The sequence below is a fragment of the Maricaulis alexandrii genome (assembly GCF_005871165.1).
In the GTDB taxonomy this organism is placed as follows: domain Bacteria; phylum Pseudomonadota; class Alphaproteobacteria; order Caulobacterales; family Maricaulaceae; genus Maricaulis; species Maricaulis alexandrii.
This window is the reverse complement of sequence record NZ_SWKP01000003.1, coordinates 55406-111975: the sequence shown is the minus strand read 5'-3', so window position 1 is coordinate 111975 and position 56570 is coordinate 55406. Positions and strand designations below refer to the sequence as shown.

The 56570-nt window shown below is 62.4% G+C and carries 54 protein-coding genes and 1 tRNA gene (2 of these 55 running past the window's edge); 27 read left to right on the top strand and 28 right to left on the bottom strand.

Going from position 1 to position 56570, the window contains the following annotated elements; translation table 11 throughout:
* Positions 1 to 269, top strand: partial view of a hypothetical protein gene (locus tag FCS99_RS00655; protein WP_138509513.1) — the 3' portion only. Its footprint begins 259 nt before the window's first position; the window shows 269 of its 528 coding nt (coding positions 260-528); its start codon lies beyond the left edge, outside the window; it ends in the stop codon at positions 267 to 269.
* Positions 270 to 352: 83 nt separating this feature from the next.
* On the opposite strand, the gene aceB is transcribed toward FCS99_RS00655, so the two are convergent.
* Both aceB and aceA read right to left on the bottom strand, forming a co-directional pair.
* Entirely contained in the window at positions 353 to 1996 is a 1644-nt protein-coding gene (gene aceB, locus FCS99_RS00650; RefSeq protein WP_138509511.1) for a malate synthase A, read from the bottom strand.
* A gap of 105 nt (positions 1997 to 2101) precedes the next feature.
* The gene (gene aceA, locus FCS99_RS00645) at positions 2102 to 3391 is read right to left on the bottom strand and encodes an isocitrate lyase (RefSeq protein WP_138509509.1); all 1290 of its coding nucleotides are present in this window, start codon (positions 3389 to 3391) and stop codon (positions 2102 to 2104) included.
* Between the two features lie 160 nt (positions 3392 to 3551).
* Here aceA and FCS99_RS00640 point away from each other — a divergent pair, with 160 nt between their 5' ends.
* The 3 genes from FCS99_RS00640 to FCS99_RS00630 all read left to right on the top strand — a co-directional run bounded on the left by FCS99_RS00640 (position 3552) and on the right by FCS99_RS00630 (position 5586).
* On the top strand, positions 3552 to 4982 hold the full coding sequence (locus FCS99_RS00640) for a helix-turn-helix domain-containing protein (protein WP_138509507.1): 1431 nt from the start codon (positions 3552 to 3554) through the stop codon (positions 4980 to 4982).
* Between the two features lie 62 nt (positions 4983 to 5044).
* Positions 5045 to 5293: a type II toxin-antitoxin system ParD family antitoxin gene (locus FCS99_RS00635; protein ID WP_138509505.1), complete on the top strand. Its 249-nt coding sequence runs from the start codon at positions 5045 to 5047 to the stop codon at positions 5291 to 5293.
* Complete coding sequence (locus tag FCS99_RS00630) at positions 5290 to 5586, top strand: type II toxin-antitoxin system RelE/ParE family toxin (RefSeq protein WP_138509503.1); 297 nt, start codon at positions 5290 to 5292, stop codon at positions 5584 to 5586. Before FCS99_RS00635 ends, FCS99_RS00630 begins: the two co-directional genes overlap by 4 nt.
* 76 nt (positions 5587 to 5662) lie before the next feature.
* Here the strand turns inward: FCS99_RS00630 and FCS99_RS00625 are convergent, their stop codons facing one another.
* The 5 genes from FCS99_RS00625 to FCS99_RS00605 all read right to left on the bottom strand — a co-directional run bounded on the left by FCS99_RS00625 (position 5663) and on the right by FCS99_RS00605 (position 11962).
* The gene (locus FCS99_RS00625; protein ID WP_138509500.1) at positions 5663 to 6751 is read right to left on the bottom strand and encodes a ferritin-like domain-containing protein; all 1089 of its coding nucleotides are present in this window, start codon (positions 6749 to 6751) and stop codon (positions 5663 to 5665) included.
* Positions 6752 to 6899: 148 nt separating this feature from the next.
* Complete coding sequence (locus tag FCS99_RS00620; RefSeq protein WP_138509498.1) at positions 6900 to 7724, bottom strand: LOG family protein; 825 nt, start codon at positions 7722 to 7724, stop codon at positions 6900 to 6902.
* Between the two features lie 79 nt (positions 7725 to 7803).
* Positions 7804 to 8739 carry a sterol desaturase family protein gene (locus tag FCS99_RS00615; protein ID WP_138509496.1) on the bottom strand — a complete coding sequence of 312 codons (936 nt, stop codon included), beginning with the start codon at positions 8737 to 8739 and terminating at the stop codon, positions 7804 to 7806.
* 3 nt (positions 8740 to 8742) lie between these two features.
* Complete coding sequence (locus tag FCS99_RS00610; protein WP_138509494.1) at positions 8743 to 9156, bottom strand: hypothetical protein; 414 nt, start codon at positions 9154 to 9156, stop codon at positions 8743 to 8745.
* Between the two features lie 97 nt (positions 9157 to 9253).
* Positions 9254 to 11962, bottom strand: coding sequence for a TonB-dependent receptor (locus tag FCS99_RS00605; protein WP_138509492.1), 2709 nt, complete (start codon positions 11960 to 11962; stop codon positions 9254 to 9256).
* A 249-nt stretch (positions 11963 to 12211) separates the two neighbouring features.
* Here FCS99_RS00605 and FCS99_RS00600 point away from each other — a divergent pair, with 249 nt between their 5' ends.
* The 4 genes from FCS99_RS00600 to FCS99_RS00585 are packed head-to-tail and all read left to right on the top strand — an operon-like array spanning position 12212 to position 17336.
* Positions 12212 to 13477 carry a serine hydrolase domain-containing protein gene (locus tag FCS99_RS00600; protein ID WP_233352606.1) on the top strand — a complete coding sequence of 422 codons (1266 nt, stop codon included), beginning with the start codon at positions 12212 to 12214 and terminating at the stop codon, positions 13475 to 13477.
* Entirely contained in the window at positions 13470 to 15077 is a 1608-nt protein-coding gene (locus FCS99_RS00595) for a GMC family oxidoreductase (RefSeq protein WP_138509490.1), read from the top strand. The genes FCS99_RS00600 and FCS99_RS00595 overlap by 8 nt, the downstream gene beginning before the upstream one ends.
* Positions 15078 to 15095: 18 nt before the next feature.
* Positions 15096 to 16517, top strand: a complete 1422-nt coding sequence (locus FCS99_RS00590; RefSeq protein WP_138509488.1) for a coniferyl aldehyde dehydrogenase — start codon at positions 15096 to 15098, stop codon at positions 16515 to 16517.
* A gap of 60 nt (positions 16518 to 16577) precedes the next feature.
* A complete protein-coding gene (locus FCS99_RS00585) occupies positions 16578 to 17336 on the top strand; it encodes an SDR family NAD(P)-dependent oxidoreductase (RefSeq protein ID WP_138509486.1) in 759 nt (252 codons plus the stop codon).
* 11 nt (positions 17337 to 17347) lie between these two features.
* Here FCS99_RS00585 and FCS99_RS00580 read toward each other — a convergent pair whose 3' ends face one another.
* The 5 genes from FCS99_RS00580 to FCS99_RS00560 all read right to left on the bottom strand — a co-directional run bounded on the left by FCS99_RS00580 (position 17348) and on the right by FCS99_RS00560 (position 22082).
* Complete coding sequence (locus tag FCS99_RS00580; RefSeq protein WP_138509484.1) at positions 17348 to 17728, bottom strand: hypothetical protein; 381 nt, start codon at positions 17726 to 17728, stop codon at positions 17348 to 17350.
* A 41-nt stretch (positions 17729 to 17769) separates the two neighbouring features.
* Positions 17770 to 18846 (bottom strand): CNNM domain-containing protein, encoded by a 1077-nt coding sequence (locus FCS99_RS00575; protein WP_138509482.1) that lies wholly within the window; start codon positions 18844 to 18846, stop codon positions 17770 to 17772.
* 92 nt (positions 18847 to 18938) lie between these two features.
* The gene (locus tag FCS99_RS00570) at positions 18939 to 19388 is read right to left on the bottom strand and encodes a GFA family protein (RefSeq protein WP_233352605.1); all 450 of its coding nucleotides are present in this window, start codon (positions 19386 to 19388) and stop codon (positions 18939 to 18941) included.
* 4 nt (positions 19389 to 19392) lie between these two features.
* Complete coding sequence (locus FCS99_RS00565) at positions 19393 to 21168, bottom strand: N-acyl-D-amino-acid deacylase family protein (protein WP_138509480.1); 1776 nt, start codon at positions 21166 to 21168, stop codon at positions 19393 to 19395.
* A gap of 53 nt (positions 21169 to 21221) precedes the next feature.
* Positions 21222 to 22082 carry a bile acid:sodium symporter family protein gene (locus tag FCS99_RS00560; RefSeq protein WP_233352604.1) on the bottom strand — a complete coding sequence of 287 codons (861 nt, stop codon included), beginning with the start codon at positions 22080 to 22082 and terminating at the stop codon, positions 21222 to 21224.
* A gap of 339 nt (positions 22083 to 22421) precedes the next feature.
* Here FCS99_RS00560 and FCS99_RS00555 point away from each other — a divergent pair, with 339 nt between their 5' ends.
* The 4 genes from FCS99_RS00555 to FCS99_RS00540 all read left to right on the top strand — a co-directional run bounded on the left by FCS99_RS00555 (position 22422) and on the right by FCS99_RS00540 (position 25817).
* A complete protein-coding gene (locus FCS99_RS00555; RefSeq protein WP_138509476.1) occupies positions 22422 to 22892 on the top strand; it encodes a winged helix-turn-helix transcriptional regulator in 471 nt (156 codons plus the stop codon).
* A gap of 98 nt (positions 22893 to 22990) precedes the next feature.
* Positions 22991 to 24241 carry a parallel beta-helix domain-containing protein gene (locus FCS99_RS00550; RefSeq protein ID WP_233352603.1) on the top strand — a complete coding sequence of 417 codons (1251 nt, stop codon included), beginning with the start codon at positions 22991 to 22993 and terminating at the stop codon, positions 24239 to 24241.
* Positions 24241 to 25368, top strand: a complete 1128-nt coding sequence (locus FCS99_RS00545) for an SO2930 family diheme c-type cytochrome (RefSeq protein WP_138509474.1) — start codon at positions 24241 to 24243, stop codon at positions 25366 to 25368. The genes FCS99_RS00550 and FCS99_RS00545 overlap by 1 nt, the downstream gene beginning before the upstream one ends.
* 134 nt (positions 25369 to 25502) lie before the next feature.
* The gene (locus FCS99_RS00540) at positions 25503 to 25817 is read left to right on the top strand and encodes a hypothetical protein (RefSeq protein WP_138509472.1); all 315 of its coding nucleotides are present in this window, start codon (positions 25503 to 25505) and stop codon (positions 25815 to 25817) included.
* 77 nt (positions 25818 to 25894) lie between these two features.
* Here the strand turns inward: FCS99_RS00540 and FCS99_RS00535 are convergent, their stop codons facing one another.
* Positions 25895 to 27265 (bottom strand): M28 family peptidase, encoded by a 1371-nt coding sequence (locus tag FCS99_RS00535; protein WP_138509470.1) that lies wholly within the window; start codon positions 27263 to 27265, stop codon positions 25895 to 25897.
* 204 nt (positions 27266 to 27469) lie between these two features.
* Here FCS99_RS00535 and FCS99_RS00530 point away from each other — a divergent pair, with 204 nt between their 5' ends.
* On the top strand, positions 27470 to 27823 hold the full coding sequence (locus FCS99_RS00530; RefSeq protein WP_138509468.1) for a DUF805 domain-containing protein: 354 nt from the start codon (positions 27470 to 27472) through the stop codon (positions 27821 to 27823).
* Positions 27824 to 27894: 71 nt separating this feature from the next.
* Here FCS99_RS00530 and FCS99_RS00525 read toward each other — a convergent pair whose 3' ends face one another.
* From FCS99_RS00525 to FCS99_RS00485, 9 genes are all read right to left on the bottom strand, one after another.
* The gene (locus FCS99_RS00525) at positions 27895 to 28869 is read right to left on the bottom strand and encodes an NADPH:quinone oxidoreductase family protein (RefSeq protein ID WP_138509466.1); all 975 of its coding nucleotides are present in this window, start codon (positions 28867 to 28869) and stop codon (positions 27895 to 27897) included.
* Between the two features lie 37 nt (positions 28870 to 28906).
* Positions 28907 to 29827: an SDR family NAD(P)-dependent oxidoreductase gene (locus FCS99_RS00520; RefSeq protein WP_138509464.1), complete on the bottom strand. Its 921-nt coding sequence runs from the start codon at positions 29825 to 29827 to the stop codon at positions 28907 to 28909.
* 28 nt (positions 29828 to 29855) lie between these two features.
* Positions 29856 to 30314 (bottom strand): MaoC family dehydratase, encoded by a 459-nt coding sequence (locus FCS99_RS00515; RefSeq protein WP_138509462.1) that lies wholly within the window; start codon positions 30312 to 30314, stop codon positions 29856 to 29858.
* On the bottom strand, positions 30314 to 32026 hold the full coding sequence (locus FCS99_RS00510; protein WP_138509460.1) for a class I adenylate-forming enzyme family protein: 1713 nt from the start codon (positions 32024 to 32026) through the stop codon (positions 30314 to 30316). The genes FCS99_RS00515 and FCS99_RS00510 overlap by 1 nt, the downstream gene beginning before the upstream one ends.
* Before the next feature lie 6 nt (positions 32027 to 32032).
* Positions 32033 to 33271 (bottom strand): acyl-CoA dehydrogenase family protein, encoded by a 1239-nt coding sequence (locus FCS99_RS00505; protein WP_138509458.1) that lies wholly within the window; start codon positions 33269 to 33271, stop codon positions 32033 to 32035.
* 56 nt (positions 33272 to 33327) lie between these two features.
* Positions 33328 to 34122 (bottom strand): SDR family oxidoreductase, encoded by a 795-nt coding sequence (locus tag FCS99_RS00500; protein ID WP_138509456.1) that lies wholly within the window; start codon positions 34120 to 34122, stop codon positions 33328 to 33330.
* A gap of 23 nt (positions 34123 to 34145) precedes the next feature.
* Positions 34146 to 35285, bottom strand: coding sequence for an acyl-CoA dehydrogenase family protein (locus FCS99_RS00495; RefSeq protein ID WP_138509454.1), 1140 nt, complete (start codon positions 35283 to 35285; stop codon positions 34146 to 34148).
* Between the two features lie 28 nt (positions 35286 to 35313).
* Positions 35314 to 36480: an acyl-CoA dehydrogenase family protein gene (locus FCS99_RS00490; RefSeq protein ID WP_138509452.1), complete on the bottom strand. Its 1167-nt coding sequence runs from the start codon at positions 36478 to 36480 to the stop codon at positions 35314 to 35316.
* 203 nt (positions 36481 to 36683) lie between these two features.
* The gene (locus FCS99_RS00485; protein ID WP_138509450.1) at positions 36684 to 37592 is read right to left on the bottom strand and encodes an acyl-CoA desaturase; all 909 of its coding nucleotides are present in this window, start codon (positions 37590 to 37592) and stop codon (positions 36684 to 36686) included.
* Between the two features lie 365 nt (positions 37593 to 37957).
* Here FCS99_RS00485 and FCS99_RS00480 point away from each other — a divergent pair, with 365 nt between their 5' ends.
* Entirely contained in the window at positions 37958 to 38185 is a 228-nt protein-coding gene (locus FCS99_RS00480; protein WP_138509448.1) for a hypothetical protein, read from the top strand.
* Here FCS99_RS00480 and ccmI read toward each other — a convergent pair whose 3' ends face one another.
* From ccmI to FCS99_RS00455, 5 genes are all read right to left on the bottom strand, one after another.
* Positions 38186 to 39019 (bottom strand): c-type cytochrome biogenesis protein CcmI, encoded by an 834-nt coding sequence (ccmI, locus tag FCS99_RS00475; protein ID WP_138509446.1) that lies wholly within the window; start codon positions 39017 to 39019, stop codon positions 38186 to 38188. It lies immediately after the preceding gene.
* Positions 39016 to 39483, bottom strand: a complete 468-nt coding sequence (locus tag FCS99_RS00470; protein ID WP_138509444.1) for a cytochrome c-type biogenesis protein — start codon at positions 39481 to 39483, stop codon at positions 39016 to 39018. The genes ccmI and FCS99_RS00470 overlap by 4 nt, the downstream gene beginning before the upstream one ends.
* Positions 39480 to 40022, bottom strand: coding sequence for a DsbE family thiol:disulfide interchange protein (locus FCS99_RS00465; protein ID WP_138509442.1), 543 nt, complete (start codon positions 40020 to 40022; stop codon positions 39480 to 39482). The genes FCS99_RS00470 and FCS99_RS00465 overlap by 4 nt, the downstream gene beginning before the upstream one ends.
* Positions 40019 to 42004, bottom strand: a complete 1986-nt coding sequence (locus FCS99_RS00460) for a heme lyase CcmF/NrfE family subunit (protein WP_138509440.1) — start codon at positions 42002 to 42004, stop codon at positions 40019 to 40021. Before FCS99_RS00460 ends, FCS99_RS00465 begins: the two co-directional genes overlap by 4 nt.
* 61 nt (positions 42005 to 42065) lie before the next feature.
* Complete coding sequence (locus tag FCS99_RS00455; protein ID WP_138509438.1) at positions 42066 to 43523, bottom strand: sodium/proline symporter; 1458 nt, start codon at positions 43521 to 43523, stop codon at positions 42066 to 42068.
* 105 nt (positions 43524 to 43628) lie between these two features.
* Here FCS99_RS00455 and FCS99_RS00450 point away from each other — a divergent pair, with 105 nt between their 5' ends.
* From FCS99_RS00450 to FCS99_RS00425, 6 genes are all read left to right on the top strand, one after another.
* Complete coding sequence (locus tag FCS99_RS00450; protein ID WP_138509436.1) at positions 43629 to 44420, top strand: enoyl-CoA hydratase/isomerase family protein; 792 nt, start codon at positions 43629 to 43631, stop codon at positions 44418 to 44420.
* A 17-nt stretch (positions 44421 to 44437) separates the two neighbouring features.
* Positions 44438 to 45658, top strand: coding sequence for an acyl-CoA dehydrogenase (locus FCS99_RS00445; RefSeq protein WP_138509433.1), 1221 nt, complete (start codon positions 44438 to 44440; stop codon positions 45656 to 45658).
* A 433-nt stretch (positions 45659 to 46091) separates the two neighbouring features.
* Positions 46092 to 46652: a dTDP-4-dehydrorhamnose 3,5-epimerase family protein gene (locus FCS99_RS00440; RefSeq protein WP_138509431.1), complete on the top strand. Its 561-nt coding sequence runs from the start codon at positions 46092 to 46094 to the stop codon at positions 46650 to 46652.
* Positions 46652 to 47752: a glycosyltransferase family 2 protein gene (locus FCS99_RS00435; protein WP_138509429.1), complete on the top strand. Its 1101-nt coding sequence runs from the start codon at positions 46652 to 46654 to the stop codon at positions 47750 to 47752. Before FCS99_RS00440 ends, FCS99_RS00435 begins: the two co-directional genes overlap by 1 nt.
* Before the next feature lie 88 nt (positions 47753 to 47840).
* Positions 47841 to 47931: transfer RNA gene (locus FCS99_RS00430), tRNA-Ser, on the top strand.
* 170 nt (positions 47932 to 48101) lie between these two features.
* Positions 48102 to 48692, top strand: a complete 591-nt coding sequence (locus FCS99_RS00425) for a PDDEXK family nuclease (protein ID WP_138509427.1) — start codon at positions 48102 to 48104, stop codon at positions 48690 to 48692.
* 1 nt (position 48693) lies between these two features.
* Here FCS99_RS00425 and FCS99_RS00420 read toward each other — a convergent pair whose 3' ends face one another.
* Entirely contained in the window at positions 48694 to 49614 is a 921-nt protein-coding gene (locus FCS99_RS00420; protein ID WP_138509425.1) for a DNA-methyltransferase, read from the bottom strand.
* Positions 49615 to 50085: 471 nt separating this feature from the next.
* On the opposite strand from FCS99_RS00420, the gene FCS99_RS00415 reads away from it, so the two are divergent.
* From FCS99_RS00415 to FCS99_RS00385, 7 genes are all read left to right on the top strand, one after another.
* Positions 50086 to 50934 carry a hypothetical protein gene (locus FCS99_RS00415; RefSeq protein WP_138509423.1) on the top strand — a complete coding sequence of 283 codons (849 nt, stop codon included), beginning with the start codon at positions 50086 to 50088 and terminating at the stop codon, positions 50932 to 50934.
* Between the two features lie 170 nt (positions 50935 to 51104).
* On the top strand, positions 51105 to 51647 hold the full coding sequence (locus FCS99_RS00410) for a recombinase family protein (RefSeq protein ID WP_138509421.1): 543 nt from the start codon (positions 51105 to 51107) through the stop codon (positions 51645 to 51647).
* A 79-nt stretch (positions 51648 to 51726) separates the two neighbouring features.
* Positions 51727 to 52568, top strand: a protein-coding gene (locus FCS99_RS00405; RefSeq protein WP_407658255.1) for an IS5 family transposase whose coding sequence is annotated in 2 segments (ribosomal slippage) — positions 51727 to 52057 and positions 52057 to 52568 — 843 coding nt in all. Because the reading frame shifts where the segments join, the coding sequence is not laid out codon by codon here.
* Positions 52531 to 53673, top strand: a complete 1143-nt coding sequence (locus FCS99_RS00400; RefSeq protein ID WP_138509419.1) for a hypothetical protein — start codon at positions 52531 to 52533, stop codon at positions 53671 to 53673. The genes FCS99_RS00405 and FCS99_RS00400 overlap by 38 nt, the downstream gene beginning before the upstream one ends.
* A gap of 79 nt (positions 53674 to 53752) precedes the next feature.
* A complete protein-coding gene (locus FCS99_RS00395) occupies positions 53753 to 55831 on the top strand; it encodes an amidohydrolase family protein (protein ID WP_138509417.1) in 2079 nt (692 codons plus the stop codon).
* 64 nt (positions 55832 to 55895) lie between these two features.
* Positions 55896 to 56318 (top strand): hypothetical protein, encoded by a 423-nt coding sequence (locus FCS99_RS00390; protein WP_138509415.1) that lies wholly within the window; start codon positions 55896 to 55898, stop codon positions 56316 to 56318.
* A gap of 54 nt (positions 56319 to 56372) precedes the next feature.
* Positions 56373 to 56570 carry the beginning of a diacylglycerol/lipid kinase family protein gene (locus FCS99_RS00385; protein ID WP_138509413.1) on the top strand. 660 nt of this gene lie beyond the right edge of the window, so the window shows 198 of its 858 coding nt (coding positions 1-198); it begins with the start codon at positions 56373 to 56375; the stop codon falls past the right edge of the window.

The window sequence follows — 56570 nt, the reverse complement described above, 5'->3', positions numbered from 1 at the left end:
TGGCCCGCCCGCCCCTGTGCATCCTGGATGACATGCGCACCCCGCCGACCGACGCGGTGCGCCAGATCCTGGTCTATCCGCAGGACAGTTTCGACCGTGTGGCCCCGGCCGCCGAAACGCCGCTGGCCGATGCCCCGCCGCCCTATGGCGTCTCGCGCCGAGATTATCTGAGCTGCCGCTTCGAACAGACGGCGGCCGGCTGGAAACTGGCTGATCTGTGCGGCTATACGCGCCCGGTCGCCCCGGCGACACAAACCGGCACGCGCTGATCCCCGATCGCTGACTGACCGACAGACATGCAAAAAGCGGGGCCGCAAGGCCCCGCTTTCCGTTTCGCACGCCTCAGGCGTGGTCAGTCCTCGAATTCGGCCAAAGCCATCGGCTTTTTCAGATCCGAGGTGATGCGGTCATAGGCCGGCTGGGTGAGGAATTCGGCGAAGTCCTCGTTCAGCACCAGATCCGCCAGGATGTCAGCCGCGCTCTGGATGCGGGCAATGAGCTCGTCCTGACCGGGGACCTCGTCCTGGATGGACGCACAGATATCCGCGATCTTGTTCTCCAGATAGGCAGCCGTCAGCGCGGTGCCTTCCTTGGTGGAACAGTCATAGGTACGCCATTGCCAGAGCTGGGCCCGGGCGATCTCGGCGGTCGCGGCGTCTTCCATCAGGTGATGGATCGGGACCGCCCCGCGGCCACCCAGCCAGGCCGCGATATAGCGGATCGCCACATCGATATTGCCCGACACGCCCTGATCGGTGATGTCGCCTTCCGGCGCCGCCAGCAATTGCTGGGTCGTGACCGGGAGTTCGTGCGGATCGGGAGCCCGGTCGACCTGGTTGGCCTTCGGCATGAACTCGTCGAACACAGCCTTGGCGACCGGGACCAGGTCCGGGTGCGCCACCCAGGTGCCGTCATGGCCCATCTTCACTTCGCGCAGTTTGTCCTGACGGACTTTTTCCTGCGCGGCGGCATTGGCTTCCGCATCGCCCTTCACCGGAATGAAGGCCGACATACCGCCCATGGCGTGGGCGCCGCGACGGTGACAGACCGCGATCACCCGGCGCGAATAGGCGTTCATGAAGGGCACGGCCATGGTGACCGCAGCACGATCGGGAAGCACATGCTCCTTCCGGGACTTCAGACGCTTGATATAGCTGAAGATATAGTCCCAGCGGCCGCAATTCAGCGCGACGATATGATCTTTCAGCTCATAGAGAATCTCGTCCAGCTCGAAGGCCGCCGGCAGAGTCTCGATGAGCACGGTGGCGCGCAGCGTGCCGCGGGCCAGGCCCAGCTCGTCCTCGGCATGCTGGAAAACCAGGCTCCACAGACGCGCTTCCAGACGGCTTTCCAGCTTGGGCAGGTAGAAATACGGGCCAGTGCCGCGCTCGATGAGCGCTTGCGCATTGTGGAAGACATAGAGGCCGAAATCGAACAGCGAGCCCGACATGGCCACGCCATTGATCAGGACATGGCGCTCGTCCAGGTGCCAGCCGCGCGGGCGGACGATCAGGACGGCGGCGTCATCATTGACCTGATAGCGCTTGCCATTCTTGGGATCGGTGAAATCGATCTCGCGACGGATGGCGTCGCGCAGATTGATCTGGCCTTCCACGAGGTTCGACCAGAGCGGTGCCGTGGCATCCTCGAAATCGGCCATGAAGCATTTGGCGCCGGAATTCAGCGCGTTGACGACCATCTTGCGGTCGACCGGGCCGGTAATCTCGACGCGGCGGTCCTGCAGATCGGCCGGGGCCGGACGCACGGTCCATTCGCCAGCGCGGATGTCCGCGGTTTCGTGCGGGAACATCAGCAGCGCGCCCTGGTCCAGCTCTTCCTGGCGTTCCTTGCGGTAACGCAGCAGGGACTGGCGGCGCTTTTCGAAGCGGCGGTGCAGGCCGGCGAGGAAGCTCAGCGCCTCGTGGGAGAGAATGTCGCGATAGCCGGGTTCCAGATGGCCCAGAACTTCGACACCGGTGGGAGCAGTGAGAGTCATGACAGGCTCCTTTGGGGTTGAGGCAGGTGTTTGAGGCAGATGGTTGGGGCGGCCGCGCCTGGCGGCACGCCCCGAACCTTCCGCAAGACGGATCCGAAAGGGATCCTATTCGGCCGCCGTGAACTGGGCCGTTTCGGTGGATTCACCCATGGCCGTCGTGGACGAGGTGCCGCCCGAGATGGCCAGGTTGACCTTGTCGAAATAGCCGGTGCCGACTTCACGCTGGTGGCGCGTGGCGGTGTAGCCGTCGGCTTCCGAAGCAAACTCGGCCTGTTGCAGTTCCGAATAGGCGCCCATGCCGCGATCGCGGTAGCCCTGCGCCAGCTGGAACATGCCATGGTTCAGCTGGTGGAAGCCGGCCAGGGTCACGAACTGGAACTTGTAGCCCATCGCACCCAGCTCGCGCTGGTAGGTTTCGATGGTGGCCTTGTCCAGATTGGCTTCCCAGTTGAAGGACGGCGAGCAGTTATAGGCCATCATCTTGCCCGGATAGGCTTTCTGGATGGCTTCGGCGAAGCGCTTGGCCTCTTCGAGGTTCGGCTTGGAGGTTTCCCACCACAAGAGGTCGGCCACTTTGGCATAGGCCAGGCCGCGCTTGATGCAGTGATCAACGCCGACGCCCTGCTTCAGGCGGAAGAAGCCTTCCGGCGTGCGGCCGGCATCGAAGTCGATGAACTCGTGATCGCGCTCGTCGATGTCGGAGTTGATCAGCGTGGCGGATTCGGCGTCGGTCCGGGCGACGGTGATGGTGGAGACACCCATCACGTCGGCAGCAAGACGGGCCGCGGCCAGATTGCGCTCGTGGGCGGAGGTCGGGATCAGGACCTTGCCACCCAGGTGACCGCACTTCTTCTCGGCGGCGACCTGGTCTTCGAAGTGAACGCCCGAAGCGCCGGCTTCGATGAAGGCCTTCATGATTTCAAAGCAGTTCAGCGTGCCGCCGAAACCGGCTTCGGCATCGGCCACGATCGGGGCGAACCAGTCACGGCTGGTCTTGCCGTTCTCGGACATTTCGATCTGGTCGGCGCGCTGGAGCGTGCGGTTGATCTTCTTGGCCAGTTCCGGGGCCGAGTTCGCCGGATAGAGCGACTGGTCCGGATACATGGCACCGGCGGTATTGGCGTCAGCCGCGACCTGCCAACCGGACAGGTAGATGGCCTTCAGACCGGCACGAACCATCTGCATGGCCTGGTTGCCCGACAGGGCACCCAGAGCATTGATGAAGGGCTCGGTCTTCAGCAGGTTCCACAGTTTCACGGCACCCTGCTCAGCGAGCGTGTGCTGGATCTGCACGGAACCGCGCAGCTGCAGGACATCTTCCGGGGTGTAGGGACGCTCGATGCCATCGAAGCGGCCAGCCGGGGCGGAGGGAACCAGATCCGTGAATTTCGTCATCATTATTCTCCCTGACGGGTTCTTTGAACTGACGCGGTATGCGTTGACCCGAAACTGTCAAACGGCAGGGATGGTGTCGATACAGCTTTTCCTATAAAGAGGATCAGATGTATGATAATTACATTGTGTAGAAGTAAGTCTGTAAATTTTGGTACAAGACATGAGTGAAAACCAGGCCCTCGAGAAGATCTTCGCCGGCGCCCGTCTGCGCCGCCTCCGGCGCGAACGCGGCCTCACCCAGGCCGAGGCCGCCGAAGCCCTGGGCCTGTCCGCCAGCTATCTCAACCTGCTGGAACGAAACCAGCGGCCGGTGACCGCCCGCGTCCTGCTCGCCCTCGCCGATTCTTTCGATGTGGATGTCCGCGCCTTCGCCAATGAGAGCGACCGACAGCTGATCGCCGATTTGCAGGAAGCCGCAGCCGATCCGGTCCTGTCCGGAATGGAAATGGACCGGATGGAGCTGTCCGAATTCGCCGACGCCCAGCCGCGGGCTGCGGAAGCCTTTGCCCGCCTCTTCCACGCCTTTCGCGAAGTGAATGCCGCCACGGCCGACCTCGCCACCCGAATGTCCGGGCCCGGCGCCACCTCCGGCGGTCCGGGCGCCGTTCTGGAAAGCGTGCGCGATGCGCTGGATGCCCGCCAGAACCATTTCCCGGAACTGGAAGAGGCCGCCGAGAGCCTGGCCCAGCGGATCGGGCTGAAACCGCGCAATCGCGACCGCGTCCTGTCGGACTATCTGCAATCCCAGCACGGCTTCACGGTCCGGGTGCTGGATGAGGAAATCATGGCGGGCGCCCGGCGCCGCCTGGACTTCCATGGCCGCCGCCTCCTCCTCTCCGAAGCCCTCGCCCCGGGCTCGCGGGCCTTCCACATGGCGGTCGTCCTGGCGACGCTGGAACTGGGCGACACGCTCGACGCCCTGACCGAGGAGGCCAAGCTGGACGCGCCGGAAGCCAAGAAGCTCTACCGGGTCGGTCTGGCCAATTATTTCGCCGGCGCCGCCCACATGCCCTATGCGGCTTTCCTCAAGCATGCCGAGGAAACGCGCTATGACATCATCCGCCTGCAAAGGCGCTTCGAGGTCTCCTATGAGCAGATCTGCCACCGGCTGACGACGCTGCAGCGTCCCGGCGCGCGCGGTCTGCCCTTCTTCATGATCCGGGTCGATGCGGCGGGGAATGTCTCCAAACGCTTCGGGGGCGGCATCATGCCCTTTGCCCGGGCGGGCGGTGGCTGTCCGAAATGGAATCTCTACGACGCCCTGCGCACGCCGGAACGCATCCTGGCACAGCGCTTTGAACTGCCGGACGGCGCCTCCATGCTGTCCCTCGCCCGCGGCCAGGTCAGCGCCGCTCCGGCCGGCCAGCCGCCGGTGATTCACGCCATCGCGCTGGGCTGTGACTGGGAACATGCCGCCCGCATCGTCCATGCCGACACGATCGCGGAAGCCGAACCGGCTCCGGTGGGCATTGCCTGCCGCCTGTGCGACCGGGAAAACTGCGCCCAGCGCGCCTTCCCGCCCATGAACCGGAAACTCGTCCTCGACGCCCACATGCTGCGCGCCTCGCCCTACGCGTTCAACGAGGATTGAGCCAGAACTGGCCTGCCGCCCCCTTCCGGGGTATATTCAATTTGAATACCTCGGAGACGCACATGGCCTCGACCAGCCTCAGCCTCGGCCCCCACTGGGAAGCCTTCATTCGCACCGAAGTGGCCAGCGGTCGCTTCGGAACTGCCAGCGAGGTTGTTCGCGCCGGACTGCGGGAGCTGGAAGACAAGGCCAAACGACTGGAAGCCCTTCAGAATCATGTGCGCCAAGGCCTGTCTGACGCCGATCGTGGCGCCTTCGTCGAAGACTATGACATCGAGGCGATCATTGCCGGCTCAAAGGATGACGCATGACGCCAGACTTCCGCCTGACGCGCCGTGCGCACGCGGATCTGACAGAAATTGCGAGATACACCCGGCAGCAATGGGGCGAAACACAATGCCGCCGCTATCTGGAAGGGCTTGATGCCCGTTTCCGATGGCTTTGCGAAAACCCGGACAGCGGCCGGACCCGCGACGACATCGCAACCGGATCCCGCAGCTTTCGTCACAACGCCCACATCATCTTCTATCGAACCAGGGCGGGTGGCGTTGACGTGCTCGCTATTGTCCACGCATCCATGGACACACCAAACCTTCAGACATGACCCCACGAAAAAGGGCTCCGCAAGCGGAGCCCTTTCCGGTTGAACAAGAGGCGCAGGCGAGTGCGCCGCCCTGCCCTTATTCTGCGTGACCGGCGACGGCCTGGACATAGGCCGTGCGGACATCCTGGTGCTTGGTGTCCAGATCGCGGGCGACTTCCTCATCCTGCTTGGCGAGCAGGTCGAGATCCTGGTCGGCATAGTGCAGCACGCCCATATCGGCATAGGCCTTCTGGATCTTCGGACCCCACAGGCCGATATCCTTCACCACCGGCACGATGCGCTGGAAGAGGAGCGTGCGGAAGAGCTGGTTCATCTCCGACTTCTCAGCCCATTCGATGCATTCCTCGACCGGCAGGCCCATCACTTCATAGACTTCCCGGGCCTGGAAACGGTCCCGCATGTGATAGCAGGCCTCGACCAGGAATTCCTCGCGCTCGTCGCGCTCGGCCTGGGTCAGGTGCGGATAATAATCGCGCAGGGAGAGACGGCCGAAGGCCACATGGCGGGCCTCGTCTTCCATGACATAGGCATTGACCATCTTGGCCAGCGGGTTCTGGGCCAGGTCACGGATCGTCCCGAAAGCGGCCAGGGCCAGACCTTCAATGACGACCTGCATGGCCAGATAGGTAAAGTCCCAGCGGCTGTCGCGCAGGGCTTCATCGACCAGTTGGCGCAGCGGTTCGGTCATCGGATAGGCGACGCCGAACTTCTTCATCAGATTCTTGTAGGCCTCGACGTGACGGGCTTCATCCATCACCTGGGTCGCGGCATAGAATTTGGCGTCGAGATCGGGAACGGACTCGACGATCTTGGCGGCGCAGATCAGTGCGGCCTGCTCGCCCTGCATGAATTGCGAGATATTCCAGGACTGGGCATGACGGCGGAACTCGATGCGTTCCTTCTTCGTCATCTTCTCCCACATGGGAGACCCGTGCAGGGCAATGCCCTCATCGGGCAGCTGCATCGGATTTTCGAAGTCGAGCTCAAGGCTCCAGTCGATACGGTTGACCGCATCCCACTGCATGTCCTTGCCCTTCTGGTACAAGTGCATGAGCGTCGAGCGACCGTCGTCGTATTCGAAATCGAAAGTGGCGTCGAATTGCTGCGGAACCGACCAGTGCTTGTCGAGATCCGGCATCGGATAGAGATCGCGAAGCGATGCCATGGCGCTAATCCTCCCCAGGGGCGACCAATCGTTGTCAGGATGAACTTGCTCTTTGGTGAACAATGTTCACATTCACAACGTGATTCAAAATCGCTCGCTTGGCAAGGGAAAAGCGACAAATGTGATGAATGTAACGAACGGCGTTCGTCTAAAGCCGCCCGCCCGGACAGTGCAGGGCGTGCTCGCACAATTGGTCGGTGATGTATTTGAACGCCTCGTCGACACTGTCGGTCTTGATCATCAACTCGACATCCTCCGGACTGATCGTGCCGAAATCCACCATCGCCTCGAAATTGAGCACCTTGTCCCAGAACTCGCGTCCGAACAGGACGATGGGCAGTTTCTTGCGCATCTTGCGGGTCTGAAGCAGCGTCAGAGCCTCGAACAACTCATCCATCGTGCCGAACCCGCCCGGCATCAGGACCAGCGCCTTGGCCAGATAGAGGAACCAGAATTTCCGCGTGAAGAAATAGTGGAATTCCAGGCTGAGCGAGCGGGTCACCCAGGGATTATTCCCCACCTCGAACGGCAGGGAGATGCCCAGACCGACATTCTCGCCCTGGGCTTCCGAGGCCCCGCGATTGGCGGCCTCCATGATGCCCGGCCCGCCGCCAGTACAGATCACGAAACGGCGCCCGCTCTCATCGCGCAGATCCTTGGACCATTGCGTCAGCCGGTTCGAAAGCTCCCGGGTCGCTTCATAGTATTTGGAGATCTCCAGTCGCCGTTCGGCGGCAGCGATATCACCCCCTTCTGCCTTCGCGGCCTCCAGCGCTTCCTGCGCCTCTTCCCGGGAAATGATCCGGGCCGAACCATAAAAGAGAATGGTGTCCTGGATGCCGTTTTCGGCAAACCGGGTCTGCGGCTCGATATATTCCGCGAGAATCCGGACCGGCCGGGCCTCGGGCGAGTTGATGAAGGCTTCGTCCTTGTAGGCCTTGGTCGGGAAATGCTGCGGGGGTTTCTTCGTCATCGTCTAACCGTTTGAAATCTGGACGGCCGGACACCCTGCGCCCTTTGCAGGCACGAGGCAACAAATTGACGCAAAAGGCTTACTCGGCGGCTGTGGGCATATCCGGCTTGTCGGCCTGACGCGCCTTCCAGCGATCCAGGATCTGGTGCGAGGTCTGCCGCGAGCCGTCCGGCGACCAGCCGGGCGGTGCCAGAAGATACATCAACGCCTCTTTGGGATTCTTCGCCGACGCCATGTCCTTCAAAATCCCCCACCATTCATGCAGGCTGATCTTGATCGGATTGTAGGTGCCCAGATTCTTCACGATCCCGTAGCGGCATTTCTCGTCGTCCAGCTCAGGCTGGAAGGTCCCGAACATCTTGTCCCAGATGATGAAGACGCCCGCATAATTGCGGTCCAGATAGAGCGGATTGGTCGCGTGATGGACGCGGTGGTGGGACGGCGTGTTCATCACCGCCTCGAACCAGGGCGGCATTTTGCGGATCGCCTCGGTATGGATCCAGAACTGGTAGATCAGGTTGAGCGAACCGACAAAGGCGACCATGGCCGGATGGAAGCCGAGGAAGATCAGGGCCGAGCCCAGCCACAGGAATTTCAGGGTCAGCGGGTTCAGCCAGGGCTGCCGCAGCGCGGTGGTGAGATTGTAGTGCTGGGAAGAATGGTGGACGACATGATCCGCCCAGAACCAGCGCACGGTATGTGCCCAGCGGTGCGACCAGTAATAGACGAAATCATCCAGCATGAAGGCCAGGATCCAGGCCCACCAGGCAAAGCCGATCGTGGTCAGACGGTGTTCGTAGACGAACAGGGCCCACAGGCCGATCAGCCCGCCGAAAATCACACCCGACACGGTATTGCCCAAACCCATCATCAGGCTGGCGGCACTGTCGCGGGCCTCGAACCGGGCCTTGCCGGTGAAGCGGGCGAACAGCATTTCGCCGAAAACGGACAGCACGAAGAAGGGAATGGCAATCCAGACCGGATCGAAGTTCTCGACGAAGGCGGGCGCGTCCATGGCTTATCCCTGCAAGGCTTCCAGCCGGCCGGCCCAGTCACGGGCCTGTTCGGGCGTCTCGAAGGAGAGCCGCGCCGGCGCAAAGGTGAAATCTTTGAGTCTGAGCGTGATGTCGCAGTCCTGCGTGGACACGCTGAGGACCTGGCCCGGATCCAGATAACGAATGACGAAGTCACTGCCACGCGCGACCAGAAGGGCCAGGCGGTCCCGCTCGACATCGGTCACGAGAGCGCTCTTCCCATCGGGCGCCAGGACACCCTCCCCGGCCTCGAAGCCCACGGAGTCGGCGTCCAGACGGGCAATCGCCTCATCGAGATCCGCCAGTTGAGCGGGCGCATAGAGGCCCAGCCAGGCATTGAACGCCACCATGGCGGAGATCCCGGCGACCGAGCCCAGCAAGACCCAGAGAATGAGCATGTCCGTATCCGTTCGAGAAACGACAAGTCCAGAAACAACAACGGGCGAAGGCTAACCTGCCCTCGCCCGTCGTCAATTCATTTTTGAACGATGTTCACTAACCGCGGAGGCGGAAGGTCACACCATAGGTCTGCGGGTCGCCCGGATAGACGTTATAGGACGTCCCCAGATAACCGACCGACGGGAAACCACCCTTGGTGTAGTCCTCGTCGGTGAGGTTGCGGGTCCACAGCTGCAGGGCCCAGCTGCCCGTATCGCTGCCGATCGTGACCGAGGCATTGAACAGGGTGAAGGCATCCTGCATCGCGAACGGACGCGGGTCCTGAGAGGTGGTGTGCAGGAATTCGGAGACGTGGGTCGCCTCACCGCGCCAGTCGATTTCCCAGCCATTGGACAGGGGCATCGTATAGGTGGCGGTCAGGGCACCGACGAGTTCCGAATTACCGCGATCGCGACCGGTCAGATCGTTGAACAGCGCGGTCACACCGGCATCATTGGTCCGCTCATTGCCCAGTTCGCAGAGCGCGAAGTTCGGGTCACCGGCATCCCAGACACCGACACCACCGAAGCCGTCCGGACACGGGGCGAACTCATAGTCGCCGTACGAGCTGTCGAACAGATAGGTGAAGCCACCGGTGAAGAGCAGATTGTCGATCGGCGACCACTGGCCTTCAAACTCGATACCGGAGACATCGATCGAACCCGCATTCTCGAGGGCGAAACCATTGCCCACGAAATTGTTGGTCTGGAAGTCTTCGATGGTCTGGTTGAAATAGGCCACCGAGTAGATCATGCGGTTGTTGAAGAGCGAACCCTTCGCCCCGATCTCGAAGCTCTCGGAGATTTCTTCCTCGAACTCGAACACGCCGGTGAAGGCGGCGTTGGTGGAAACGTTGAAACCGCCCGGCTTGAAGCCCGTCGCGTAGGACGCATACAGGTTCAGATCATCCGACACGTCATAGGACAGGATGATATTGCCCGAGAAGTTGGTGTCGCTCCGCGAGGTCGGGAAATTGCCCGCATTGACCGGCGGGAAGTTCTGGAAGGCCGTGAAGCCCAGCAGCGGGTTCAGCGCCGTGCCGGCATAGATCGCCGGCAGCGGGTTGGCCGGGTTGATCGGTGTGCCGTCCGGATATTGCGTCAGGCCCTGACCCAGCAGAAGCGCCGGCACCAGATAGGCACAGGCATCACCGCCAATGACCGGGAAGAGACCCGGATCACACGTGCCCGGCGAGACCAGACGCAGATCCTGGCCCAGATCGGCGAAGGAGAAGGCCGACAGCGGATCGGGCTGATTGATGAAGGTCTCCATCTCCTTGCTCTCGTCGGAATAGCGGCCACCCAGGGTCAGGGTGAACTGGTCCGTGAGATGGAAATCGAGCTGACCGAAGACCGACCAGGCTTCCGTGTTGTACTGGTACTCTTCCGAGATCAGGCCGTGGCTCGTGGACACGAAGCCCTCGGCCGGCGTGGTCGGCAGAGCAGCATTCCCGGACGGAAGCGGCACGAAATTGCCGACACCGGCCGCCGCATTCATGTTCAGGAAGACTTCCAGCAGGCTGACACCACCCGTACCGGCCGGCAGGCCGAGACCGGCGACGATCGGCGCCACGGACGGAGCCGAAGCCGCATCGAAGAAGGTGCGCGCATCGGCGCCATAGGGCGTCGTGTTCGCGAAGTTCAGGTCATTGCGGTAGTAGAAGGCACCACCCATCCAGTCCATGAAGTTGTCGCCCGTGGAGGTCACGCGGAACTCCTGGGTGAAACTGTCATACTGGTTCTGGATATTCCGCAGGCTCACCAGATCGAGATCAGAGAAGTCCGCGTCGAAATTCTGGTCTTCGTCATAGGTCCGGAAGGCCGTGATCGAGGTCAGGGTGAAGGCGTCGAAATCATGGTTGATTTCGGCCGAGATGCCGCTGGTCACGAGCTGGGTGTTCAGATCACCATCAATGGCAATCCGGTCGCCCCCGTTCGGATCGGCCGGGATGGCCGTACCGCCCAGGCCGACAAGCGCGCCCTGGTCGATCGGATCATAATAGGCAAACGGCGCTGCACAGCAGTTCTCGTCGATATTGCCATAGTCGGCAATGATGCGGACTTCCGTGCTGTCGCCCGGATTCCAGAGCAGCTGACCGCGCCAGGAGTGGCGGGCCCGGTTGTTCGCATTGCGGCCGTCCTCGATATCGATATAGCCGTCGCTCTGGTGCATCGTGCCATCAAGACGGATCGCCATCGTGTCGCTGAGCGGACCGGTCACCGAGGCGCGCGCCAGGCGCATGCCGTTATTGCCAACGGTCACTTCACCAACATAGCCGAATTCGAATTCCGGCTCCTGGGTGATGACCGAGACAACGCCCGCCGGCGTGTTGCGGCCGAACAGGGTCGACTGCGGACCCCGGATCACTTCGACGCGCTCAACCGACAAAAGGTCGTTGATCGCGGAGCCGGAGCGAGGACGGTAGACACCGTCAATGAACACGCCCACGGAGGGTTCGAGGCCCGGGTTGAAGCTCGACGTACCGATACCGCGCAGGTTGAACTCGGTATTCGTGGAGGTCGCGAACTCGGACACGCGCAGCGAGGGGACCAGGGTCTGCAGGTCAGCCGCATCGCGGATCTGGGATTGTTCGATCTGTTCGCCGGTCACGGCCGCCACGGATACCGGCGTATCCTGAAGCGTCTGCTCGCGCTTTTGCGCCGTCACTGTAATGACGTCGACCTGCGCCAAAGCACTGGAGGCCCCGATAAGGCCTGCAAGAATAGCGGTCGTGCCCAAGACGGCCGCCTTGTTGAATTTGCTCATGGATTTCTCCCCTCTAAACGCGGGTTTCTTTTTTGCCAACCGTTCCGCGTTGGTATCCGATATATGAACACCGCTCGCAGGTGTTGTCAGCCGGTTTATCCCAAAACCCGAAAAATCATGGCTGATTGATGCAAACAATCCTCACACAGTGGCAAAGCTGCATCGGGCCAAACCCCTCTTTTCAATGCCTCTATCTCTGCTACGCTGCGCAGTGAACAGCGTTCAAAAAAGCTGTCATAGGGGAGAAAAATGAAAAAGATATTCATGGGCTTGGCGACCCTGCTGGTCGTCTGCGTCCTGGCGGGAGCCGGTTGGTATTACAGACCCTGGTCGGAGTATTCGCCCGCAGAAATCCGTGCCGCCACAGCGCCGGAACACCTTCCGGAGACGTTCCGCAACATGGCGGATGTCTTCCCCTATCGTCCCATTCATCCGGCCGAATCGGCGGTACCCCTGCCCCGCAATCTCCAGCCCGGTGACATCCATTACAGCTTCGACGGAACCGACCACCCCATCGGGGACTGGCTCGACGCCTCGCGCTCGACCGGCCTGATGGTCCTGCACAATGGCGAGGTCGTGTACGAGAACTACCTCCTCGGCTCCACGCCGGAGACCCGGCACACCTCCTGGTCCGTCGGCAAGAGCTATGTGGCGACCCTGATCGCCATGGCCATGGAAGACGGCCGGATCGCCAATCTCGACCAGACCGCCGAAATGTTCGCGCCGCAATATGCAGGCACGGATTATGGCGCCACGACCCTGCGTCATCTCCTGATGATGTCCGCCGGCGTGGATTTCGAGGAAGACTATTCGGCCCCCAATTCGGACATTCGCCGCCTCTTCCTGGGCGCGAACATTTACGGCCAGAACATTGACCGCCTGGTCGCGGAAGTGGAGCGCAACCGCCCCGCCGGTGAGGACCTCCACTATGTCTCCGCCAATACGCAGGTGCTCTCCGCCGTCGTGCGCGGCATCTGGAATGCGCCGCTGGCCACGGTGATGCAGGACGAGATCTGGCAACCCCTGGGCATGACGGGCGAGGCCTATTGGAACCAGAACATTCCCGGCGATGACGGCATGGCGATCGGCTATTGCTGCCTCAATGCGACGCTCGAGGACTATGCCCGCTTCGGCCAGTTCTATCTTCAGGACGGGGTCTGGAATGGCCAACGCCTCCTGCCGGAAGGCTGGGTGGAACAGGCCACGCGTCCCAATGCCGGTTTTCAGGAACCGGGTCCGGACGCGGTCTATGCCCATCGCGGCTATGGCCTGCATTTCTGGGTGCCCGAAGGCTATGACGGCGAATACTTCATGGCTGGTGTCTACGGCCAGTATGTCTGGGTCGATGAACGCCGGAACATTGTGATCGCCCGGACTGCGGCCGACACGGAATGGGGCGGTCGCACGGCCGAGTCCATCGCTGCCATGCGGGCCCTGGCCGAGCATTTCGGTGATCCCGTCGACGCACCGGCACAGGCCGACGACATCGCGTCCGAGGGAGGCGAGAATGAGTAAGTCCGATTACGACTACATTGTCTGCGGAGCCGGCTCGGCCGGCTGCACGGTCGCGGAACGCCTGTCCCGGGACAGCAGTGCCAGCGTGCTCGTGCTGGAGGCCGGCGGGTCCGACAACAGCCCGATCATCCGCACGCCGATGCTGCTGCAATACGCCGTGACGGGCGAGCAGTTCAATTGGGGTTACTGGACCGAGCCGCAAAAGCAGCTCAATGACCGCAAACTCCTCTGGCCGCGCGGCAAGACCCTGGGCGGGTCCTCCTCGATCAACGCCATGCACTATATGCGCGGCGCGCCGGAGAATTACGACGAGTGGGAACGGGAGTACGGCGCAGAGGGCTGGAACTGGAAAACCGCCCTGCCCGCCTTCAAGGAAGTCCAGCACCAGACCCGTGGCGAGAGCGAATTGCACGGTGTCGGCGGCCCGCTCTGGGTCCAGGACATCCAGAAGCTCAATCCGCTGACCGAAGACTTCTTCAAGGCGGCGGACCAGCTCCAGTACAAGCGCAATGATGATTTCAACGGCCCCCAACAGGAAGGCTTCGGCCCCTACCAGGTCACGCAACGCGGTTACAAGCGCTGCTCGGCCGCGGATGCCTTCCTCCGCCCGGCCCTGGAGCGGGAGAATTGCGCGGTCCAGACCGGCGCCATGGTGCGCCGGGTCATCCTGGAGAACGGCCGCGCCACGGGCGTGGAGGTCGAGATCGAGGGCGAAATCCGCACCCTGAATGCGCGCAAGGAAGTCATCCTGTCCGGCGGCGCGATCAACTCGCCGCAGACCCTGCTCCTGTCGGGCATCGGCCCGGCCAATGAGCTGCGTGAGGCGGGCGTCTCCGTCGAGCATGACCTGCCCGGCGTCGGCAAGAATCTCCAGGACCATCTGGACGTCACTGCCCAGGTCTGGACGAAGTCCGCCACCTCGATCGGCAATTCCCTGCGCTCCCTGCCCCAGCACATGTACATGGTGGCGCGCTGGGCGCTGAAGGGCGATGGCCTCTTCACCAACAATCCGGTCCAGGGCGGCGCTTTCATCAAGTCGGCCCATGCGGAAAACGACCTGCCGGACCTGCAGCTTGTCTTCATCCCGGCCATCTCGAACGCCCATGGCATGGAGAAGGCGCGCGGGCACGGCATTACGCTGCACGTCTGCCAGCTCTATCCAAGAAGCCGCGGCGAGATTACCCTGAAGACCACGGATCCCAATGACCACCCGGCGATCCAGCCGAATTATCTCGAGGACGAGTTCGACCTCGATGTCCTGACGGACGGCCTGGCCAAGGTTCGCGACATTCTCAATGCGCCGGCCTTTGACCATGATCGCAAGGAAGAACGCTTCCCGGGCGCACACATCACCACGATGGCCGGGTTGCGCGATGATGTCCGGGCGCGAGCGGAGACGCTCTACCACCCGACCTCGACCTGCGCGATGGGGTCCGGGGAACTCTCGGTGGTGGACAGCCGCTGCCGGGTGAAAGGGGTAGAAGGCCTACGGGTCGTGGATGCCTCGGTGATGCCGCGCCTGATTGGCGGCAACACGAATGCGCCGACCATCATGATCGCCACGCGCGCCGCCGCGATGATCGCTGAAGACAATGCCTAAGGCTCAAGGAGAACACTCATGAGTGAAGCCGAAGCCAAGCAGATCGAACGCATGAAACAGGTGCTGGAGGCCCAGAAGGCGGCCTTCAAGGCCGAACGTCACCGCCCCATCGACAAGCGCAAGGCCGATCTCGACCGGGTCGCCAATTTGTGCCGCGACAATGCCGAGGCCATCGCCGAGGCGATCAGCCGGGATTTCGGAAACCGCGCGCGCGAAGAAAGCATTATCGCTGAGATCGCCTTTGTCATTCAGGACGTGGCACACACCAAGAAGCATCTGGCCAAATGGATGAAGACACGCCGCGTCGGCGTGCCCATGACCCTGATGCCAGGCAAGGCGGAAATCCGCCGCGAGCCCAAGGGTGTGGTCGGCATCGTGGCGCCCTGGAACTATCCCTTCCAGCTGGCCATCGCGCCGCTGGTCGCGGCCTTGGGCGCCGGTTGCCGGGCGCTGATCAAACCATCGGAATACACGCCCGCCACGGCGGAGCTGATGAAATCCCTGCTGGCCGAGGCCTTCGAGGAGGATCATGTCGCCGTGATCACCGGCGGTCCGGCCGTGGGTGAGGCCTTCACCGGCCTGAAATTCGACCATCTCTTCTATACCGGCTCCACCCAAGTGGGCCGTCTGGTCGCGAAGGCAGCGGCGGAAAACCTGGTCCCGGTGACGCTGGAACTGGGCGGCAAATCGCCGGCCATCGTGACGCCGGACTATCCGCGCGACAGCGCCGCCAAATCCATCGCCTGGGGCAAGTTCTTCAATGCTGGCCAGACCTGTGTCGCGCCAGACTATGTGATGACGCCCAAGGGCTCGGAAACCGCGATGGGCGAGGCGATTGTCTCCGCGGTGCAGCACCAGTTTCCCGATGCATCAACCGACGACGCCTATACCGCGATCGTCTCGGACCGGCATTATGAACGGCTCAACAGCATGATCGAGGAAGCCCGAAAGGGCGGCGCGACGGTCCTGCAACCAGAGCATGACTCACAGGCCGCCCAGGCCGCCCGCAAGATCCCGCCCACCGTGCTGATCAACCCGCCGGCCGACGCCAAAGTGATGAGCGAGGAAATTTTCGGCCCGGTCCTGCCGGTGATCGGTTATTCCGAGCTCGATTCCGCCATTGATTACGTCACGGACCGGGATCATCCACTGGCGCTCTATGTCTATTCCAAGGACAAGGTTCAGGCCCAGCGCGTCCTCGATGCGACCCAATCGGGCGGTGCCGGGGTCAATATCAACCTCCTCCACCTCTCCGTCCCCGACCTGCCCTTCGGCGGTATCGGCGCGTCGGGTCAGGGCGCTTATCACGGCAAGGACGGGTTCGACACCTTCACCCATGACCGCTCGGTCTTCTCGACGGGCAAATGGCATCCCTCACGCCTGCTGGCCCCTCCTTACGGAAAGCTGTTCGAACGGATTTCGAAGAAGCAGCTGGGTTAGGGCGATCCATCCCGGTTTCGGTGTAAACATGGGGCAGATTCGCAAACGAGGACTCGCCCCATGTCGCTTCCCCTTTCCGGCAAACGCGCCCTGATCACCGGTTCCAGCCATGGCGTCGGCCTGGCATCCGCGCATCTCTTCGCGGCGCAAGGCGCGGAAGTCGTGCTGCATGGCAATGCCAATATGGCGGATGCCGATGCGGCAGTTCAGGCGATCGGGCCGCGCGCGCTGGGTGCCGTACAAGCGGACTTGTCCCAACCGGGCGCCGGACGCGATCTCTATGAGAAAGCCCTCCACCTGGCCTCGGGGCAGCTGGACATCATCATCAATAATGCCGGCATCCATTGGGCGACACCGCTGGATTCCAGCGATGTCGAGTGGGAGGCCAACTGGGCGGTGACGCTGCAGGTCAATCTGATGGCCGTGGCCGACATCTGCCGCGCGGCGATCCCGGAAATGGTCGCCTCGGGCGGCGGCTCCATCATCAATATCGCCAGCCGGGCTGGTTATCGCGGCGAAGACCGCAATCACATGGCTTATGGGGCCTCCAAAGGCGCCCTGCTCTCCCTCACCAAGACGATTGCACGGCAATGGGGTGGTGACGGCATCTATGCCTATGCTCTCGCACCGGGATGGATCGATACCCGCATGGGGCCGCAGCATGAGGCAGACCGGGCCCGTGCCAAGGCGGAAATCCCGATCGGGGACCTCGCCCAGCCCGAAGAGATCGCCGCCATGTGCGCTTTTCTGGCCTCCGGTGCCTGCCGCAGCGCGACCGGCTCCTGCATCGACATCAATGGCGCGAGCTATGTGAGATAGGAAGCCGCGCTCTAGTCCGCGTCTTTCTTCTCCATCCGAGCGGCGAGGAAATCGCCGGCCACGATCACCAGCACGAAGACGATGCTGACCAAGGAGCGCCCTTGGGTCTCGTCGCCGATCCAGCCGAGCGTTTCGGCAATCCGGCTGGCCAGGGCAGAGATCAGCAAGGCCCCGCCGCCGACCATGGACGCGCGCACCGCGGCCCGGCCCCTGGTCGTTCCGGCGCGTTGCCGGATTCGAGCCGTCGTGGTCATGATGAAGACAGCCAGAGGCAGGAAGAGAATGGCGATGAGGGCGACGGGCCAGCTCGCTGGATCCAGGACGAGCAGCCCCACCGCCAGCACAGCGATGGCGATCGCCACCCAGACCACGAGCCCCGAAAACAGTTTCATGAGTTTTTCTCCCAAAGAAGCCGTCCGGACCGGCGCATCCGTCAGCGGGACTTGCCTCCAGCCCGCATGGAATCCGGATCGAGACCCATCGCGGTCATACGGTCGCGCCAGCGCTCGCGGGCCAGGCTCTGCATGTCTTCGGCGGTGTCCGCCTCATCAATGATTTCCAGCCCCAGAAGCGTCTCGACCACGTCTTCCATGGTGACCAGGCCACGCAAGGACCCGTATTCATCGACCAGGACCGCGATATGCGCCTTGGATCGCGTCAAACGGTCATAGGCGGCCGAAGCGCTGATATCATCGCGAAGGGTCATGACCTCGCGCTTGAACTCCCCGATCGGCCGGTCGAACTCGTCCCGCGCCTGGGCCAGGAGCAGGTCCGATTTGAGCACATAGCCCGTGATCTGGTGCGCATTGCCGGTAAAGAGCGGCAGGCGTGAAAACGGGGTGTCTGCATGCTCCTCAAAGAATTCCCGCACCGTCTCCTCCTCACTGATCGCGAACATGACCGAGGCCGGCGTCATGATGTCCTCGACCTTCAGCCGGTGCAGGCGCAGGAGATTGGAAACGATGGCCAATTCCTTGTCATCGATGACACCTTCACGGGCGCCAATCTCCGCCATGGCTCGCATTTCATCGCGCGACACCGTGCTGGCATTCCCGTCAGCGCGTGCGATGAGCCGTGTGATCCGCTCGGAGAACCAGACAAAGGGCGCCATGATGCGGGTCAGCCACAGGATCAAACGGCCCATCACCGGCGCCAGTGCCTGCCAGTGCACGGCCCCGAGTGTCTTGGGAATGATCTCGGAAAACACCAGGATGAGCAGCGTCAGGACGGCCGAGGCGACCCCGAGATATTCATTGCCGAACACCACCGCCGCCTGCGCCCCGACCCCGGCCGCGCCGACCGTGTGGGCGACCGTATTCAGCGTCAGAATGGCGGCCAGAGGCCGGTCCAGATTGGCCTGCAACCGTTCCAGCGCCTGTGCAGCGCTGGGCTGTTTGCGCTGGAGGGCTTCCACATAGGCCGGACGGACCGACAGGATGACGGCCTCGGCAATCGAACAGAAAAAGGAAACCAGAAGGGCCAGGGCCAGGAAGGCAAGAAGCAGGGTCATCAGATCTCTTGGAAAAAATGGCTGGTCCTCATGGGTCTAGCCTGTTTTGTCCGCAATTCCGAGGAAATCCGGTGGCGCTCTGCCGGCTTCCGTCAGCCGGGCCGACGGTCCGAAAATTCATCCATCAGTGTCTCGAAGGCCGCCATGGGCGGAAACCCTTCATAGGCATGCACCGCCGGCACCTCGACCCAGTGAAATTTCTCGGCCGTCATGGTCTCGATGAAAGGCCAGGACCAGTCCGGCCGGTCGAACAGGGGCGATCGCAGATTGACCAGACCGTCCAGGCCATCGATCCGGGTGAAGAGCCAAGACTTGCAGTCGGGACAGAAGTAATGGTCAAGACCGGGCGTGCGGGCCCCGCCCAGTACCACCTCGCCGGAGCGGACGGCAAAGCCCGCTTCCGGCACCAAGGCACTGAGCGAAAAGGCACTCGCCGTCATCGCCTTGCATCCATCGCAATGGCAGGCAGAGGTCATGACGGGCTCCCCCGTCACCGCCATGACGACCTTGCCGCAGCGGCAGTTACCGATTGCTTCGGCCACGTCGCTACTCCGCCGCGACCGCCCGGGCCTGACCGGCCCGGTAAAGCGTGCCCGGACGGGCGCCGGTGAGCTGGCCCTTCTCCATCACGACCTCGCCGGACACGAGGGTGACGTCATAGCCGCGGGCGCCTTGCAGGAGACGCTGCCCGCCAGCTGGCAGATCCTGTTCCATGTGCGGCGGTTCGGACTGAAGCTGGTCGAGATTGATGACATTGATGTCGGCCTTGAGTCCCTCACGCAGATAGCCGCGATCGGTCATGCCCAGATAATCGGCCTGACGGCCGGTCAGCATGTTGACCACGGTCGGCACATCCAGCTTGCGGCCCCGCTTCCGGTCACGGGTCCAGTGGGTGAGCATGTAGGTCGGCATGGAGGCGTCACAGACCGTCCCGACATGGGCCCCGCCATCGGACAGGCCGTAGAGCGCCTGCGGGTGCTCCATCATCCTGAGCACATTGTCGTAATTCAGCTCGGTATAATTGTAGAGCGGCAGATATATGAGCTCGTGACCGTCCCGCTCCAGCAGGGTGTCATAGATCATCTCCATCAGCGGCACGCCCTTTTCCCGGGCGCGGGCCGCCAGAGAGTTTTCCGGCGGCTGTTCGTAATCCGGCGGATCGCCCAGCTGGAAGAATTTCTCGGCCACGATCTCGATATGCTCCATCAGGAGATCGGCCAGCGGCGGCACCGAGGACCCCGGACCGGACAGTTTGTCCGTCTTCTCCGACAGGACTTTCGACTTGAATTCCGGATCCTTCATCTTTGCGACGCGCTCTTCCAGCGAGAGATACGCGATCGTCTTGTAGGTCGGATAGCCCATGAAGGGGTGGAAGGTGCAGTTGAAGCCGAGGAAGACACCGATGGCGCGCGGGGCCACCTGCATGCGGGCATCCACGCCCTCGCTCTTCAGCGTCTCGGTCCGTTCGATCAGTTTGAGCCACTGATCCGGCGCGAAATCGCGCTGCATGAGGGAGAAAGAAAAGGGCCGGCCCGATGCCTTGGCATAGTCGGCGATGATGTCCCATTCCTCATCGAAATCCTCTTCGCCCCGTTCCAGGTTAAAGTCGGAGACTGCCTGGACGACACCATGACCCAGGCCCTCGAAGGCCTTGGCGATGCCCGTCAGTTCTTCCCGCGTGGACTCAGAGGAGGGAGTCCAGTCACCATCCGACGTCTTGTGGACATCCGACCGGCCGGTCGCAAAACCGATGGCCCCGGCCTCCAGCGCTTCGCGGGTCAGGCGGCGCATTTCGGCGATATCGTCATCATTGGCGGGTTCGGAGAAGACCGCCCGGTCGCCCATCACATACATGCGCAGCGGATCGTGCGGCAGCATGGCGGCGATATCGATCGTGCGCGGGATTTTCGCCAGCGCGTCGAGGTAATCGGGGAAGCTCTCCCAGTCCCAGGTCAGGCCCTCGTGAAGGGCCGTGCCGGGAATGTCCTCCACGCCTTCCATCAGCTTGATCAGCTTGTCATGGTCGGTATCGCGCACCGGCGCAAAGCCGACGCCGCAATTGCCCATGATCGCCGTGGTGACGCCATGGTCGATGGAGGGACGCAGTTCGTCGTCCCAGCTCGCCTGGCCGTCATAATGGGTGTGGATGTCGATAAAACCCGGCGTGACGATCTTGCCGCTGGCGTCGATCGTACGCTCTGCCGCGCCCAGATCCGTGCCGATGGCGGCGATGCGCCCGCCCTGGATGGCGATATCGGCGACACGGCCCGGCGCGCCGGACCCGTCATGCAGGATTCCGCCCGTAATCTTAAGATCATACATGGTCTGACCTCCCCGTTTTGTTGTGATCCCGCACCTCTTTCGGGTGCGTGTTTTCAGGATGGTTTCAGTGTCCGCCAATCGAGCGCGCGGAACAAGCCGACAAGTGCGACACCCGCCACAAGGTGCCACAGGCTCCACATGCCGGTAATGGCCGCCGCCCCGCCGAGACCCTCAAACTGGCTGAGCAGGATGAGCAGGCCCAGACCGGAATTCTGGATCCCGACCTCGAAGGTCAGGGAGCGCCGGTGCGCCACATCCATCCGCAGGACGCGTCCGGCCGCCGAGCCCAGCCCGAAGGCCGCGGCATTGTGGATAAAAACCAGCGGAATGATAATCGTGCCGGTTGCCAGGATGATGCCCCAATTCGTCGCCGCCCCGACCACGATCAGGACCATCAGGCCGAACAGGGCCAATGGCATCAGGACCTTCCGCAGTCGCTCGGCGATCCGGGGTAGATGCGCCGCCACCAGCATGCCGGCCACGAGCGGGATCGCCAGCAGGCCGACGGTCTGTGTGATGAAAGGCCAGGGCTGGATGTCGAGACGGTCGATCAGACTGGCCGTCGGGCCGTACATCGAGGACCAGACGAAGATCGAAACCGGTGTGAGAACGGCCGACACCACGCTGGAGATCGCAGTCAGGCTCACCGAATAGGCCGCATGGCCGCGGGCAAACAGGGTCAGGAGATTGGAGACATTGCCGCCGGGGCACGAGGCCACCACGATCATGCCCAGCGCGATGCTCGCGGGCGGACCCAGGATGAGAATGAGGCCGAGCGTCAGGAGCGGAAGCCCAATCAGCTGGGTCAGGACACCGCCGACCACCCGAATGGGGGCATTCCGGACATTCGAAAAGTCACTGAGTCGCAATCCGAGTGCGACCGTGAACATCATTCCGACCAATATCACAGCCATGGCAAGCCGTGTTTGGTCATCAACTATTACCCTCAGGGAGTCGATTTCATCCGGTGTCATAAATTCCCGCCCTATCAACAACTTATTATATTTCTTAGACGCATTTGAAACACCCTAGGCCAGATGCAATTGGTTGTCATTCCAACAAGGGGGTCGCCAAAACCTCTTGACCATGTATCCTGTCTGGACATTTTTTTATGCACGGACTGGTTCCGCGAGGGATAGTCTGTTTGAGTAGATCGTCTGATCTTCCAGGGGCCAGGGCTGGAGGGTTTTTCGGTTCAGCGTATCAATCCAAAAGGCCGCTTGGGCAGTGGCCGGTATTTGGGGGACCTAAGGATGGGTCGGAAACGTTTCGACGAAATGTCGTGTGCGATTGCACAGACTTTGAACCAGGTTGGGGACTGGTGGACGCTCTTGATCGTCCGGGACGCCATGAAAGGCGCCCGCCGTTTTTCGGATTTCCACGAAAGCACCGGAATCGCGAAAAACATCCTGACCGACCGCCTCAACAAGCTTGTCGACAATGGCATCATGGTTCGTGAAGAAGTTGGCGTGCGTGGCCAGCGTCAGGAATACGTCCTGACCGAGCGCGGCGAAGCCCTCTTCCCGATCCTCATGGCGATGCAGCAATGGGGTGACAAGTGGATCTACGGCGATGACGAGGCCCCGGTTGAGGTCTTCGACAGCCGGACCGGCGAAACGCTCGCCCCGATCCAGGTGGCCAATGAGAGCGGTGAGGAAGTCACCCACCGCGAACTCGGCTCTCGTGAGCGCGGCGGTTCGTCCTCCATGCGCGAGGCCGGCTGACCACCCCGTCTTTGGCGGATCGCTTCCCGAATCGACATGAACAATGTTCACTCCTAGTCTGAAGCCCTGAAAAAGGGCTCAGACGGGGAGAGTGTATTGTGAAACAGGATATCGCGACATGGGTCGGCGCCGGGCTGGGCTTGTCCAGCCTGCTGCTCGCCGGGTGCGGCGGGCCGGCGGAGCGGGACGTGGCCAGCGCCGACCGCAGCTATCAGAACCAGCTGATCGAGCAACTCATCGACGCCCAGCCGGGTGATGTGATCGAGATTCCCGAAGGCGTATTCGCCTTTGACCGTTCGCTCAGCCTGACCGTGGACGGTGTCACGATCCGCGGCCAGGGCGCCGACCGCACCATTCTGTCCTTCCAGGACCAGGCTCAGGGTGCGGAAGGCCTTCTGGTCACCGCCAGCGACTTCACCATCGAGGACCTCGCCATCGAGGATACGATCGGCGACGGGCTGAAGGTGAATGAGGGCGAGAACATCATCATTCGCGGCATCCGCGTGGAATGGACCAATGGTCCGGACACGAATAACGGCGCCTACGGGATCTATCCGGTCCAGACCACGAATGTGTTGGTGGAGGATTCCATCGCCATCGGCGCAGCCGATGCTGGCATCTATGTCGGCCAATCCCGCAATGTCGTGGTGCGCCGGAACCGGGCCGAACGCAATGTCGCCGGGATCGAGATCGAGAACACGATCGGCGCGGACGTCTACGAGAATGTCGCGACCGAGAATACGGGCGGCATCCTGGTCTTCAACATGCCCAACCTGCCACAGCCAGGCTATTGGACGCGCGTCTACAACAATCATGTCTTCGCCAACAATACCGGCAATTTCGGACATGAAGGCACGCCGGTTGCCTCCATCCCGGCCGGGTCCGGCATCGTTGTGAATTCCAACGACCAGGTCGAGATTTTCGATAATCAGATCGCCGACAACCGGACCGCCAATATCATCATCTCCTCCCTGCATTCGACGGGGTATTCCGACTATGCCGTGCAGGAGGATTTCGATCCCTATCCCGAGGGCATCCATATCCACGGCAATGCCTTCTCCGGCGGCGGCAACAATCCGGACGGGCTGGACCTGCAAGGCCTCAAACTCGTCGTCGCTGGCCCGCTGGGCCGCATGCCCGACGTGTTGTGGGACGGATATTTCGATGCCGACAAGCTCGTCGATGGCGAGATGCCGGCCGAACTCCGCATCTGCCTGAACAATGGCGAAGCCGGACTGGTCAATGCGGATGGCCCCAATGGCTATGAAAACCCGTCCGTGGTGACCGAGGCGCACCAATGCTCCCTGGATCCGCTTCCGGCGGTCGAACTGGCGCTTGCGAACCCGTAATGCGCTGGCTGACGATGGCTTTCGCGCTTCTGCTGGCCGCATGCGGCGGCCAGCAGACAGCCACGCCGACCTTCATTGCTGAAGGCAATCCGCCGATCCTGAGCGATTGGGGCATGATGGTCTCCGACGGGCGAAGCCTGACCCTGTCCGAGGGCGTGCTCGCCTATGACCTCAATACGCCGCTCTTCTCGGACTATGCCCACAAGCAGCGCACGATCTGGATGCCGGACGGCGTCAACGCGATCTATCGTGAAGGCGATGTCCTGGACTTCCCCGTCGGCACGGTGATCACCAAGACCTTCTACTACCCCCGTGGCGACGCTGCGGATGAAGTGCGATTGACGACAGCCACCGCGACCGGCTGGCGACCCGACGGTCTGGACCTGTCTGACATCCGTCTCGTGGAAACCCGCATCCTGGTCCATCGGGAAAGCGGATGGATCGCCCTGCCCTATGTCTGGAACGAGGACCAGACCGAAGCCGTCCTGCAGCGCGCCGGCGATCTGCAACACCTCACCCTGGTCAGCGAAGATGGTAGCCGACAGGCCCTGCCCTATGCCGTGCCCAATGCCAATCAGTGTGCGGGCTGTCATGCCATCAACAATACCACGCGGCAGATCCAGCCGATCGGCCCGGCCGCGCGCCACATCAATCGCGAGTATGCCTATGCGACCGGCGCGCAAAACCAGCTGACGGCTATGGTCGAGGCGGGGTATCTTGAGGACCATCCCGCACTGGACGCAGCGCCGCAAGCGGCGGTCTACACCGATCTGTCCGCCCCGCTGGATGACCGCGCCCGCTCCTATCTCGACATCAATTGCGCGCATTGCCACAACCCGGTGGGGCCGGCCGACACGTCAGGCCTGCACCTGAATGCGGATGCGCCGGTTGGCCCCAATCTGGGCCTCTGCAAACTGCCGATCGCAGCGGGCGGCGGGACCGGTGGTCGCCGCTTCTCCATCCAGCCCGGCCAACCGGACGAATCCATCCTGGTCTACCGGATGGAAATCAACGATCCCGGCTCGATGATGCCGGAGCTGGGACGCAGCGTCCGGCACGAGGAAGGCATCGCCCTGATCACGGACTGGATCGCGCAGATGGAGGCCCGATGCCACCAGGCCGGATGACGCTCGCCTGTCACGCGAATTTCTTGAAATTCTTCATTGAGAAGGCGAGGCGAACCGCCTAGCCTCCTCTTCGGGCTTGGTGAGAACAACAAGAATGGCCGGCCCGAAATCCAGTCATTTCCAAGGGGGAAATCATGATCATCACCACACTCGCAGCCGCAGCGCTGCTGCAGGCCTCTGCGGCCGACATCCTGGTCGAGAACGCACTTCACATCTCCACCAGCCAGGGTGAGTACACCACGTATTTCAATGAAGACGGCACGTATTCGACGTCGATCGGCATCAGCGGCAGCTGGTGGCTGGAAGGCTCGGAACTGTGCGTCGAGCGCTCCACCGGTGAAGGCGGCTGCCAGCCGCTGCAGGAAGGCCTCAGCCTCGGCGACAGCTGGCAGGCCGAGAACCCGACCATCGGTGAGACCGTCACCTACACGATCGTTCCGCGCGGCTGAGCCGGCGGTTCATCCGGACACAAAAAACGGGACGCCTTGCCGGGCGTCCCGTTTCTTTTGGTCGGTATCGCGCCGCCCTACTCGCCGAAACTGCCGGCTGCGCCCGGGAAGACGACAGGCGTTTCAGACCCGTCCAGTGCCACGGCGGAGACGCCGAAATAGTAGTTGTCGATCACGACATTTTCGAGCGTGAAACTGTCGACCCGGCCGACGAAACGGCTCCATTGCCATTGCGGCTGATCAGTCAGACGCCAATAGACCCGGTAACCCGCCAAATTCTCAGCAGCCTCACCACTGGCCGCAGTCCAGCTGAGCGTGGTGGAGGGCTGGACAGCGCCCTCGATCGTCACATTCGCCGGGAATGGCGGTGCGCCCGCCATCTGGGCCATGACGGCCACGTTGAGCGAGGTCAGCCGGGCGGCATGATCAAAGTCCACACCGTCCACCGTGTCCCCATAAGGCCGGCCATCCTCGGTCCGCAGGTCCTGGTGCTGGCGGTCGTAATGCTCATTCGTCTCCATGATCCGCACGCCGGGAATGCCGACCGCGTTGAAGGGACGGTGGTGACCACCCCGGCCGAACCGGTCGAGCCGGTAGACCATCATCACATCGAGATTGGGGATGTACTGGTCCGCGGTCCGGTCGACGAAACGCGCCAGATTGCGCGACGGACTGTCGACCTCGCCGCCCGTGAAGCGCCGGATGCGCGCCTCCTCGGGTGTTTCCACGGCCCGCGTGCCTTCGGAAAAGACCCGGGCCGTAGTGTTGTTGATGACACCATTGATGCCGGAGATGTTCCCGATCATGTCATTGTTGAGCACGCCCTTGATGCGCCAGCCCTCGTCCAGGGCATACTCGGCGACGATCTGGCCACCGAACAGGCCCTGCTCTTCCCCGGACAGGCCGGCATAGATGATGGAACCGTCGAACTCGTGCTGGGAAAGGACACGCGCCGCCTCGATGACACCGGCCATGCCGGACGCATTGTCATTGGCGCCGGGGCTGTCGGACGTGCCATCGAGCGGATCCGTCACACGGCTGTCGATATCGCCGGACATCATGACATAGCGGTCCGGATCGATCCGTCCACGCTGAATGGCGATCACGGAGACGACTTCAGTGGGTTCGGGAATGCGGCGTTCGCCGGAAATCGTGTCGGAGACATACATCACTTCGAGACAGCCACCGCATTCGGCGGAGATGCGCTCGAACTCGTCATGGATCCAGCGGCGGGCCGCCCCGATGCCACGTATGTCGCTTTCGGTCTCCGACAGGGTGTGACGCGTACCGAAACCGGCCAACGTGCGGATATCCGCCTCGATGCGGTCAGCGGAAACCGCCGTGACATAGTCATGCACGGCCAGAACTTCCGACGGCGGTGCCTGATCCTGGGCAAGGGCCGGAACCGACAGACAGGCTATTACGGCCGGAGCTAGAAGATAACGCATCACAAAACTCCCCAATTGAGCTGGAAAGGAGTTTGGGCCGCCCGTCGCTTGCGTCAAGGCGCAGCCTGCGCGTGGCAGGACTGCCGGTGCCAAAACCCCTGATTTACCGCAGCAGGAGTTTTCCCCAAAAACCAACGCAAGGCGCTTGCCTTTTCCCCGGTTACGGGAACACATTGCGTGTGCAATTCAACATGGGGGGAGCAAATGGGCTTCGTCGACGCCATCAAGAGTGGCTTTAACAACTATGTGAATTTCCAGGGCCGCGCCCGCCGCAGCGAGTACTGGTTCTGGTTCCTCTTCACATTCCTGCTGAGCATCGTGGCGTCGATCATAGACGGCATCTTCGGCATCTACCTTGTGGCCGGCCTCGCCTTGCTGGCGACCATCCTGCCGAGCATCGCCGTCGGTGTCCGCCGCCTGCACGATACCGGTCGCTCAGGCTTCTGGCTTTTCATCGCCCTGATCCCTCTGGTCGGTGCGATCGTGCTGATCATCTTCTATGTCAGCGACAGCCAGCCCGGCGCCAACAAGTACGGTCCGAATCCGAAAGGCCTCTAGGCCTGGCTTCACGGCAAAAAGAAAGGGCGGCCCCGGCGGGACCGCCCTTTTTTGTGACTGCCTTTCGGTGCCTAAGGCACCAGAACGACCTTGCCGATGGCCCGGCGGCCCGACAATTCGTCGAACGCCGCCAGAAAGTCCTCGAACTTGTAGGTCCCGGCCACGTGCGGCTTGATCTGGCCCTTCTCGAACATGGCGAACATTTCTTCCATGTTCTTGACGTGCTCGCCCGGCATGGCACCGGCCCAGGCCCCCCAGAACACACCCACGACACTGGCCACCTTCAGAAGCGGCAGGTTGAGCGGGAGCTTGGGAATGTCACCGGCGGCAAAACCGATCACGAGATGCTTGCCACCAAAGGCGATACCGCGGAAGGCGGCCTCGGAATAGTCGCCACCGACCGGGTCATAGATCACGTCCACACCCTTGCCGCCGGTCAATTCCTTGATCCGCGATTTCAGGTCTTCCGTTGAGTAGTTGATGACCTCGTCGGCGCCATGCTCCTTGCAGACGGCCAGCTTCTCGTCGCTGGACGCGGCCGCGATGACCTTGGCGCCCATCGCCTTGCCCAGTTCGACAGTCGCCAGACCAACGCCACCGGCGGCACCGAGGACCAGCAGGGTCTGGCCCGGCTTGAGCTCGGCGCGCTGTTTCAGCGCGTGGTACGAGGTGCCGTAGACGATGGTCAGACCGGCCGCCGCCTCAAAAGACATGCTGTCGGGGAATTTCGTCAGGGCCTCGGCCGGGCACACGGCCTTTTCGGCAAAGGCCCCCGTCGCACCGCGGAAGATGACCTTGTCACCCACCGTATAGCCTTCCACGCCCTCGCCCACTTCCGCGATTACGCCTGCCCCTTCCGTGCCGGGCACGAAGGGAAGTTCCGGCTTGAACTGGTACTGGCCGCGCACGCAAAGCAGGTCGGGGAAGTTGAGCCCGCCCGCCTTGACGTCAATGAGGACGTGACCGGGCTTGAGGTCCGGATCCGCGACCTCTTCCACGGTCATGTTCTTTTCCGGGCCGAATTCCCGGCAGAGAAGCGCTTTCATGGGAGACCTCCGTCTCTTTGCTGTCAGGTCCGGGCGATCAGCCCAGTTTCACACCGTGATGGGCCGCAGCCTTGGTGAGGAATTTGATCGTCTGTTCGCCGCCCGCGGTGAATTCCTTCTGGGCGGACGGATCCAGGATCGCGTCGAACTGCGCGGCGACATTTTCCGGCGTCAGCTCTTCCGGCGGCAGGTAGATACCGTCGGTCTCGTAGATCTTGGTCGCGGCGAAACCGCCGGCACCGGCGCACAGGACCGTCCGGGACGGGCCGTCCTCGGAGACCAGATAGACCAGGCCGGTCGCCACGGTTTCCGGCTTCATCAGCTCAAGCGCGGCAGGCGGCAGCAGGCCTTCGGTCATGCGGGTCGCGGCGGTCGGAGCCAGACAGTTGACGCGGATGTCGTATTTCTGGCCTTCCAGGTGCAGCGTGTTCATCAGGCCCACCAGACCCATCTTCGCCGCGCCGTAATTGGACTGGCCGAAATTGCCATAGATGCCCGAGGAGGAGGACGTCATGGCGATCCGGCCGTAATTCTGCTCGCGCATGATTTCCCAGACCGCCTTGGTGCAGACCACCGAGCCCATCAGGTGAACCTGGACCACCGCTTCAAAGTCGCTCAGCTCCATCTTGGAGAAGGACTTGTCGCGCAGGATGCCGGCATTGTTCACCAGCACGTCCACCCGGCCCCATTTGTCCATGGTCTGGGCGACCATGTCGGCGACTTCGTCAGCCTTGGTCACATTGGCCTTGTGGGAGATGGCCTCGCCACCCGCCGCGCGGATTTCCTCGGCCACATCCTCGGCAGCCGAACCGGAGCCGGCCCCATCAACCGAACCGCCCAGATCATTGACCACGACCTTCGCGCCACGGGCGGCCAGGGCCATGGCATGACAACGCCCCAGACCGAGCCCGGCACCGGTGACGATGGCCACACGGCCGTCATAACGAATTTCACTCATACGGGTGTCCCCTTCACTCGATTGGATGTCAGCCGACGATCTGAAGCGTCAGCCACTCGGCCATCAGGGCCGGTTTTTCCTCACCTTCGATCTCCACGGAGACCGCATATTTCAGCATCCACTGGCCCGGCTTGCGTTCCGTGGCCTCGGCCAGGGTGAAGCGGCCGCGGATTTTCTTGCCGGCGCGTACGGGCTGGAGGAAGCGGACTTTCTCGAAACCGTAATTGATGCCCATCTGGATCCCGTCGATGACAAGGGACGTGCCAGCAGCCAGGGCCGACAGCATGGACAGCGTCAGGAAGCCATGGGCGATGGTACCGCCGAAGGGCGTCTGCTTGGCCTTCTCTTCATCGATATGGATGAATTGATGGTCTTCGGTGACGTCGGCGAACACATTGATCCGCTCCTGGTCGATCTCGATCCAGTCGGACACACCGACTTCCTGGCCCACAATCCCGGCCAGGTCCTGTGCCTTCACTACGGCCATTATGCGTTCTCCTTGTCCGTCAGAAGCATTTTGCGAAGTCCCGGCTTGTCGATCTTCGACGTGCCACCGCGCGGCAGCGGCTCATCCATGCGCCAGATCGTTTCCGGGATCTTGAAGGCCGCCAGATGCGGCTTGAGGAAGTCGCGAATGTCCTCGTCGGACAGGGTCACACCCTCGCGAATATAGACCGCAGCGCCCACCGTCTCGCCGAGACGCTCGTCCGGCACACCGATCACGGCAGCTTCCTGGATGTCGGGATGCTTGGCCAGCGCCCCTTCCACCTCCAGGCAGGAGACATTCTCGCCGCCACGCAGGACCATGTCCTTGATGCGATCGACAATGAAGAGGAAGCCGTCTTCGTCGATGATGCCGACATCCCCGGTCTTGAACCAACGATCCGCGGTCAGCACATCGGCTGTCGCCTCGGGCTGGTTGAGATATTCGCGGAACACGGCCGGCGACTGGATCCAGACCTCGCCCGGTTCCCCGGTCGGCGTCTCGTTCCCGTCGGGGTCGACCGTCTTGATGAAGGTCACCGCCGGCAGCGGCGCGCCTGCAGAGCCCGGCTTGGCCTGGTATTCCGCCAGACCATTATAGGTGCCCAGCGCATTGGTCTCGGTCAGGCCGTAACCCGATGCGGACCAGGCCTGCGGGAAGACCTCGTTGATCTTCTTCACATGCGCTTCGGGACGCTTGGCACCACCCGTGCCCAGGCTTTGCAGCGTGTCCAGCGTGATGCCACGACGTTCCGCTTCCAGCACAATCTCGTGCGACATGGTCGGCACGCCGGTCACGTCCGTGATCTTTTCCTGCTGGATCAGGTCCACGGCCACAGCCGGGTCCCATTTTCGCATCAGCACCATTTTTCGGCCCGAGAAGACCGACAGCATGAAGACGGCGTGCGACCCCGTGCAGTGGAAAAGCGGCAGGCAGACCAGAATGGACGGGTCACCATCGGTGAAGTCCTGATCGCCATTGGCCAGTCGCAGGGCCGCGCCCAGCAGGGCAAAGGACAGGATGGTCGTCACCGCCCCGCGCTGGGTCAGCACCGCACCTTTCGGCTTTCCGGTCGAACCGGAGGTGTAGAAGATCGCGAAATCACTGTCGGTGTCGATCTCGATGGCCGGAGCCGGTTTGCCGGCCCCTGCTGCCATGATCGCATCCAGCGTGTCGTCGGTATTCTCGACATCACTGCGACCGGCGATCAGGGTGAGGCCGAGCGCGTCCTTGTGCGGACGAATGCGCTCGATCTGACGCCCGCCCGCGATCACGATCTTGGCCTCGCAATCCTTCAGCGCGAAGGCCATCTCTTCACTGGTCCACCAGCCATTCATTGGCACGATGACGCCACCGGCCGCCAACACACCAAGGAAGACCGCCATCCATTCCGGGGAATTGCGCATGGCCAGGGCCACACGCGTGCCCGGCGTGACGCCATGGCGCTCGATCAGCCCATTGGCCACGGCGACGGACTTCGCCGCCAGCTCGTTGAAGGTCCAACGCTGATCCTCGAACACCACGGCTTCCGCATCGCCATGCTCAAGGCATTTGGCGAGCAGGAAGCGCAGATCGGCCGGGGCGTTCACATAGGCGAGCTGTTTGACACCGAGCACCTCGGTCTCGCCGACATTGAGCACCTCTTCCGCCTGGGTGACCTGTTTGGCAATCGCTTCAAGCTGCGCCCGGGGAGGCGCGGGTTTACGCTGTGCCATGTGGACTTAGCCCTCCAGGGATTCGTTGATGTATTGCTTGAGCTCCTTGCGGGCGATGACCATGCGGTGCACCGCGTCAGGACCATCCGCAAAGCGCAGCGTGCGCAGACCGGTCCACATGCCGGCCAGCGGCGTATCCTGGGAAATCCCCAGACCGCCATACATCTGCATCGCCTCATCCACCGTCTCCAGCGCCACGCGCGGAGCGATGACCTTGATCTGGGAGATGTAGGGTGCCGCGGCGCGCGGATCGCCCTGATCCATCATCCAGGCCGCCTTCAGGCAGAGAAGACGGGCCTGTTCGATCCCCATTCGGCGCTCGGCAATGATGTCGTAATTGGCGCCCAGCTTGGCCAGCGGCTTGCCGAAGGCTTCACGCGAGAGCGAGCGACGGCACAGCAGTTCCAGCGCCCGTTCGGCCTGGCCGATGGCGCGCATGCAGTGGTGGATACGGCCCGGCCCGAGGCGGCCCTGGGAAATCTCGAAGCCACGACCCCGTCCGAGGATGAGCGCATCCTTGGGCACGCGGACATTGGTGAAGCGGATATGCATGTGACCGTGCGGCGCATCATCCTGACCGAAGACCATCATGGGGCGCAGGATTTCAATACCCGGCGTCTTGGCGTCGACCAGGAATTGCGAGTGCTGGCCGTGGCGCGGCGCGTCATCGCCCTCGGTCTTGGCCATCAGGATGTAGACAGCACAGCGCGGATCACCGGCGCCCGAGGACCAGTATTTCTCGCCATTGAGCACCCACTCATCGCCGTCCAGCTGGGCGTCGAAAGCAATGTTGGTGGCGTCCGACGAGGCCACATCCGGCTCGGTCATGAGATAGGCGGAACGGATCTGGCCTTCCAGCAGCGGCTTGAGATACTTCGCCTTCTGCTCTTCATTCCCGTAGCGCTCGATGACTTCCATATTGCCGGTATCCGGCGCGGCGCAGTTGAACACTTCCGGCGCCAGCGGGGACCAGCCCATTTCCTCGGCAAGATAGGCGTATTCGACGGTGGACAGGCCATAGCCGCGCTCACTGTCGGTGAGCCAGAAATTCCACAGACCGCGCTCGCGCGCCTTGGACTTGAGGCCTTCCAGGATTTCCGTCTGGCGCGCCGTGAAGGACCAGCGATCACCCTCGCGGCCGATCTCGTGGTGGTAGGCTTCCTCGGCCGGCATGATTTCGTCCCGCACCATGGCGCGGACCTGATCGATGAGCGGCTTCACTTTTGCGGTGACACCCAAATCCATATTCTACTCCCCTATCGGCTCTCTCGTCTGTGGTTTCTGTCTTTATTTCGCTTCGGTCAGACCGGGCGGCCCCGGTCTCCCATCATCATACGGCGGAATTTGCGCATTCCGCCCAGCCAGCGATCCCGTTGGGAGGCGCGGGCGATTTCGTATCCGGACACCGTATCATGCGGCAGGGCCAGGAAACGCTTTTCCGCGATCGCGGCGAGCATTTCATTGGCCACGTCAGCGGGTTCCTTGATCCCATCAGCCCCGGCGATGCCGCCATTCGAATCGCTGCCGCCCAGCATGTCGGTCCGCACGGCCTGCGGGCACACGCAGACCACTTGCAGGCCTTCATCGCCATGCGCGACCGCAAGGCTCTCGGCGAAGGCCACGGCCGCATGCTTGGTGGCCGTATAGGACGTCGCCCCGATCTGGGCGAGCAATCCGGCCGCCGAAGCCACGAGGACGAAGATACCGCCCCCGCGCGGTTTCATGCGCGGCCAGACCTGACGCGCGCCATGCACGGCGCCCATCACATTGACCTGGAAACTGTCGAGCCAGTCCTTGTCCGACGCACCAGCCGCATCCCAGCTGGGCTCGTCCGTGCGCAGGATGCCGGCATTGGAGACATAGACATCCACCGGGCCGAGCTTGGTCTCGACCGCATCAAGGAAGGCCTCGATATCGGCTTCCCTGGTGACATCGACCGTGGCCCCGATCCCGCCAAAGGCCTTGGCGGCCTCTTCGGCGCCGTTCAGGTCCGCCAGGGCGATCTTCGCGCCCTGGGCGTGGAAGGCCTCGGCCATGGCATAGCCGATACCACGGGCCCCGCCTGTGATGGCGACGACTTTTCCGGCGTAATCCATGTGTCTCTCCCCGATCACCTGGATCAATAATTGCGCATGCGGGCGAACTTGTCGGCCTGGAAATTGGCATCGCCGTAGAGCGCCTCGGCGACCCGAACGCGCTTCATGAAGAAGCCGACATCATACTCGTCCGTCATGCCGATCCCGCCATGCATCTGCAGGGCTTCCTGGGTGGCCAGCTGGGCGACCTGGCCCATCTTGGCCTTGGCCGCACAGACCAGGATCGCGGCATGGTCCGGGGCCGCATCCAGGGTCTGAAGGGCCTTGAGCACGACCGATTTGCCCAGCTCGACTTCCGAGTAAAGGTGCGCGGCACGGTGCTGAAGCGCCTGGAAAGTCCCGATAATGGCGCCGAATTGCTTGCGTTCCTTGAGATAGCTCGCGGTCGTCTCCAGGCATTGCTGGGCCGAGCCGGACATTTCCGCGGACAGGCCGGCCCGCCCCGCATCCAGAACGCCTTCGAGCGTCTTGAGGCCGCCATCGACCTCGCCGAGCACGGCATCGGCCGTGACTTCGACATTGTCCAGCGTGACGCGGGCGGAATTGCGGCTGTCGACCATATCGCTGCGCTCGACGGAGACACCGGCAGCGTCGCGCGGCACGAGGAAGAGCGTGATGCCTTCCGCCTCGGTTTCGCTACCGGCCGTCCGGGCCGACACGATCAGCATGTCGGCGACATGCCCTTCCGCGACGAAAGTCTTCCTGCCATTGAGCTTGAAACCGTTGCCCGAGCGCTCGGCGGTCGTGGCAACCTTGGACGGAGCATGCTTGCCGCTCTCATCCACGGCGATCGCGGTGATCGCATCACCGGCGGCGATGCGCGGCAGCCATTCGGACTTCTGGGCATCCGTGCCGAAACGGCTGAAAGCGGTCGCACCCATGATGGCGGTGGACAGGTAGGGCGAGGCCGTCAGCGTGCGGCCCATCTCCTCGGCGATGACGCCCGCAGCGACATAGCCCATCTCCACACCGCCGAAATCTTCCGGCACGAGAACGCTGGTCCAGCCCATTTCCGCCATGGCGGACCAGGTCTTGCGGTCGAAACCATCCTCATTCTTCTCGTCGCGCAGCTTGCGCAACTGGCTGACCGGCGCGCTGCCGGTCAGAAATCCCTTGGCGGCATCCTTGAGCATGCCGGCTTCTTCATTGAGCACCATGGCCATGAGTCAAATCTCCTCTGAGTGGTGCGTCTTAGGCAGACGGCAATTGCAGGATGCGTTTGGCAATAATGTTGAGCTGGACCTCACTGGTCCCGCCCTCGATCGAATTGCCCTTGGATCGCAGCCAGCCGCGGGCGACATCGTCCTCGCCACCCCACTCCAGGCCATCGGACCCGGAACTATCCATCAACAGTTCCAGACGGCGCTTGTTGAACTCGGTGCCATAGTATTTCAGCACGGAGGAATTGGCCCCGGTGCCCTGCCCGGCCTTGGCCTCGTCGGCCACGCGCTCCATCGTGAACATGAAGGCCATGCCGTCGATTTCGGCCCGGGCCACGTCAGCCCGCAGGAAGGGATCTGCGAGCTGACCGGTTTCATTGAGACCCACCTGCTGGACCGCGATATCGCCCATCGGACGCATGCCGCCGGAGCCCATGCCACCAATCATTTCGCGCTCATGGGTGAGCAGGTATTTCGCCACATCCCAGCCGCGGTTCAGCTCGCCGACGAGATTGTGTTTCTCGGCTCGGGCATCGTCGAAGAAAGTCTCGCAGAAGGGCGAAGCGCCGGAGATCAGCTTGATCGGTTTGGTCGTGACACCCGGCTGATCCATGTCGACGAGGATGAAGGAAATCCCGTTATGCTTGGACGCTTGGAAGTCGGTCCGGACCAGGACGAAGATCCAGTCGGCCTTGTCGGCATAGGAGGTCCAGATCTTCTGGCCGTTGACGATATAGTGGTCGCCCTTGTCTTCGCACTTTGTCATCAACGCAGCGAGGTCGGAGCCGGCATTCGGCTCGGAATAACCCTGGGCCCAGCGAATCTCGCCGCGCGCGATCGGCGGCAGATGTTCCAGCTTCTGTTCGTGCGTACCGTATTTGAGAAGCGCCGGCCCAAGCATCCAGATCCCGAAGGACTGAAGCGGCACGCGCGCCTTGATGCGTTGCATCTCTTCGCGGAGAATCTTGGCTTCCGCCTTGCTCAGACCGCCACCGCCATATTCGGTTGGCCATTCCGGCACCGTCCAGCCTTTTTCGGCCATCCGGTCAAGCCACAGTTTTTGCGGTTCGGAAAACTTGAATTTCTTGCCGCCCCAGACTGCGTCGGCTTCCGACTGCATCGGCTTGCGCATTTCTTCGGGACAATTGGCTTCGAGCCACTCCCGTGTTTCCTGGCGGAACGCTTCAAGATCAGCCATGCGACTCCCCTTCCGTCATTTTTTCGAGCATTCGGTATGATGCACTTGCGAAGACGTTAGCGCCCCTGCAGCAAGGCGTCCATGGGGAGATGCGGCGATTTCAGTGGATTTATGGTCGCAGGGCCTGCAGCCCTGCCAGCGCACAAGAAAAAACCCCGGCCAACCGGCCGGGGTTTTCGCAGATCAGTCGCGTTTCGGACCGGTCAGGCAAATTGCGGGGCAATTTCAAGATTCTTCGCCAGGCCGAGACGGCGCATGACGAGCAGCATGGTGCCGTTATAGTCGACGATCCGGTTCCAGATGCCCTTCTTGGGAAGGTGCAGGGCGGAGCGCGGGAAGTCGTGATGGTGATCGTGCAGGGCTTCACCGCCGGTCAGCAGGGCCAATACATAATCGAACCAGAGCGGTGTCTTCATGTGACCGAACACGTTCACGCCCAGCGTGGTGGCGTGGAACTGGATGGCCCGGCCGATCACGGCCGAGGCGTGGATCAGCGCCGTGAAGATCAGCGAACCGCCGGACAGGGCCACGATCAGATAGATCACGGCCGGGATGAGCAGGTGCATGACGAGGGACAGGGAAATGTGGAACTGGTCGGCAAAGCGGACGACGGCATTGTCCTTCAGCCACATCGGCATCGGGCGCGCGAGATCCTGCTCGTCGCGCCACAGGATCCAGCCGACCCAGGCCCAGCGCTTGGACTCGAACGGATTGTGCGGATCGCCCGGCTTGTCGGCGAAACGGTGGTGCTGGGAGTGATAGTTCACCCAGTCGCGCAGCGAGCCCTGCATGGCCAGGATGCAGTTGAACATGATCAGCACCTGGGCCGGCCATTTGATCTCGCCGGCGCGGTGTTGCCAGATCCGGTGCAGCGGGCCGATGCCCTGATTGCACAGGAAGATCGACAGGGCGACGACGCCCAGGCAGATCGGCGCATACCACCAGTGCAGGGTCAGCCCGTTCAGGGCCAGACCGAGAATCACCATGGTGAGAAGCATTGCCACGCCCAGGGCGGGATAGATGAAGGCGGAAAAGGCGCTGGCCCAGTTCAAAGTCTTCCAGGACTTCAAAATGGCCTCGGAGCGCGCAACGATCCGGCGGTCAAGATTCATGGGGTTCACTCGTCTATGGTCTGTTGTCGGGTCCATCGACCCGACCGCAATGTCCGGATTCCCGGGCGGCAGGTCAATTCTGATTCGAACACTACCCGTTTTTGCGTGCAGCAAAGGTTATCGTTTGAGCCCGGAGCGTCATAAGTGAATACTGGTGCGCCGGGTCGCGATTACAATGCCGCGCTCCGTACACAAACCAGCCTGCCGGTCATACCACACACCGGATTCCCTGCGAAACTGCGCTAAAACACCCGAAAAACCACCGATTTATCGTTTCTCGCGATAGACCCCTGCCCGACATTACGCTTTCGTAAGCATACGCATTACTCGATTCACGGCCTGGGGAGGCACCGATGCGAGGCAGCATGATTGTACTGGGGGGGCTGGCAATGGTCGGGGCGACCTTTGCCCTGACGCCGCAAGCGGTTCGGTCCGATGTGGCGGAACGCACCAACATGCCGGAGAATGTCTATCTGGAAGCCGAACGCCAACTGGGCTACTTCATCAACTGGGCGCTGAGCGACGGGGAACGTCCCAAGCGCAACCAGGAAACCCGCGAAAACGACGACGAAGACGACGGCCTGCAGGCCTGATCAGCGGCCCTCTTCGTCCGCTGGCGCAGCCTCACGCGCTGTCGCCATCCGGGCTTCGACCATAGAGCGATACCCCGCGTCATCTGGCGCATCATCTAGCAGCGCTTGCCACCCGGCGAGCGCTGCCTCTCTATTCCCCGCCTGATACTCGGCCTCAGCCAGGAAGAAACGCGCCCGCACATCCTGCGGATCCAGGTCCAGGGCACGCGAGAAGGCTTCCCGCGCCGCCGGCGTGACCTCGCCCTCCGCCTCGAACAGATAGGCCTGGCCCAGGGCGGAAAACAGGAAAGCATTGTCCGGCACGCCATTAATCGCATTCTCGAAGGCGATCACGGCTTCGCTGTGACGACCCAGCGTGGTGTAGGCCTGACCCAGAACGGCCCAGCCCTGAGGATTATCCGGATTGGCCATCAGGTCCGCCGCCAGCGCATCGATCTCCGCCATCACGGCCTGCGCCTCTTCGGGCATGGGCGGCATGTCGGGCTGGGAACGGCCGACCAGGTGCGGACTGCCCATCCCCATGTAAATCACCACAGCCAGCATCGACACGGCGACACTGCTGACAATGAGCGAAAGGCGCAACGCCTGGCTCGGCGCTTCCTCGCCATCGACCATGGATTGTGCCGCGCTTTCCCGGCGCCGGATCTCCCGTTCAGCCGCCTGGGCGGCCTCCGGTTCCACCAGGCCCAGATCAAGATCCCGCTTGAGCTCTTCCAGCTGACCGGCGAACACGCCGAGCCCGCGAGAACGGTGACCGGTTTCCCGTCGCATGACAGGCATGACGAGGACGAGCACGACCAGACTGGCCAGAACCGCGATCAGCACCCAGATCATGACAGCCCCTCCTCTTCATCCAGCGCCTGCGCCCGGGCGACATCATCCTCATCCTCCAGTTCACGCGACCGGCGGGACTGGTGCCAGACAAAGGCGGCGAGCCCCGCCGCTCCGCCCAGGAAAACCAGGGCCGGGATCAGGAAAAGCCCGATCGTATTGCCCTGCAGGGGCGGCATCATCAGCACGTAATCGCCATAGCGTTCCTGCAAATAGTCGAGGGCTTCGGCATCGCTGTCGCCCGCCAGGAGGCGTTCACGAACCACGCCGCGCATGTCCTCGGCCAGCGGGGCATTGGAATCGCGAATGCTCTGGGACTGGCAGACCACACAGCGCAATTGCGCATAGAGCGCCAGGGCCCGCGCCTCCAGGGCCGGGTCCTCCATTTGCTCATCCGGTCCGGGCGAAGCCCAGGCCAGGCTGACGGCCAGCATCAGGCCGGCCAGGGCACTCAGAAGGGTCTTCATGGCCGGGCCTCCGCCTGGAGATGTTCGACCAGCGGCCGCAGGGTCCCGGTCCAGATCTCGTCGGTGATGACGCCGACATGGCGGTAACGCACCCGGCCGGTATGGTCGATGATGAAGGTTTCCGGCGCGCCGGTAATACCCAGATCAATGGCCGTCCGGCCCGCCGCATCATCGCCGACGCGCTGATAGGGATTGCCATGACGTTCCAGCCAGGCCGAGCCGGCACCCGGCGGGTCTTTCCAGTCGATCCCGTAGATCGGCACCACGCCGGAGCGGGCGATCTGCATCAGCATGGGATGCTCCACCGCGCAGGGCGGGCACCAGGATCCGAACACGTTGAGCAGGCTCACCTGCCCCACCAGATCCGTGCTGGCCAGGCCGGTTTCGAACCCCTCGATGGGCGGCAGGTCAAAGGCCGGCAATTCCCGCTCGATCAGCTGTGAGGGAATTTCCGAGGGATCCTCGCGCAGGCCGAGCCCGAAATAGACAGCCATGACGAGAAAGCCGATGAGCGGCAGAAACAGGACGAGACGGGTCATGCCTGAACCTCTTCTTGTCCGTCCGCCGGCTTGTCCTTGCGCGCCGTGAGGGCCCGCCGCCCGCGGTCGGCGATCGACAGAAAGCCCCCGAGCGCCAGAATGGCAGACCCGATCCACAGCCACATTGCAAACGGATACACATAGGCGTGAACCGGCCAGCCGCGTTCTGCCACCGGTTCCCCGATGGTGACATAGAGGTCACCCGTGGCCCGCGTGCGGATCGCGCTTTCCGTCGTCGACATCTGGCGGACCTGGTAATAGCGCCGCTCGGCCAGAAGCTGACCCATATCGCGCTGGCCGCGTGCGGCGCTGAACTCGCCGATCTCGGTGATGTAGTTCGCCCCGTCTTCGCGGCGGGCATCCTCCAGGGTCAAGGTATAGCCGCCCATGCGCATGGACTGGCCCGGCATCAGGAAGGCACTCGCTTCCTGTTTCCAAGCACTCACCCCGGTAATGGCAAAGACGGTCACGGCCAGTCCGAAATGGGCCACGATCATGCCCCAGATGCCCAGCGGGAGATTGCGCGCCCGGCTCAGGCTGGCTGCGAGGGGCTGGTTGAACAGCTTGATCCGCTGCGACAGGTCGATCAGCACGCCCAGCGCGATCCAGACCGCCAGGCCTGTTCCAAGGGCGCCGGCGATCCGCGTGCGGTCCGCAATCCAGAAGGCCAGCAACGCCGCCGCCAGGGCCGCGATGGCGGCGGGCGTGAGAAGCCGGACGATCCGGTCCAGCTTGCCGCGTTTCCAGGCCAGCATGCCGGAGATCGGAACCAAGATGAACAACACGCCCATCAACGGGTTGAAGGTCGAATTGTAGAAGGGCGCCCCCACCGTGATCGTCTCGTCGGACACGGTGGTCACGAAGAGCGGATAGAAGGTGCCAAAAAAGACCAGGAAACAAGCCGCCCCGATGAAGAGGTTATTGACCAGGAGCGTGCTTTCCCGGCTCACCACGGAGAACACACCCGTCGGCCGCAAATGCCCGGCACGCAAGGCGAACAGGACCAGCGAGCCACCAATCACGGCGACCAGAATGCCCAGGATGAAAACGCCGCGCGTCGGATCGACCGCGAAGGCATGCACCGAGGTGATCACGCCGGAGCGGACCAGGAAAGTGCCCGCCAGCGACAGGGAGAAGGTGAACAGGGCCAGCAAGATGGTCCAGGCTTTCAACGTGTCGCGCTTTTCCATCACCCGCAGGGAATGGATGAAGGCCGTACCGGCCAGCCAGGGCATGAGGGAGGCATTCTCCACCGGGTCCCAGGCCCACCAACCGCCCCAGCCCAGCTCGTAATAGGCCCAGCTGGCCCCCAGGGCGATCCCGATGGTCAGGAAGCTCCAGGCGGTCAGCGCCCAGGGCCGCACGATCCGCGCCCAGCGCGCATCCACCCGTCCCTCGATCAGGGCGGCGACAGCAAAGGCAAAGGTGATCGAGAAGCCGACATAGCCCGCATAGAGCATGGGCGGATGCGAGGCGAGCCCGGGATCCTGGAGCAGCGGGTTGAGGTCTTGCCCGTTCTGCGGCGCGGGAAACAGGCGCGCGAACGGGTTGGAGGTGAAGATCAGGAAGGCGGTGAAGGCCGCCGTGATCAGGGACTGGACCGAAAAGGTCAGCGAGATCAGGCGCGCTTCGACCGGCTTGGCCGCCAGGGCCAGGGCCGCGGTATAGGCGGCCAGGATCAGCGCCCAGAGCAGCATGGAGCCCTCGTGATTCCCCCAGACACCGGTCAGCTTGTAGATGAGCGGTTTGTCCGTATGGGAATTCTCCGCCACGACCAGGGCAGAGAAGTCGGACATCGCGAACAGGACGGTCAGACAGGCAAAGGCCGCCGCCAGAAGCACGAATTGCGTCAGTGCGCCGGCCCGGGCGTAGGCGTGAATCACCGGGTCGCCCAGCTTCAGCCCCACCAGGGTGAGAACGGACTGCGCCAGAGCGACAACAAAAGCCAGGATGAGGGCAAACTGCCCGAGTTCAGCAATCATGCCCGGGGACTTCTTACGGGACGGGCCTCAGGTCAAGGTGCAGGGTGTCGCAGGGGCGATGTCAGCGCCCTCGCCCGCCCAGCCACAGCACGAACAGGGCCGGGATCCAGGGCACCAGACGTTCGAACGGATCGCCCGGCGCGTGGGCCCATCGGATCAGGATGTTCGAACCGTCCGGGTCGAGCGGCAGACTGCCCAGGAAGTTGAACAGGACGGTCAGACCGAAGCCCAGGCACATGGCGGTCCCGACGGCCCAGCCCTTCGGTTCGAAGCCGAGCACACGCATGGCGATGATCGGACCGAAGGCAGCGCCAATGGCGGACCAGGCGAACAGGACCCGGGCAAAAATGGTCGAGGGCACGCTCAGCGTCATCCAAACGGCCAGACCGGCGATGGACACCATGACAATCCGCGACACCAGGACTTCGCGTCCTTTGAAACGCTTTGAAACGCCCAGATCATGGGAGACTGCGGCCGAGGCCGACAGGAGGATGGAATCCACGGTCGACATCACCGCCGACAGGACCGCCGCAATCACCAGCCCGGCCAGGACCGGCGGGAAGAGGTCATTGGACAGGGTGTAGAACAGGGTCTCGCCATCGCTCGCCCCGCCGACCAGAGCCCGTCCGGCCAGCGCCAGCACCGTCATGCCGGTGAACACCAGCACGGCCCAGGCCATGGCAATGGTGAAGCCCCGCATGCGGGCCGCCTCATCCTTCACCGCCATCAGGCGCGCCGTCAGCTGCGGCTGGCCCATCGCGTTCACACCGACACCCCAGACGCCCAGCACAAAGCCGATCAGCACGAAACCGCCCTGCCCGCCCGTGATGTCGAGATATCCCTCCGGCGCCGTCTCACCGAGCGCCTCGGCAACGCCGTCAAAACCGCCCGCAGCCAGGAAGGCCGCAACCGGCAGGATGATCGCGATCAGCGCCATCAGCGCACCCTGCAGCATGTCGGTGACGCTGACGGCCCAGAACCCGCCCAGCACGGCGTAGACCAGAACCACGGCGGCCCCGATCAGCACGCTCTCTGTGATGCCCAGGCCGAACTGGGTCTCGAAAGCGGCCGCCGCGGCGCCAAACTGGGCCGCGATGTAGAAGATGAAACAGAACAGGATGAAGGCCGACGCGATCGCGGCGATGATGCGCCGGGACTGCGGTCCCAGCCCGGCAATGATGAAGTCGGTCGGTGTGACATGGCCCTGGGTGTGGGTCTCGGCACGCAGCCGCTTGCCGAAGAAGAGCCAGACGGCGAGATATCCGCCCCAAATGCCCGGCACCATCCAGAGCGCCGAAAGCCCGTTGGCATAGACGAAGCCGGAAAAGCCAAGCAGAACCCAGGCCGACGAGGTGGACGCAGCATAGGACAGGCCCGCCACCCAGGCGCCCAGCCCCTGGCTGGCCAGCAGGAAATCGCCCTCTGTCCGGTTGCGCGACGACGCCCAGACGCCGACGCCGATCAGCACGAGCTTGTAGGCCACCAGGGTGACCAGAACGATCCAATTGTCCCCGCTCATCAAGCCCTCCCCGGCCCGTTCGCGCGAAACGCAGCTGGTGCGTTTCCTGCCCAGAGGCGGAGGTTTAAGCTGGTTCGCGACCAATCACCAACCGCAAGCCGCGCCATGACGACCGACGACGCCTTTCTGATCCGCCATGACGGCGACCGTGCCGAGCTCATCCTGAACCGGCCGGACAAGCGCAATGCGATGACCGAATCCATGTGGGCCAGCCTGCCCGGCCTGCTGGACACGCTGGCCGAGCGCTGCCGGGTCCTGGTGGTCCGCGGTGCCGGCGAGCATTTCGCGTCGGGCGCCGACATTTCCGAATTCGAGGCGATTTACGAAACACAGGAACGCGGCGAGGCCAATTCGGCCAGTATCGCCGCCGGACTGGAAGCCCTGGCCCGCTTCCCCCATCCGACTCTGGCCGCCATTCGTGGCGCCTGCGTCGGCGGCGGTTGCGGCATTGCGCTGGCCTGCGATCTGCGTTTTGCCGACACCACATCACGTCTGGCGATCACGCCGGCCAAGATGGGCCTGCTCTACCCGTTCGGCGACACGAAGCGCCTGGTCGAGGCGGTGGGCCCGTCCATGGCCAAGGACATGCTGTTCTCCGCGCGGGTGCTGGAGGCCAGCGAAGCGCTGGAGGCGGGCCTGATCGACCGCCTGTTCGCACCGGATGCGCTGGACCTGGAAATCGAGGCTTACTGCAACCGTCTGCTGGACATGTCCCCGCGCTCGGCCACATACACCAAGGCGATGATTGCGCGGATCCTGGATGGTCAGGATCACGAGGATGACGATACCCGCGCCTGGTTCGCGAATGCGTTTTCAAGCGCTGATTTCAAGGAAGGCTACAAGGCCTTTCTGGAGAAGAGGAAACCGGACTTTTCAGGAAGAAAAGCCGACCATTGAGGGGAAGAGACCGAGCGATGAGCGACAAGCCCGCACTCAAGGCCAAGGACAAGCCCGACCTGTCCGAATTCAAATGGGATGATCCCTTCTATCTGGACGACCAGCTGAGCGAAGAGGAACGCCTGGTCCGCGACACGGCCCACGCCTACGCCCAGGAAAAGCTCCAGACCCGCGTGATCGAAGCCTTCCGCGAGGAAAAAACCGATCCGGAAATCTTCCGCGAAATGGGTGAGAACGGCCTACTCGGCTGCACCCTGCCGGAAGAATATGGCGGTGCCGGACTGGGCTATGTCGCCTATGGCCTAGTGGCCCGCGAAGTCGAGCGCGTCGACAGTGGCTATCGCTCCATGATGTCGGTCCAGTCCTCGCTGGTCATGTATCCGATCTACGCCTATGGCTCGGAGGCGCAGCGCCAGAAATACCTGCCCAAGCTCGCCTCCGGCGAGTGGATCGGCTGTTTCGGCCTGACAGAACCGGATGCCGGCTCCGATCCGGCCGGGATGAAGACCCGCGCCCAGAAGACGGCCAGTGGCTACAAGCTGACCGGCTCGAAAATGTGGATCTCCAACTCCCCGATCGCGGATGTCTTCGTGGTCTGGGCCAAGTCGGATGCCCATGACGGCAAGATCCGGGGCTTCGTCCTGGAAAAGGGCATGAAAGGCCTGTCGGCTCCCAAGATCGGCGGCAAGCTCTCCCTGCGCGCCTCGATCACCGGCGAGATCGTCATGGACGGTGTCGAGGTCGGCGAGGACGCCCTCCTGCCGCATGTTTCCGGTCTGAAAGGCCCGTTCGGCTGCCTCAACCGCGCCCGCTACGGCATTGCCTGGGGGGCCATGGGCGCGGCGGAATTCTGCTGGCACGCCGCCCGTCAGTACGGGCTGGACCGCAAACAGTTCAACAAGCCGCTCGCCCAGACCCAGCTCTACCAGAAGAAGCTGGCCGACATGCAGACCGAGATCACGCTGGGCCTGCAATCCGCCCTGCGCGTCGGCCGCCTGATGGACGAAGCCCGCGCGGCGCCGGAAATGATCTCCCTGATCAAGCGCAATAATTGCGGCAAGGCCCTGGATATCGCTCGCCAGTCCCGCGACATGCACGGCGGCAACGGAATTTCCGAGGAATTCCAGGTCATCCGCCATATGGTCAATCTGGAAACGGTCAACACCTATGAGGGCGCCCACGACGTCCACGCACTCATTCTCGGCCGTGCCCAGACCGGGCTGCAAGCCTTTTTCTAGGCCAGACGGACAGTAGAATTGCTTTCAACGGGGCGGCCTGACGGTCGCCCCGTTTGCGTTCGGGGCTCCCCCTGTCTGCAGCAAGCTCTCCCGATATCCGCTCCCCCGGATCCCAAACCGGCCGTTCGGGCCTTGTTGCTGAGCGGGCATGTCCGCACCCACACATCCACCGCCTCGCGGGGGTGGGTGATGCGGATGGCATGCCAGTTTTTTCGGGGCCTGTTTCCTTGCGGCGCTGTCTTTTTCTGTCCCGGCCGTGCGGACAGGACGCGCCCACTCGCCCTTCTTCCATGATGGCGAGGGCGGAACGGACGATGCGCGACGGCGCTGGCAGGAAATCCGGACCAGCACCCGTCGCACAGGTTCAGATTGCATATGGATTGCAAGCAGATATTCTCCCTAAGGATGCAGAATTAGGGACAACAAACTCAACATGAAGCCCTCACCCGCCCTGCCTGAAGGCGTGATATGCACGCAGCTGACCCGGCATCAGGATGCGCGGGGCGATCTGACGGAGGTATTCCGCCAGGACTGGCCGGGCCTGATCGGGTTGACCCAATGGAATGCCTCCCGAAATGAGCCGAACGTCTTCCGCGGCATGCATGTCCACCCGCTCCACACCGATTACATGGTGGTGCTGGAAGGCCGCATGCTCCTCGGCCTGGTCGATATTCGCCCCGACTCCGCCACGCGGGGCCTGCGCACCCGGCTCGACATGTCGGGCGACAGGCCGAGCGGCGTGCTCATTCCACCGGGGGTCCTGCACGGTTTTTACGTGCCCGACGGCAATTTCCTGGTCTGGGGTATGAGCCATGGCTGGACCCGGGATGATGAAATCGAGTGCCGCTGGGATGACCCCGAACTCGGACTGGACTGGCCCGCCATTTCTGCGCCCGCCTTGTCGGAGCGTGATGCCAAGGCATCGGACTTCAAAACCATGGTCGAGCGCTATCGGGCCAGTCTGGAGACACAACGGCTGACGAGCCCGGCCTGATGCCCGACATCCTCATCCTGTGCCCGACCCATGATCACGCCGATACCCTGTTTGCCGCCATTGCGAGTGCCCAGGCCCAGACCCTGTCCAACTGGGAAATGGTGGTTCTCTGTGACGGCTGCCCAGCGCGCACGCAAACAGTGCTGGAAGCCATCACACAACGCGACGGCCGCATTAGCACCGTCCGCTTCCCGAAGTCGGAACGTTTTGGCGAAAACCATCGTGATCCGGTGATCCGGCAGAGTCGCGCCCGGATAGTCTGCCAGTTGAGCGATGACGATCTCTGGCTCCCCGACCATCTGGCCGTCATGACCCAATTGCTCGAACACGCCGACTGGGCCAACCAGGCCCCGCTTCGCCTGCAGCCGGACGGTCAGAGCGATTGGTGGCCGGTCAATATGGGCACGCCGCAGATGAAGCGGTCACAGGCCGCTGGCATCCCGCTCAGCGCCGGTCCCAATTTCGTCGCCTATCGCCGCGAAGCCTATCTCGACCTGCCTGAAGGCTGGACCTGTGCACCGCGCGAGGCCGGCCCCTCGGACAGCTATATGTGGGCCAAATTCTTCCGCCAGCCGGAGCTGCGGATCGCCAGCACGGCGCGCACCACCGCGCTCAAGCTTCCCTCCCAGGTCGAGGCCCGCAAATCTCTGACGCCGGAGCAGAGGCTGAGCGAACTCACCCCCTGGCTGGCCCGCCTGTCCGAACCCGGACTGGAGCGTAATCTGCAGGCTTCCGCCTCCATCCTTCAGCGCATGGTGCGCCTGTTCGCGGTTCACGGGGTCGGCGAGACAGCCGGGCAGAGCGCTGTCAAAGCCGGCCTCGAAATCGTCGATGCCCGCCAATTGGCCCGACCAGCCCTCCAGGGGGCTCCCATGCGGCTGCCCCTGAACGAGGATCAAGGGGCCGAGATGACACTCGCCCATGACTTCATCCGGGCCCGGGAAACCGGCGACGCCATGCTGTCCGCGCAACTGCGTGAAGACCTGCGCCAGCGCCCCGGATTCTGGACCGGGGAAACCCGCTTTCTGGAGCGATGGGGAGCGGGTTTCCGCCAGACCGCAGGTGAGGATTGGCTCGCCCCTTCCCCCGGCATTGCCTGACGCCTCCACAACTGGCGACTGCAGAATATCGTGACGGAGCGGCGGCACACTCTTGATGCCCCCGCCCGGGGCGACTAAACCGGCAGGTGGAGAGGTGGCCGAGTGGTCGAAGGCGCTCCCCTGCTAAGGGAGTAGGCGGTGTCCCCGTCTCGTGGGTTCGAATCCCATCCTCTCCGCCACCACCCTTACAAGCCATAAAGTTCAATAGCTTACCGCTCACCAACACGACGATGTGTGACTCGATGTGTGACGCGCTGTGTGGTGAACTTTCTGCGGCAACCCGGCCCATCTGGCAGGCGAATTCGACTCAACGTAACCCTATCCGTAATGAATAGACGATGGGTTGAGCATGAAAGTCGTTGATACGAAGCGTGTGTTGGGCAAGGGAGCCCTCGCCCCATCATCAGAATGGCAAAAGCTTCGCAACGATGTCATCGCTGCAATCACCGCCGTAGAGTGGCCAATAGGAAGCGGGCGTTTCACCATCAGTCCACAAAAGGACAAGAACGGCGTCCGCCCCATCACTCAACAGGCTGCAAAACACTTAGCCAATCGGGGCTGGACTTCGCAAGTAAACTGGCCAATCGATACGTCCAAACGACCTGCCAAGATCGACTCGGCCTTCGAATCCCAGCACGGCCTCATCGCTTTCGAATGGGAAACAGGCAATGTGGCGTCGAGTCATCGTTCGATGAACAAGATCTGCCTCGGTCTAAATATGGGTGTCCTCGCCGGTGGCATTCTCGCGATCTCGTCCAACAAACTCGCCCCTTACCTGACGGATCGAGTGGGAAATATCGGCGAGATTGAACGATACATACCGCTTTGGACCGCGACACCGTGCAGTGCGGGTGTCATTGAAATTCTCGTGGTCGAACATGACGCGGAGGACCTGACAACTCCGCCGATCCCCAAACAACGCAAATCTGCCAAACCCTAATTCAATCGAGATCAACAACGTCGTCGTTGCGGTGGAGATATCGATTCCCGGTCATCCGCTCTTCGATCACTGGGGCGAAATCAATATCTGTACCCATCCAGCGACGGTGCTTCGCCTCAGCTGATGCAAACGTTGTTCCGCTCCCACCAAACGGGTCCACCACAAGGTCGCCTGGCTCCGTTGAGATTTCGATCACTCGATCAAGAATCTTGGAAGACAAAGCGTTCGCCTTCCTGTCGCTCGATTTATACTTTTGATGCCGAACCGGCGGTATATCGTGCCAAACATCTGAAAGGTTTACACCTTTCGGGTTCATCGCCTTTCGGTGCCCGCCATAATCTTTAATTTCTCCGTTGCAATGCCTGCACGTTTCGATAGGCGTCCGGACCTTGCGAAACACACGCGCCTTACCTTTTGTAAAATAGAGAAGGCTGTAGTGGCTCGGATATAGCCGCCCTTGTATTGGAAGACCTAACTTAATATTAACCGCGATCCAATGACGGAAATCTAATCCTTGGCTCGACATATACGCTGCGAGATGCGTATTCCACTTCGGCAAATTATACAGAAAAAATGCGCCACCATCTTTTAGAGCCTCGATCCCGAGATCAATCCAGCGGTAGCACCATTTCAGATACTCTTCTTCTTCTCGGCTGTCATTTGACCGCTTGCCATATTCTTTGCCAAGATTAAACGGCGGATCAGCGAATATCATATCGACTGTTCCCGGCCGGATTGCTCCAAGAAACTCCTCACAATCGCGATCAAACAACGCACCATGTTCGGTCGCGAAACACGGCTCAATTCCCCGTTCAGGTCGCAACACGCCTGACGAATCGAACTTGGCACTTTCTTTCAATTCATCTCGCCCATCATCGTCACGACCACTCCGTCTGACGCAAGAATCTGCCGTGTCATACATGCCCAAACTTTCCCCAATTGGTCACGCTGCAGCCTGCCTTGCGGAACTCCGAAACAAGCTCAGAATTTAAACTTCCGCGAGACACTCAGCCGAGGTAGCAACGCAGCTAGTTCAGAATGGCTCGCCTTAGGCGGCAACAGTCTTGTCGACCATCAACTGGCCGGTTCGCACGACTCAAAGGTTACCTGATAACGGCAGACGAACAAGTGGCGAACACGGCTTCTTCCTGTTGCTCACGGCCAAGGATATCGCATTGAACGCATGCTCCGCCGACGCCTGGCAGCTAAGCAATCTCGCGCTCCGAACTTGTATCGTCGTTGTTATCGCAGACTCGATAATCAGGCTTACAAAACCCAATCGGCACTTTGAAACTCGACACTACGCCGTATCACTATCTTCGGCTGCGCTGACACCGAGGCCCCAGCGCATTGATGCAAGTTTCTTTGAGCACGACTGTGAGGGACAAAGGGCATGGATGCTGAGAACTCTTGGATAGAAATCGTGGGTAGAGGGCATGACCTCGTTGGCTTGCGTCGCTTATTCGAAAAGGCCGGCTTGGGGGTCATGGTTGAAACGTCGGTGGGATCGCAGGAATCTGGTATTCTAGTGATGGCTGACGATGATGGCCTAACATCCGCACGCTTAGTTGGCCCAATGGTCGATCAATGGCTTCTGCCCGTAGATAGCCCACGGTTTGCAGCCATCCTTCTCAATCCGCGTATCAAAGCATTGAATGGTCATTGCAGATTGCTCGATCCGAACTTTGGTGGAGTTCGAGCAGTGGCAGTCGGAGTATTCGACGGCATTAGTCTGGCCAAATTCGTCCTACCAGATCAACAAAAGCTCCGGACTGGCTCTACTCTTGGATGGCATCAGACACACGCTGCCTCACTAGCTGACCGAATGGTCTTGGTCGAGGCTGATGACTTGTGCGCATTAGTTGTAGAGACGCTCTCTGAGCCACCTTCATGGACTAGCATCTACGCCTGCTTCGAGACTATTAAGCATGACCATTCGGTTGGAGATTTGGTTCAGGCGAAGCTGATCACCAAACAACAGCTCAAAGCGTTTGGGGCCGCGGCCAACAATATAACGGCCCGTGCGGAGGGCGCGCGGCATGGCCATACCAAGAAGAACCAGAAACTCTCTGCTCATCAACAACTTGAATTAATGACGCTGTCAGAGGCCGAAGAGCTTCATCGCCAAGTCGTTACCCGCTACCTCGACCGCAAAACTGGTCACACAACAGGCTTTGAGGTCTGCGACTGGATGAACGACGCGCCTCGGTTTGGAATTAGTCCCTTCCAGAGAGAGCTATGAGATCAATGCCAACCATGCCGTTTGGTTGTCGCAAAAACGAACGTTTCTGAGACGTTTTTCCTGGCGCATCACAGGGCAACAACCGAGCAACTGAGCCCATCTCAAAAATAGTCTTGAAAACCCCAGCCGTCTCAATAGTGTGATCGAGCATTTTTGAGACGGAGACACCAATGCGAGTGGGATACGCCCGAGTTTCGACTGCCGAACAGAAGACCGGTCTGCAAACGGACGCTCTGACCGGTGCCGGATGTGAACGTATTTTCGAGGAGACGGCCTCCGGCGCGCAGCGTGATCGCCCTGAGTTGATGAAGGCGCTCGAATTCCTTCGTGAGGGTGACGTGCTGGTCGTCTGGAAGCTCGACCGTCTCGCACGATCTCTTCGTCAGCTGATCGAGACGGTGGAGGATATGCAGACGCGCGGGATCGGCTTCATCTCGATCACCGAAGGCATTGATACGACCTCGGCCGGAGGAAAGCTCGTATTCCACATCTTCGGGGCGCTGGCTGAGTTTGAACGAGAGATGATCCAGGAGCGCACCAAGGCGGGGCTCAAAGCGGCCAAGGGGCGTGGTCAACGTCTGGGGCGTCCGGCAGCGATGACGGATACGCAGATCAAGATGGCGAGAAGTATGAAAGCTGCTGGCGATCTCAGCGCGGCCCAGATCGCCGAGCAGCTGGGTGTGTCTCGGGCGACGCTCTATCGTCACCTCTGACGACTAGGTCATAAACTCATAAACGGGATTCCGTTTTTGGCCGAAGCCTGATTCAACCTTCGCGAGGAGGATATGGATCATGGGCCGTCGCCGCTACGAGTTGACCGATTTCGAGTGGTGGATCATCGAACCCTTGCTGCCGAACAAGCCGCGCGGTGTGCCGCGTGTGGACGATCGCAAGGTGCTCAACGGGATTTACTGGCGCTTGCGCACCGGGTCGCCCTGGGCGGAAATCCCGGAGCGCTACGGTCCGGCGACGACCTGCTACAACCGCTTCGTCCGGTGGCGCAAGCTGGGCGTCTGGGATCGGATATTCGACGCGATCACAGCGGCTTACGACGGCGACATCCAGATGATCGACAGCTCGTCGATCCGCGTTCACCAGCACGGGGCGAACGCAAAAAAGGGGGCGCGGACGCCGCCGCCGGAGACACTCCTGACCCCCGATGCATGGGGCGCTCGCGGGGCGGGCTGACGACGAAAATCCATGCCCTCGTGGACGCCAACGGCCTGCCCGTCGCACTCAAGCTCACGCCCGGCCAGGCCCATGACGGACGCAGCGCCACCGATATGCTCGGCGGGATCGGCGAAGGCCAGATCCTGCTGGCCGACCGGGCCTATGACAGCGACGCCCTGCGCGACAGCCTAAAATCGCGTGGTGCATGGGGTTGCATCAAACCGGTCTCACGTCGCAAGAACCCGCCCAGCTTCAGCCCCTTCCTCTATCGCTACCGCAATCTCGTCGAACGCTTCTTCAGCAAGATCAAACACTTCCGGGCCATCGCAACGCGCTACGAAAAACACGCCGATAACTACCTTGGGCGAGAGTGTCGGCTGTTACGAACTCGTCGAGGGCGACTACATCCCGGCGGGTGGTTGCCTGATGGACCCGCGGCAGGGTCGCGTGCGGTTTGCCAATGACGTTGAACAACTGGCCCGAACCTTCAATATTTCCCAAGTCGGCAATCAGGGCGATGGCCCGATCCGCATCCGGATCATCGTCACCTACGCCCCCTCCGGCAATCTCGACCTGGGCACCAATATGGGCGCGCGGGATCTCGAACTGGTTGTGACGGCGGACTATGCCGAGCTCGAGCAAGCCGCATCCGACGGCCCCAAGCGCCTGCGCCAGGCAGCCCGTCAGGCCGAGACCGACAGCGCCTTTGTGGTCTATGGCTCTCGCCAGGGGCGTGGTCCGATCGGCCCCAATCGTGGCGGAGCAGAGGCCGGGTCAGCCGGTTTCGGCGATATTTTCACGGGTGGCGTCCGCATTCCCGGCATGACGGACCGTGGCTCGCGGGGTGATGCCATGCGGGCCGCCCGGGGACACATGCTCGCCATCGAGGATGAACGGACGGACGGACGCGGCCGCCGTGTCGGCTTTCTCCTGGAGACTCCACTGGCTGAAGGGCAGACCGGCCCCGTCAACGTCGCCGGCATGCTGGAACGCCCCGATGGCATGACCGGCATCCAGGATCCGGACCGTCCCTCCAATTTGGTGATCGACGAGCATTCGGCCCATACACTGCGCTTCCATGGCACGGTGAATGTCTGCCTGCTCGACCCGCAACAGCTCGCCATGGCGCGTTCGGACTACGACCCCTGTGTGGACGGCGGGCGTGAGCGCTTCGCTGTACGCGGCGCCGTCGGGTTTCCGGGGGTCATATCCGGCCGGACTGCCTTCGCGCCGGAACCCACGCCGGAACTGGAGGCCTATCAGGCGATCCGGCTATCCCGCATTCGCGGCCGCACGGGCATGATGGGGCCAGGCGGCCCCGGAGGACCAGGCGGACCGCCCAGCCTGCCACCTCAACCAGCGCCCCCGTCGCCGGACGGCTCAACCGGAGCGGATACCGGCAATCAACAGTGCGATGATCCGCTGCTGCGCCCGGACGGAAGCTGCGACTGTTCCTGCACGGCCTTCACTTGCCTGGAAGAGCGGGCCCGCTCCGGCCGCATCAATCCGGCGGAAATGCAGTGTGGCATGGCCTGCGCCATGCAATGGTCGCAATGCGCCCAGCCCTAGGTCCAGTCCGGCTTTGACGAGACTCCCCTTGCGAAGAGTGCTAACCCCCTGATCAAGATGATTTTCGGGGGAAAGCCTAATGCGCTCATATCTTCGTCCGGCCCTGGCGGCCGTTTTCCTGGCCGGCCTTGCGGCCTGCAATGCACCGTCAGCGCCACAGGACGGCGCCGAAACCGCGGCCGCGCCAGCCATTGAAGAAGCCACGCACTTCATCGTCCTGGTCGGCGGAACGCCGATCGGCGCGATGGACGTTACGCCGGGCGAGGACGGTTACACGGTCGATTTCGAATACCGCAATAATGGTCGTGGTCCGACGCTCGCCGAATCCGTGACGCTGGACGAAAGCGGCCTGCCGTCGAGCTGGACGGTGGAAGGGGCGGAAACCTTCGGCAATCCGGTCGATGAAAGCTTTGCCATGGTCGACAGCGAAGCGCGCTGGACCGACTCCACCGGCTCTGACCAGGCACTGCCCGCCGGCCCGGCCTTCTATGTACCGAACAATGCCAGTCCCTACTGGCTGGCCATTGCCGCCCGTGCGCTGATGGAGTCCGAAGACGGGACGCTGGCCGCCCTTCCCGGCGGCACGCTGAGCATGAGCGAGATCGACCAGCTGACCGTGACCGGTGAATACGGTGAACGGGACGTGACCGTCTATGCCCTGTCCGGCACCAGCACCAACCCCACCTATTTCCTGATGTCGGGCGAGGCCTTTTTCGGCCTCATCACGCCGGGCTTTGCCGTGCTCGAAGACGGGTTCGAGGCCGAGGATGAGCGCCTGCGTGGCCTCGCCGCCGGCTATGGCGCCCAGCGCTATGCCGACATGCAGGCCCGCTTCGCCCATGACTATGACGCGCCGGTGCGTATCCGGAATGTCCGGGTCTTTGATCCGGAGACCGAAAGCCTTGGCGACCCGGTTTCGGTTGTCGTGACCGGGGAACGCATCACCGCGATCGATCCGCTGGACGTGCCGACTGCCGCGGGCGAAGTCGAAATCGACGGGGCCGGTGGCTCTCTCCTGCCCGGCATGTTCGAAATGCACGGCCATATGGGCGAAGGCTCGGCCATGCTGAACGTGCTGGCCGGCGTCACCTCCGTGCGCGACATGGGCAATAACAATGACGTCTTGGGAGCGCTGATCGAACGGATCAATGCCGGCGAGATTGCCGGGCCGCGGATCACCCGGTCGGGCTTCATCGAAGGCCGGTCCGAGTTCAACTCGAACAATGGCATCCTCGTTTCCAGCCAGGAAGAAGCCGTCGCCGCCGTCGACACCTATGCCGACATGGGCGATTTCTGGCAGATCAAGATCTACAACTCGATGAACCCGGACTGGGTGCCCGCCATGATCGAACGGGCCCATGAGCGCGGCCTGCGCGTTTCCGGTCACGTTCCCGCCTTCTCCAATGCCGACAGCATGATCATGGCCGGCTATGACGAGATGACTCATATCAACCAGGTCATGCTGGGCTGGGTCCTCGAAGAGGGCGAGGACACGCGGACCCTGCTGCGCCTGACCGCCTTGCGCCGCCTGCCGGCGCTGGACCTGCAGTCGGAACCGGTCCAGTCCACCATCCAGGAAATGGCGGACCGTGGCATTGCCATCGATCCCACCTTTGCCATCCACGAAGCCCTGCTGCTCTCGCGCAATGGCACTGTTTCGCCCGGCGTGACCGACTATATCGATCACATGCCGGTCGACTTCCAGCGCCAGGCCCGGTCGGCCTGGGCGGACATCGCAACGCCGGAAGACGACGCGAATTATCGCGGGGCCTTCGACCAGATCACCGAAACCCTGCGCATGATGCGCGAGGCCGGCATCTTCATCGTGCCGGGCACGGACCTGGGCGGTTCCTTCAGCTATCACCGTGAACTGGAACTCTACCAGTCCATCGGCATGACCGCGCCGGAAATCCTCGCCTGGGCCTCCCAGGACATGGCGGACTATCTGGGCGTCGGCGATGAGCTGGGGTCGATCGAGCCGGGCAAACTGGCCGACTTCTTCCTAGTCCCCGGCGATCCGACGGCCGATTTCCGCGAAGTGAAAACGATCTCGTTGGTGGCCTCCAACGGCACTTTCTACTACCCGACGGAAGTCTATCCGGAATTCGGCATCCAGCCCTTCACGGACATGCCGGCCATCGCTGTCCCGGCGGAATAGCCCGGAACGCCCTCCCATCTGACGCGTTGTCACAGGATGATACGCGCCAGATGGGAGGCTTTCCATGCTCATCAAATTCACACAAGATCTGGGGCTCGCGCTGACCGGATTGGTCCTGCTGACCGCCCCTGCGGCCGCGCAAATCGACCTGATGGCCCAGCCACGTGAAGAGGCCGAAGCCGATGCGGCAGAACCGCGTACCGCCGCGGAAATCCTGCGGCAGATCGAGGCCCGCGACGATGTCCGCGCCACGCCAGTTGAACGGCGTGTCTACGCCTCCCCGACCACCAACATGTCCAATGGCACGCAAGGCCCCCGCTATTCCTGTGAACATGACAGTTCGGGCGAAGCGACGTCGTGCTGGTGCAACTGGAACAGCGATGCCAATGACTGCAAGGACATGATCCTGAATGCGCCCTGCGGGGAAAACGGCGCCTGGTGGACGTCCGATGTCGAGGGCGAGTACGGCTGCGACCGGCAGGACTAGGAATATATCGACCCGGCGCTTTGCCTGAGCGGCGAAACATGGTCACTTGGCCCCATGTCCGAACCGGGATCCCCAAGGCGGCTCGCCCTCATCGTAAACACGGCCTCCGGCCGTTTCGTGCGTGGCGATTCGGCCGCCCTGATCCGTTCGATCGAGAACCATGACACGGTCGAAACCGTCTGGCTGCTGGATGAGACCCGTCCGGAGCGAATTTCCGAGGCATTTGGCGAGGGGATCAACGGCCTGGCCATT

Excerpts from the sequence above, each read along its gene's own strand:
- aceB (WP_138509511.1), bottom strand. The coding sequence starts at position 1,996 with ATGACTCTCACTGCTCCCACCGGTGTCGAAGTTCTGGGCCATCTGGAA.
- aceA (WP_138509509.1), bottom strand. The coding sequence starts at position 3,391 with ATGACGAAATTCACGGATCTGGTTCCCTCCGCCCCGGCTGGCCGCTTC.
- FCS99_RS00640 (WP_138509507.1), top strand. The coding sequence starts at position 3,552 with ATGAGTGAAAACCAGGCCCTCGAGAAGATCTTCGCCGGCGCCCGTCTG.
- FCS99_RS00635 (WP_138509505.1), top strand. The coding sequence starts at position 5,045 with ATGGCCTCGACCAGCCTCAGCCTCGGCCCCCACTGGGAAGCCTTCATT.
- FCS99_RS00630 (WP_138509503.1), top strand. The coding sequence starts at position 5,290 with ATGACGCCAGACTTCCGCCTGACGCGCCGTGCGCACGCGGATCTGACA.
- FCS99_RS00625 (WP_138509500.1), bottom strand. The coding sequence starts at position 6,751 with ATGGCATCGCTTCGCGATCTCTATCCGATGCCGGATCTCGACAAGCAC.
- FCS99_RS00620 (WP_138509498.1), bottom strand. The coding sequence starts at position 7,724 with ATGACGAAGAAACCCCCGCAGCATTTCCCGACCAAGGCCTACAAGGAC.
- FCS99_RS00615 (WP_138509496.1), bottom strand. The coding sequence starts at position 8,739 with ATGGACGCGCCCGCCTTCGTCGAGAACTTCGATCCGGTCTGGATTGCC.
- FCS99_RS00610 (WP_138509494.1), bottom strand. The coding sequence starts at position 9,156 with ATGCTCATTCTCTGGGTCTTGCTGGGCTCGGTCGCCGGGATCTCCGCC.
- FCS99_RS00605 (WP_138509492.1), bottom strand. The coding sequence starts at position 11,962 with ATGAGCAAATTCAACAAGGCGGCCGTCTTGGGCACGACCGCTATTCTT.
- FCS99_RS00600 (WP_233352606.1), top strand. The coding sequence starts at position 12,212 with ATGAAAAAGATATTCATGGGCTTGGCGACCCTGCTGGTCGTCTGCGTC.
- FCS99_RS00595 (WP_138509490.1), top strand. The coding sequence starts at position 13,470 with ATGAGTAAGTCCGATTACGACTACATTGTCTGCGGAGCCGGCTCGGCC.
- FCS99_RS00590 (WP_138509488.1), top strand. The coding sequence starts at position 15,096 with ATGAGTGAAGCCGAAGCCAAGCAGATCGAACGCATGAAACAGGTGCTG.
- FCS99_RS00585 (WP_138509486.1), top strand. The coding sequence starts at position 16,578 with ATGTCGCTTCCCCTTTCCGGCAAACGCGCCCTGATCACCGGTTCCAGC.
- FCS99_RS00580 (WP_138509484.1), bottom strand. The coding sequence starts at position 17,728 with ATGAAACTGTTTTCGGGGCTCGTGGTCTGGGTGGCGATCGCCATCGCT.
- FCS99_RS00575 (WP_138509482.1), bottom strand. The coding sequence starts at position 18,846 with ATGACCCTGCTTCTTGCCTTCCTGGCCCTGGCCCTTCTGGTTTCCTTT.
- FCS99_RS00565 (WP_138509480.1), bottom strand. The coding sequence starts at position 21,168 with ATGTATGATCTTAAGATTACGGGCGGAATCCTGCATGACGGGTCCGGC.
- FCS99_RS00560 (WP_233352604.1), bottom strand. The coding sequence starts at position 22,082 with ATGGCTGTGATATTGGTCGGAATGATGTTCACGGTCGCACTCGGATTG.
- FCS99_RS00555 (WP_138509476.1), top strand. The coding sequence starts at position 22,422 with ATGGGTCGGAAACGTTTCGACGAAATGTCGTGTGCGATTGCACAGACT.
- FCS99_RS00545 (WP_138509474.1), top strand. The coding sequence starts at position 24,241 with ATGCGCTGGCTGACGATGGCTTTCGCGCTTCTGCTGGCCGCATGCGGC.
- FCS99_RS00540 (WP_138509472.1), top strand. The coding sequence starts at position 25,503 with ATGATCATCACCACACTCGCAGCCGCAGCGCTGCTGCAGGCCTCTGCG.
- FCS99_RS00535 (WP_138509470.1), bottom strand. The coding sequence starts at position 27,265 with ATGCGTTATCTTCTAGCTCCGGCCGTAATAGCCTGTCTGTCGGTTCCG.
- FCS99_RS00530 (WP_138509468.1), top strand. The coding sequence starts at position 27,470 with ATGGGCTTCGTCGACGCCATCAAGAGTGGCTTTAACAACTATGTGAAT.
- FCS99_RS00525 (WP_138509466.1), bottom strand. The coding sequence starts at position 28,869 with ATGAAAGCGCTTCTCTGCCGGGAATTCGGCCCGGAAAAGAACATGACC.
- FCS99_RS00520 (WP_138509464.1), bottom strand. The coding sequence starts at position 29,827 with ATGAGTGAAATTCGTTATGACGGCCGTGTGGCCATCGTCACCGGTGCC.
- FCS99_RS00515 (WP_138509462.1), bottom strand. The coding sequence starts at position 30,314 with ATGGCCGTAGTGAAGGCACAGGACCTGGCCGGGATTGTGGGCCAGGAA.
- FCS99_RS00510 (WP_138509460.1), bottom strand. The coding sequence starts at position 32,026 with ATGGCACAGCGTAAACCCGCGCCTCCCCGGGCGCAGCTTGAAGCGATT.
- FCS99_RS00505 (WP_138509458.1), bottom strand. The coding sequence starts at position 33,271 with ATGGATTTGGGTGTCACCGCAAAAGTGAAGCCGCTCATCGATCAGGTC.
- FCS99_RS00500 (WP_138509456.1), bottom strand. The coding sequence starts at position 34,122 with ATGGATTACGCCGGAAAAGTCGTCGCCATCACAGGCGGGGCCCGTGGT.
- FCS99_RS00495 (WP_138509454.1), bottom strand. The coding sequence starts at position 35,285 with ATGGCCATGGTGCTCAATGAAGAAGCCGGCATGCTCAAGGATGCCGCC.
- FCS99_RS00490 (WP_138509452.1), bottom strand. The coding sequence starts at position 36,480 with ATGGCTGATCTTGAAGCGTTCCGCCAGGAAACACGGGAGTGGCTCGAA.
- FCS99_RS00485 (WP_138509450.1), bottom strand. The coding sequence starts at position 37,592 with ATGAATCTTGACCGCCGGATCGTTGCGCGCTCCGAGGCCATTTTGAAG.
- FCS99_RS00480 (WP_138509448.1), top strand. The coding sequence starts at position 37,958 with ATGATTGTACTGGGGGGGCTGGCAATGGTCGGGGCGACCTTTGCCCTG.
- ccmI (WP_138509446.1), bottom strand. The coding sequence starts at position 39,019 with ATGATCTGGGTGCTGATCGCGGTTCTGGCCAGTCTGGTCGTGCTCGTC.
- FCS99_RS00470 (WP_138509444.1), bottom strand. The coding sequence starts at position 39,483 with ATGAAGACCCTTCTGAGTGCCCTGGCCGGCCTGATGCTGGCCGTCAGC.
- FCS99_RS00465 (WP_138509442.1), bottom strand. The coding sequence starts at position 40,022 with ATGACCCGTCTCGTCCTGTTTCTGCCGCTCATCGGCTTTCTCGTCATG.
- FCS99_RS00460 (WP_138509440.1), bottom strand. The coding sequence starts at position 42,004 with ATGATTGCTGAACTCGGGCAGTTTGCCCTCATCCTGGCTTTTGTTGTC.
- FCS99_RS00455 (WP_138509438.1), bottom strand. The coding sequence starts at position 43,523 with ATGAGCGGGGACAATTGGATCGTTCTGGTCACCCTGGTGGCCTACAAG.
- FCS99_RS00450 (WP_138509436.1), top strand. The coding sequence starts at position 43,629 with ATGACGACCGACGACGCCTTTCTGATCCGCCATGACGGCGACCGTGCC.
- FCS99_RS00445 (WP_138509433.1), top strand. The coding sequence starts at position 44,438 with ATGAGCGACAAGCCCGCACTCAAGGCCAAGGACAAGCCCGACCTGTCC.
- FCS99_RS00440 (WP_138509431.1), top strand. The coding sequence starts at position 46,092 with ATGAAGCCCTCACCCGCCCTGCCTGAAGGCGTGATATGCACGCAGCTG.
- FCS99_RS00435 (WP_138509429.1), top strand. The coding sequence starts at position 46,652 with ATGCCCGACATCCTCATCCTGTGCCCGACCCATGATCACGCCGATACC.
- FCS99_RS00425 (WP_138509427.1), top strand. The coding sequence starts at position 48,102 with ATGAAAGTCGTTGATACGAAGCGTGTGTTGGGCAAGGGAGCCCTCGCC.
- FCS99_RS00420 (WP_138509425.1), bottom strand. The coding sequence starts at position 49,614 with ATGTATGACACGGCAGATTCTTGCGTCAGACGGAGTGGTCGTGACGAT.
- FCS99_RS00415 (WP_138509423.1), top strand. The coding sequence starts at position 50,086 with ATGGATGCTGAGAACTCTTGGATAGAAATCGTGGGTAGAGGGCATGAC.
- FCS99_RS00410 (WP_138509421.1), top strand. The coding sequence starts at position 51,105 with ATGCGAGTGGGATACGCCCGAGTTTCGACTGCCGAACAGAAGACCGGT.
- FCS99_RS00400 (WP_138509419.1), top strand. The coding sequence starts at position 52,531 with ATGGACCCGCGGCAGGGTCGCGTGCGGTTTGCCAATGACGTTGAACAA.
- FCS99_RS00395 (WP_138509417.1), top strand. The coding sequence starts at position 53,753 with ATGCGCTCATATCTTCGTCCGGCCCTGGCGGCCGTTTTCCTGGCCGGC.
- FCS99_RS00390 (WP_138509415.1), top strand. The coding sequence starts at position 55,896 with ATGCTCATCAAATTCACACAAGATCTGGGGCTCGCGCTGACCGGATTG.